Raw genomic sequence first — 55,581 nt, forward strand, 5'->3', positions numbered from 1 at the left:
TGTCCTCCAGCTCCATGCCGGACACCTTGTACTTCACCGACGCGTACGCGATCGTGCCGTCCTTGCTGACGGCGTGCGCGGTGTACGGGTCGGCGACGGAGGCCACCTCGGAGCCGTCGGACAGCTCCCGGACGGCGTCCTTCACGGTCGCCTCGTTCCCGGCGTCCGTCATCTTCTGGCCGTCCGGGGCCTTGAAGACGACCCGGGCGGTGGCGCCGTCGGCGCTCATCCCGGGGAAACGTTCGTCCAGCAGGTCGAAGGCCTTCTGGGCCTCGGTGCCGGGGATGGAGAAGGACGTGCTGCCGGCGCTCGGGGCGCTGGCCGCGCCGACACCGGCGAGGGCGAGCAGCGCGACCCAGATGAGGGCGACGAAGTGGCGTCGCCTAAAGGCGAGCCGGCCGAGTTTGTACAGGAACGTGGCCACGAGGGCGTCTCCCGGTCAGGTCGTGGGTTGGTTCTGGGCAGGGGTGATCAGCCCGACGACGTGAGCGGTTACGTCAGGAAAGGGCTTACGTGAGGGGAACTCGTCAGGTGACGGGGACGCCGAGGGCGGGGAGGACGACGGCGTCGATGTAGGAGGTGAGGAAGGCCTTCGTCGGCGGCCTGTCGTCGATCAGCGACCGTGTGGCGAACGCGCCGACGAGCATGTGCACGACGTAGTCGAGCGCAGGGCGGTCGGCGCGGACCTCGCCGCGGTCGACGGCCCGTCGCAGGATCCGCCGGAACTCCTCCATCTCGGGTTCGATAAGGAGTTCCTTGAACGCCTGCAGGAGGTCGGGGTTGCCGTGCACCGCCATGAACAGACCGCGCATGAGCGCGGCGTTCTGCTGCATGGTGCAGTCGTCCTCCTGGGACGTGAGGGTGTGCAGGTCGCCCCGCAGGGACCCGGTGTCGATGCCGGTGGCGCCAGCCGGCTTGGTGTGCCGGATCGCCTTGACCACCAGCTCCGGCTTGCCGCCCCACTGGCGGTAGAGCGTCGCCTTGCTGGACCGGGTGCGGGCCGCCACGGCGTCCATGGTGAGGGCGTCGTAGCCGACCTCCCGGAGCAGGTCGAGCACGGCCGCGTACAGCTCGGCCTCGCGCTCGGGGGTGATGCGTGAACGCCGTGTCGTGGACGCCTCGGTCATCGCTGCCACCCTCCTTCTCCGAACGATACGGTTTCGTACACCTAAGACGATAGCGCATCCCCCTAACGAAACGAAACGGTTTCGTTCGTGTCCTGGGTCACGTGCGCCGCCTCCCGGCCGGACAGGCTCGGCGCCCATCCGAACGGGCGGTATGTCACGACTTGCCCCGGTCGGCCCCCGGGCGAAGCATGGGGAGGTGAGCTACCTGCGCCTTCCGCATCTGAGCGGCGACCTGCTGTGCTTCGTGGCCGAGGACGACCTGTGGCTGGCCCCCCTGGACGCCCCGGGCCGCGCCTGGCGGCTCACCGTCGACCGCGCCAAGACGGGCCACCCCCGCTTCTCCCCCGACGGCCGGCACATCGCGTACACGAGCTGGCGCACCCTCGCCCCCGAGATCCACCTCGTGCCCGTCGACGGCGGCGTCACCACCCGGCTCACCTACTGGGGCTCCGGCGACACCCAGGTGTGCGGCTGGGACCCCGACGGGGTGATCCTCGCCGTCGGCTCCCACGGCGAGCCCTTCTCCCACTACACGTTCGCCCACCAGGTGCGCCCCGACGGCGACCCCGGCCGCAAGCTCCCCTGGGGCCCCTGCTCCGACATCCAGGTCGCCGACATCGACGGCGAGCGCCGCACCCTGCTGCTGACCGGCACCCCGCCGCACGAACCGGCGTACTGGAAGCGCTACCGGGGCGGCGCCACGGGCCGCCTGTGGCTGCACTGCACCCGCCTGCTCGCCGGTCTGGACGGGCATCTGCACTCCCCCATGTTCGTCGGCGACCGCATCGCCTTCCTCTCCGACCACGAGGGCATCGGCAACCTCTACTCCTGCGCCCACGACGGCTCCGGCCTGCGCCGGCACACCGACCACGACGCCTTCTACGCCCGGCACGCCGCGAGCGACGGCACCCGGGTGGTGTACCAGTGCGCGGGCGACCTGTGGATCGTGGACGACCTCTCGGCCGACTCCGAACCCCGCCGGCTCGACGTACGGCTGTCCGGCCCGGTGACCGGACGCCGCCGGTACCAGGTGCCGGCAGCCCAGCACATCGAAGGCGTCTCCGTGGACGAGACCGGCCGCGCCAGCGCCGTCGTCGTCCGCGGCAGCCTGTACTGGCTGACCCACCGCGACGGCCCCGCCCGCACCATCACCGACACCCCCGGCGTACGGGTCCGCCTCCCCGAGATGCTGGGCTCCGTCGGCCAGGTCGCCTACGTCACCGACGCGGACGGCGAGGACGCCGTGGAGATCGCCTACCTCCCGCGCGCCACCGGCGACCGCGAGCCGCGCCGGCTGGCCTCGGGCGAGCTGGGCCGGGTCCTGGAACTGGTCGCCGACCCCCAGGGCGAACGACTCGCGATCGCCGCGCACGACGGCCGGCTGCTGCTGCTCGACGCGGCCGAGGACTCTGGGGGCACCTCCCGGACGAAGTCTGGAGGAGGCGAGGTCACCGAGCTGATCCGGTCCGTCAACGGCCCCGTGCGCGATCTCGCGTTCTCCCCCGACGGCGGCTGGCTGACCTGGTCCCACCCCGGCATCGGCCGCTCCCTGCGCCAGATCAAACTGGCCCGGATGAAGGACCGGCTGATCGTCGACGTCACCGACGGCCGCTTCGAGGACGAGAACCCGGTCTTCACCCGGGACGGCCGCTATCTGGCGTTCCTGTCCTGGCGGGGCTTCGACCCCGTCTACGACGTGCACACCGGCGACCTGTCCTTCCCGCTGGGCTGCCGCCCCTACCTCGTCCCGCTTTCCTCGGCCACCCCCTCCCCGTTCGCCCTGACCCCGGAGGGCCGGCCCGCCGCCGGCGGCATGGACCCGCTGACCGACGAGGAGGGCGGCGACCTGGGCACGACGACCGTGGAGACCGAGGGGCTGGAGAGCCGGGTCACGCCGTTCCCGGTGACCGCCTCCAAGTACTCGGCGCTGCGCCCCGTCGCCGGCGGCGCACTGGTGTGGCTGCGCTGGCCGATCTCGGGCGCGCTCGGCGAGACCTTCGCCAACCCCGACGACACGACCGGCCGGCCCACCCTGGAGCACTTCTCCATCGGCAAGGCGAAGAAGACCGAACTGGTCGGCCACCTCGACTCGTTCGCGGTCAGCGGCGACGGCACCCGGCTGGTCGTCCTCGACGAGGGCGACCTGCGGGCCGTTCCCGCGAGCGAGTCCGGCGACAGCGACAGCACGGTCTGGATCGACGCCCGCCGCATCCTGCACGAGGCGGACCCGGCCGCCGAGTGGCGGCAGGCGTACGCCGAGGCCGGACGCCTGACCCGGGCGTATTTCTGGGACCCCGGCATGTGCGGCATCGACTGGGACGCGATCCTCGACCAGTACCGCCCGCTCGTCGAACGCGTCTCCACCCCCGACGAGTTCGCCGACCTGCTCCGCGAGGTCCTGGGCGAGCTGGGCACCTCGCACGCCTACGTCACGGCCGCCCGCCGCAACGAGGGCCCGCCGCACTACCAGCGCTGGCAGGGCCTGCTCGGCGCCAACCTCGTCCGCCGCGACGAGGGCTGGGCGGTCCGGCGCATCCTGCCCGGCGACTCCTCCGACTCCAAGGCCCGCTCCCCGCTGGCCGGCACCGGCATCCGCGAGGGCGCGGTGCTCACCCACGTCGACGGCCGCCCGGTCGACCCCCGCACCGGCCCGTACCCGCTGCTGGCCGGGGCCGGCGGGACCACGGTGGAGCTGACCTTCGCCCCGGCCGAGGGCGTCGCCGGCCGCGCACGCCGCGTCGCCGTCATCCCCCTCATCGACGAACGGCCCCTGCGCTACCAGGACTGGGTCACCAAACGCCGGGCCGTCGTCCGGGAGCTGAGCGGCGGACGCTGCGGCTATCTGCACATCCCCGACCTCGGCGGCTCGGGCTGGGCCCAGTTCAACCGCGACCTGCGCATGGAGGTGTCCCGCCCCGCGCTCCTCGTGGACGTGCGCGGCAACGCGGGCGGCCACATCAGCGAACTCGTCGTGGAGAAACTGACCCGCAAGATCCTCGGCTGGGACCTCACCCGCAACGCCCAGCCGGTGTCGTACGCCTCCAACGCGCCGCGCGGCCCGATCGTCGCCCTCGCCGACGAGGCGACCTCCTCCGACGGCGACATGATCACCGCCGCGTTCAAGCTGCTGCGCCTCGGACCGGTCGTCGGCCAGCGCACCTGGGGCGGTGTCGTCGGCATGACGGGCCGTCACCGCCTCGGCGACGGCACGGTGATCACCGTCCCCATGAACGCGGCCTGGTTCGACGCCTACGGCTGGTCCGTCGAGAACAGGGGCGTCTCCCCCGACGTCGAGGTCCTGCGCACCCCCCTGGACTGGGCGGAGGGCCGCCACGCCCAGCTCTCCGACGCCGTCGAACTCGCCCTGGAACTGCTGGAGTCCCACCCGCCGGCCACACCGCCCGACTACTCCCACGTACCGGACCGGTCCCGGCCGAGACTGCCGCCGCGGCCGGCGCCCTGACAGCGCGCGGGCCGGCAGCCGCCCACGCGAACGCGGGGCACCCACCAGAGCCGGGGGCACCCCGCGTTTCAGCGAACCGACCGACTACCGGTCGTAGTCGAGGTCGAAGCGCTCGTCGTCCTCACGCTCACGCGAGCGGTCGGACTCCTCGTCCCGCTGCGGCCGCTGCGGGCGGCCCCGCTCCGGCTGCTCCTGCGGACGGCCGCGCTCCTGCTGCCCGTGCTGGCGCGCACGCTCCTGGAGCTGCTCGGACTTCTCCTTGAACTGGTCCTTCATGCCCATGTGGGTTCACTCCCGTAGTGGGTCGGATCGGCCCCCTCGCTGGGGCCTCGACCAGATTCACACGGGCCGTAACCCTGCGCATGTCGATCAGTGACGCCGTGTAGTCCTCGCCTGTTCGTCGGCCTCGCCGCCCGCCCCGACCAGGCCCGTCCGCATGCCGTCAAGCCGGTCCGCGAAGCGCCGCATCTCCCGCTGCCCCACGGTCCCGATGAGCGCCGGCAGATACCCGCGCACCCCCTGCATGCCGCGCAGCCACCACTGCCCGTACACATGGCTGGACCGCCGCTCGATCCCGGCCACGAGCCGGTCGACCGCCGGTCCCAGCGGGTAGGTCTTGTTCGCCGGCCACGGCAGCCGCTGCCTCAACTCCCGCATCACGTCGTTCTGATCGGCGCCGCGCACCATGTCGGTGTCCGTCCACGACAGATAGCCGACGCCCACCCGCACGCCCTTGTAGCCGACTTCGGCCCGCAGGCTGTGCGCGTACGCCTCCACACCCGACTTGGACGCGCAGTACGCCGACATCATCGGCGCCGGGGTGATCGCCGCGAGCGAGGCGATCTGCAGCAGGTAGCCCCGGCTCTCCACCAGCAGCGGCAGGAACGCCCGCCCGGTCACCGCCGACCCGATCAGGTTGACCTCGATGACCCGCCGCCAGGACTCCGGATCGGACTCGACGAACGGCCCGCCCGTCGCCACACCGGCGTTGGCGACCACGATGTCGACCTTCCCGAACCGCTCCTTGACCTCCCGCGCCACCCGCGTCATCGCCTCATGGTCGGTGACGTCGGCGTGCCATTGGTCGCTGTCGCCGTGCAGCCGCTCCGAGACCTGCTTGAGCACATCCGGCTCCAGGCCCACCAGCGCCACCGACGCGCCCCGCGCGGACAGCTTGCGCGCGAGCAGCTCCCCGACCCCGCGCGCCGCTCCGGTGACGACGGCGACCTGGCCCTCAAGGCTCACCCTGCTCATGCACCCTCCTTGACCTGCGTGTACGTCGTGACGAGTTCGCGTATCTTCCCGGTGACCAGCTCGGGTGCCTCGATGGGCGTCATGTGCCCGACCCCCGCGACCTCGGTCACCCCGAGGCAGTTCGGCAGCGCGGCGGCCAGCGAACGGGCGTGCACCGGCGGGGTGAGCCGGTCGGCCGTGCCGACGACCACCGCCGTGGGCACGGTCAACTCCCCTATGCCGTGGTCGAGATCGATCAGCGCCAGCACCTGTGACCAGGCGTGCCGCACGGTCCGCGGGCAGGCGTGCACGATCCGCGCGCACGCCTCGACCATCTCGGGCGCCGAACGCGGCCCCATCGTCGCGTACTTGAGGATCGCCCGGGCGACCGCCGTGACCGGCCCGAGCGGCGCCCGCGACCCGAGGAGGCGCCCCGTCAGCCGGGTCCGCAGCCCGCCCGCCCGCAGCGGCAGCACCATCGACTCGGCGACCAGCCGCGACGCACCCGTGCTGCACAGCAGGACGGCGGCCGCGTGCTCCCGGAAGGCCGGACGGGCGGCCGCCGCCATCACGGTCATCCCGCCCATCGAGTGCCCGGCCACGACGACCTTCTCGCCGGGGGCCAGCGTGGCCCCCAGGACGGCTTCCAGATCGTCGGCGAGGGCGTCCGTGCTGCACACGGCACCGGCCGGGCTGCGTCCATGACCGCGCTGGTCGTAGGCCACGACCCGGTGATCCACGGCCAGTTCGCGGATCTGCGCCGCCCAGAAGGCCGTCGAACAGGTCCAGCCGTGCGCGAGCACGACGGCCGGAGCGCCCTCCGGCCCGTGCACCTCCACGTGCAACCGGGCCCCGTCGGCGGACTCCACCGTCAGCTCACGGACCGGCACGGGCGGCGCGTACGGCCCCGAGGCCACGCTCGTCGGGCGGCTCACGCGGACACCTCCGCGTTCTCGCCGCTGTGCGCGCGCTCCGGCGCCGAGGACCGGACGACGGCGTACTCCGCGAGGTCCACACGGCGGGTGGCCCGCCGGAACTCCGCCGTCGTGCCCGGCCACACCGTGGTGTTGCGGCCGTTGGCGTCCAGGTACCAGCTGGTGCAGCCGCCCGTGTTCCAGACGGTCCGCGTCATCCGCTGCTGCACCCGCCGGTTCCAGGCGTGCACGGCGCTCGGCCGGGCGTCCAGGGCCACCCGCCCGCCGAGCACGTCGAGCTGGCGCACGAAGTCCGCCATGTAGTTCAGCTGGGACTCGATCATCAGGATCATCGACGAGTTCCCCAGGCCCGTGTTGGGCCCGATGATGGTCATCCAGTTCGGGAACCCGGCGGCGGAAGCGCCGCGCAGCGCCTCCATCCCGCCCTTCCACACCTCGGCGAGGGTCTTGCCCTCCGCACCCACCACGCGCTCGGCGATGGGCATGTCGGTGACATGGAACCCGGTGCCGAACACGATCGCGTCGACCTCGGCCTCGCTGCCGTCGGCCGCGACGAGCGTCGAGCCCCGGATCTCGCTGAGCCCGCTGGCCACGACGTCCACGTTGGGCCGGGCGAGGGCCGGGTAGTACGCACTGCTCAGCAGGATCCGCTTGCAGCCGATGCGGTAGTCGGGGGTCAGCTTGGCCCGCAGCTCCGGGTCCTTGATCGCACGGGCCATGTTCCGCTTGGCCAGGCCCTCGATGAAGCCCAGCTCGTTCGGGTGCTTGGTGAACGCCTGCACCTGGAGCTCCCGGATGCCCCACAGCAGGCCCCGGCGCACCCGGCTGGTGAACGGCAGCGCCCGGTGCAGCGACCGCTCGGCCCCGCTGATCGCACGGTCCATCCGGGGCATGACCCACGGCGGGGTGCGCTGGAACAGGGTGAGCCGCTCCACCTCGGGCTGGATGGACGGCACGATCTGGATGGCGGAGGCGCCCGTGCCGACCATGGCGACCCGCTTGCCGCGCAGGTCGTAGTCGTGGTCCCAGCGCGCCGAGTGGAACACCTGCCCGGGGAAGGAGTCCAGGCCCGGGATCTCGGGGATCTTAGGGTCGGACAGCGGCCCGGTGGCGGAGACGACGAGGTCGGCGGAGAGCTCCCCCCGGCTGGTCTCGATGTCCCAGCACAGCCGCTCGCCGTTCCACGTCATCCGCTTCACCTCCGAGTCGAAGCGGATGTGCGGCCGCAGCCCGAAGGTGTCGGTGACGTGCTCCAGATAGGCGCGGATGTGCTCCTGGCCGGAGAAGGTGCGCGGCCAGTCCGGGTTGGGCGCGAACGAGAAGGAGTACAGATGGGACGGCACGTCACAGGCGCAGCCCGGATAGCTGTTGTCCCGCCAGGTGCCGCCGACGCTGCCCGCCCGTTCCAGGACGACGAAGTCCGTGACGCCCTCGCGCCGCAGCCGAACGGCCGCTCCCAGCCCGCCGAACCCGGACCCGATCACCGCGACCCGCACATGTTCGCGTTCGGCCATGCGTGTGCCTCCCTGCTCCACCGGAATCACGCCAGTGAACACTGGCATGGTGGGGAGCGTAGAGGAGCCCCGTACCGACCGGTAGGGGGCGGGCCGAGGAAAGTTACCCGCGGTACGAATTAAGGTGCCCGAGTGACCGAGAAGCGTGAGTACCGCATGGAGGAACTGGCCCGGCTGGCCGGCATCACGGTGCGCACCCTGCGCTTCTACCGCGAGCGCAAGCTCATCCCGCCGCCCCGCCGCGAGGGCCGCATCGCCTGGTACGACGACCACCACCTGGCCCGCCTGCGCACCATCGCGGCTCTCCTGGAACGCGGCCACACGCTCACCGGCATCGCCGAACTCGCCGAAGCCCTCGACCATGGCCGCGACGTCGCCGACGTCCTCGGCGTCACCCCCACCGAGGAGGAGCCGGTCCGCCTCACCCCCGAGGAACTCGCCGCCCGCTTCGAGGGCCAGGTCACCCCCGAGAACCTCGCCACCGCCCTCGACCTCGGCTACCTCGGCACCGACGGCGACGAGATCGTCCACATCAGCCGCCGCCTGCTCGACGTCTCCTCGGCCCTCGTCCGCGAGGGCATCCCCCTCGCCGAGGTCCTCACCGCCGGCCGCCGCATCCGCGAACACGTCGACGCCATGGCCGACCTGTTCGCCGACCTGGTCCTGCGCCACGCCGGCGAATCCGACCTCCCCCGCCTGCGCCCCCTGGCCCGCAGCGTCGTCGAGGCGGAACTCTCCCTGGCCCTGGACCGCCGGCTGCGCAAGCAGAGCGAGCGGGACCAGCCGCAGGACTAGGTCGTGTAGACGACCGTCACCGGCGCGTGGTCCGACCAGCGCTCGCTGTGCGTGGCGGCGCGTTCCACGTAGCCCTTGAGCGCCCGGCCCGCGAGCCCCGGCGTCGCGACCTGGAGGTCGATTCTCCATCCTGTGTCGTTGTCGAACGCCCGTCCCCGGTACGACCACCAGGAGTACGGCCCCTCCACGTCCGGGTGCAGGGCGCGGACGACGTCGACGTAGCCGCCCTCGGACGGGTCGAGGACGCGGGTCAGCCAGGCGCGTTCCTCGGGCAGGAAGCCGGAGTTCTTCGCGTTGCCCCGCCAGTTCCTGAGGTCGGCCTTGTCGTGGGCGATGTTCCAGTCGCCGCAGACCAGGACCTCGCGGCCGTCGGCGGCGGCACGTTCGCGCAGGTCCTTCAGGTGGGCCAGGAACTCGGTCATGAAGCGGTACTTCTCGTCCTGCCGCTCGGTGCCGACCTCGCCGGAGGGAAGGTAGAGGGAGGCGATCGTCACACCCGGCAGGTCGACCTCCGCGTAGCGGCCACTGGCGTCGAACTCGCTGGACCCGAAGCCGACCCGTACCCGGTCGGGCTCGCGGCGTGTGTAGAGGGAGACCCCGGCGCGGCCCTTGGCGGCCGAGGGCGCGTGCAGGACGTGCCAGCCCTCGGGGGCGCGGACATGCTCGGGGAGCTGCTGCGGCTCGGCCCGGACCTCCTGGAGGCACACCACGTCGGCATCGGTTCCGGCGAGCCACTCCACGAAGCCCTTCTTCGCGGCGGCCCGGAGTCCGTTCACATTTACAGAGGTCACAGTGAGCACCCAGGCACTTTACCGGCACACTGGACGCTGTCCGATTCTGGAATGTCCCGATCTTGAATTGATATACGGTATTCAGCATGCATATTCGACCGGTTCCCTTCGACCACCCCGACGCGGTCAAGCTCAACGACCAGGTCCAGGCCGAGTACGCCGTCCGCTACGGCGACGACGGTGACGCCACGCCGCTCGCCGTGGCCGACTTCGCGCCCCCGCGGGGCCTGTACCTGATCGCGTACGACGCGCTCGGCGTGCCGGTCGCCTCCGGCGGCTGGCGGACGCAGGACGAGAACGGCGAGGGCAACCGGGACGGCGACGCCGAGCTGAAGCGCATGTACGTGGTGGAGGACGTGCGCGGCCGTGGGCTCGCGCGGCGCATCCTGGCCGCGCTGGAGGAGGACGCCCGGTCGGCGGGGCGCCGGCGGATGGTGCTGGAGACGGGCGTGAAGCAGCCGGAGGCGGTGGCCCTCTACACGTCGAGCGGCTACGAGCCGTGCGAGAAGTTCGGCTACTACCGCTTCCACGAACTGAGCCTGTGTTACGCCAAGGCGCTGTGAGCACCGGCACACATCCGTGGCGGGTGATCGGGGGTCAGACCCCGGCGCCCGCCGCCTCTTTCCCGACCTTGAGACATGCCAAAGCCCCGGTCGGGAGATCCCTACCGGGGCTTTGGGCTGCGTGGACCTGAGGGGATTTGAACCCCTGGCCCCCTCGATGCGAACGAGGTGCGCTACCGGACTGCGCCACAGGCCCTTGCAACGAGTGAAACTTTAGCACCCCGATCGGCGTGCTCGGAAATCCGTTGCCGGGCGGCCGGGCGGCCGCGCCGGGCCGCCGTCACTCGTTGGCGGCGCGCGGCCGGTCGCCGTCCTCGTACTGGTCGAACAGCGGTGTGCGGCCCCGCTCGCGGGCCCGGCGGGCGGACGCGGCCCGGCGGGCGTCGCTGCGCTCGCCCCCGTCGGTGCGGTCGTCCTCGGCCGCGGCGGGGGTCTCAGCGGCCGGGGCCTCGTGCTCGTGGCCGACGGCGCTGGAGCGGGCCGAGCTCCACGCGTCCGGTGCGCCGAGGTCGACGTCGGAGGTGGCGCGGGGGGCGACGGGCGCGGTCACGTACGTCGGCAGGGGGACGGGTACCGGGTCCCAGCTGTCGCCGTGCCCGGGGCGCCGCTGGCGCTCGCGCTGCTGGTCGACCCACTCGGCGTGGTCGGTCTGCTCGACGAGGGCCCGGCGGTCGGCGGCGAGCGCGGACAGGTCGGTGCCGGTGGCTGGTCCGGCCCCTTCGTCGGAGTCGGCGGCGCCGGGTGGGGCGTCGCCGGGTCCGCGGCGGCGGTTCTGGCGGGCGTGTTCGCGGACCCGCTGTGCGGCGGCCTCGGCGCCGCGCCGGTCCATCTGGTAGGCGAAGCGGCGGCGCTCCTGGGACCGCAGGTAGGCGATGTACCCGCTGAGGAGGACGGCGGGGACGCCGGGCGCCCACAGGAAGGCGAGTCCGCCGACGGCGGCGACGATCGCGCCGAGGGTGAAGGCCAGGAAGAGGATGACGGTGGTGCGCCGGCGGCGCGCGAGGACCTTCAGGCGCCGGGCCCGCGCTGCGGCCGCCTCCTCGGAGGGGGACCTCCGGGGGGCCGGCACGCGCTTGCGGGCCTGGGCGTCGGGCTCCCGGGGGGCGTCGCGGGTGGGGTCGGGGCGTGCCGGGTCCGGGCGGGCCGGTGCCTGGGCCGGTGACGCCGCCTGGGTGTGCGGACGGGTCGGGGGCACGGCGAAGGCCCGGACGTCCACCGACTCGGTGACGTCGTCCGGGTCGTCCGCGCCGGGCTCCCCCTCGCCGGTGGAGCGGGCGCGCAGGTCCTTGGCGTACCGGCGCTCCATGCCCGCCCGTCCGGACAGCAACCGGATGGCTGTGCTGAAGCGTTCCGTCGGACGGGCCTCGTTCAGCTCGTCCTGCCTACGGAGCCACATCGGCACCAGGTAGGCGGCCCAGGCCCCGACGATGACTGCGTAGATGAGGCCGCTGCTGCTCACGCCTCACACGGTAGAGGGGTTTGCGTGAGGCCATCCGCCAATTGAGCCGGTGTGTCGCACGATCTGGCTGATATTTCGAACTTTTTTTGTGATCGATGCGATCAGCAGCCCGCCGAGGCCGCGAATTTCACGCCCTCAGCCGGTCATCCGCCGATCAATTTCGAACATTTATTCAATTCCCGGGGTTACGCGGGATTCCCTCGTGTGTTCTGCGGCTTGGCGGACGGGGTGGCCTGCGCACGGGTGCGGTGCCAGCGCCCGAGCAGTCCGTCCGGGACCTCTTCCGCCGTGAGCGCGAAGACGAGGTGGTCGCGCCAGGCTCCGTCGATGTGCAGATAACGCGGACGCAGTCCCTCTTCGCGGAATCCGAGTTTCTCCACGACCCGGCGGCTGGGCCTGTTCTCGGGGCGAATGCAGACCTCGATGCGGTGCAGACCGACGGTGCGGAAACAGTGGTCCACGACGAGCGCGACGGCGGCCGGCATGACCCCGCGGCCCGCGACGGACTCGTCCACCCAGTAGCCGACGTGCCCCGAGCACATCGATCCCCAGGTGATCCCGGCGACCGTCAACTGCCCGACGAGGCGCCCCTGGTACTCGATGACGAACGGCAGCATGCGGCCCGCGTTCGCCTCGGAGCGCAGGTGCCGCACCATCTGGCGGTAGGTGGGCCGGTGCACGATCGGCCCGCTGGGCGTGGGCGGCGGGATCGTCGCCTCCCAGGGCCGCAGCCAGTCCCGGTTGCGCCGGTTGACCTCGCGCCACACCCGCTGGTCGCGCATCTTTATCGGCCTGAGGACGACGTCGCCGTCCCTCAGTTCGACGGGCCAGGATGGGGTGTTCAGCTCGCACCCCCACTGCTCGGGCCGGGGTGGTCACCGCCGCGGAGCTGGTCGACGGCGTGGACCAGGAGGGGTTCCAGGACGGCCAGGCCGTCCTTCACCCCGCCGCTGGACCCGGGCAGGTTCACGATCAGCGTGCGCCCGGCGACGCCGGCCAGGCCCCGGGACAGGGCGGCCGTCGGCACCTTGTCCCGGCCGAACGCCCGGATGGCCTCCGCGATGCCGGGCACCTCGCGGTCGATCACCGCGCGGGTCGCCTCGGGGGTGCGGTCGGTGGGCGAGATGCCGGTGCCGCCGGTGGTGACGACGACGTCGTACCCGGCGCCGACGCCTGCGCGCAGCGCCGCCTCGACCGGGTCGCCGTCGGGCACGACCCGCGGCCCGTCGACGGTGAACCCGAGGGCCTCGAGGCCGTCGGCGATCAGCGGTCCGCCCCGGTCCTCGTAGACCCCGGCGGCGGCTCGGTTGGACGCGGTGACCACCAGAGCGCGATACGTCATGCCCGGCTCCAGTCGCCCGACTTCCCGCCCGTCTTCTGCTCCACCCGTACGTCCGTGATGACCGCCCCCTTGTCGACCGCCTTGACCATGTCGATCACGGTGAGCGCGGCGACGGTGACCGCCGTCAGTGCCTCCATCTCGACGCCCGTGCGGTCCGTGGTCTTCACGGTGGCCACGATCTCCACGGCGTCGTCCGCGACCGACAGGTCCAGTCTCACACCGGAGAGCGCGAGCGGGTGGCACAGCGGGATCAGGTCGGGGGTGCGCTTGGCGCCCATGATGCCCGCGATACGGGCGGTGGCGAGGGCGTCGCCCTTGGGCATCCCCTCGCCCCGCAGCAGTTCGACCACGCGCGGCGAGACGAGGACCCGTCCGGCGGCGTGTGCCGTGCGTGCGGTGACGTCCTTCGCGGAGACGTCGACCATCCGGGCGGCGCCTGCCTCGTCGAGGTGCGTGAGGTGGTCCTGCGGGGGTGGGTTCTGCGTGCTCATGCTGGTGTGGCGCTCCCGGTCCGGGCCCGTCGCGGTGCGGCGCACGGGCCTGCTGTGCGCGACACGGTACCGCCAACCAGCGACGGTCAGCCGAGCAGGACCACCTCGACCTCGGCGCCCGGTTCGACGCTCTCGACGTCCTCGGGGACGACGATCAGCGCGTCGGCCTGCGCGAGGGCGGCGACCAGGTGGGATCCGGCGCCTCCGACGGGCCGGACCTCGCCGTCGGCGTAGGTGCCGCGCAGGAACTGCCGGCGTCCCTTGGGCGAGGTGAGCGCCTTGTCGGCGGCGAGGGTGGCCCGGGTGCGCGGCCGGTGCACATCGGTCAGGCCCATCAGGGTGCGGATCGCGGGGCGCACGAACAGCTCGAAGGAGACGTACGACGACACCGGATTGCCCGGCAGGGCGAGCAGCGGGGTGTGGTCGGGGCCGATCGAGCCGAAGCCCTGCGGTTTGCCGGGCTGCATGGCGAGCTTGCGGAACTCCACGCCGCTGCCGGGTTCGTCCTCGTCGCCGACGTGGGCCAGCGCCTCCTTGACGACGTCGTACGCCCCGACGCTGACGCCTCCGGTGGTGACCATGAGGTCGGCGCGCACGAGCTGGTCCTCGATGGTGTCGCGCAGCGTCTCGGCGTCGTCGGCGACGGCGCCGACGCGGTAGGCGATGGCTCCGGCGTCGCGGGCGGCGGCCGTGAGGGCGAAGCTGTTGGAGTCGTAGATCTGGCCGGAGCCGAGCGGTTCGTCGGGCTGGACGAGCTCGCTGCCGGTGGACATGACGACGACCCGGGGGCGGGGGCGCACCCGGACCGTGCCGCGGCCGATGGCGGCGAGCAGGGCGATCTGCGGCGGGCCGAGGACGGTGCCGGCCCGCAGGGCGCGGTCGCCGGCCTCGACGTCGCTGCCCGCCGCGCGCACGTGCGCGCGGGCCTCGGCGGGCCGGTGGATCTGCACGGTGCCGGCGGCGCCCTCGGGGGCCTGGCTGCGGGCGCGCATCCCGCTGACCGGGCCCTCGCCGAGCCCTCCGTCGGTCCACTCCACGGGGACGACGGTCTCGGCGCCGGGCGGCAGCGGGGCGCCGGTCATGATGCGGACGGCCTGGCCGGGGCCCACGTGGAGCAGCTCGGCCTGGCCCGCCGCGGCGTCCCCGACGACCTCCAGGACGGCCGGGAACTCCTCGCTCGCGCCCGCGATGTCCGCGACCCGCACCGCGTACCCGTCCATCGAGCTGTTGTCGAACGGCGGCAGGGAGACCGGCACCGTGACGTCCTCGACCAGGACACAGCCCTGGGCGTCGAGGAGCTGCAGCTCGATGGGTTCGAGGGGGCGGACGGTGGCGAGGATGTCCTGAAGGTGCTCGTCCACGGACCAGAGCTGGTCGTGACCGGCGGGACGGGGCGCGGCGGTGCTCAACTCGCTACATCTCCTCGGCTACGTAACTGCGAAGCCAGGTCCGGAAGTCCGGGCCCAGGTCTTCACGTTCGCACGCGAGTCGGACAATGGCACGCAGGTAGTCGCCGCGGTCGCCGGTGTCATAGCGGCGGCCCTTGAAGACGACGCCGTGCACCGGGCCGCCGACCTTCTCGTCCGCGGCCAACTGCTGCAGCGCGTCGGTCAGCTGGATCTCGCCGCCGCGGCCGGGCTCGGTCTTGCGGAGTATGTCGAAGACGTGGGGGTCGAGGACGTAGCGGCCGATGATGGCGTAGTTCGACGGGGCGTCGGCCGCGGCCGGCTTCTCGACGAGGTCGTGGACCTTGACGACGTCGGCGTCCTCGGTGAGGTCGACGGCCGCGCAGCCGTAGAGGTGGATCTGCTCGGGCTCGACCTCCATCAGGGCGATGACGCTGCCGCCGCGCTGCTCCTGCACCTCGATCATCCGCTTGAGCAGGGGGTCGCGGGGGTCGATCAGGTCGTCGCCGAGGAGGACGGCGAAGGGCTCCTGGCCGACGTGCGGGGCCGCGCACAGCACGGCGTGGCCGAGGCCCTTGGGGTCGCCCTGGCGCACGTAGTGCATGGTGGCGAGGTCGCTGGACTCCTGGACCTTGGCGAGCCGTGCGGCGTCGCCCTTCTTCTGCAGGGCGGACTCGAGTTCGTAGTTGCGGTCGAAGTGGTCCTCGAGCGGCCGCTTGTTGCGGCCTGTGATCATGAGGACGTCGTCGAGGCCCGCGGAGACGGCCTCTTCGACCACATACTGGATCGCGGGCTTGTCGACGACCGGCAGCATCTCCTTGGGAGTGGCTTTGGTGGCCGGTAGGAAGCGTGTTCCTAGGCCCGCTGCGGGGATGACAGCCTTGGTGATCCGAGGGTGGGACTGGGTCATGCCCGACACCTTATCCGGTGCCTTTGCGTGGAATCTGAAGCTCCGGTTATTTGGCTCTCATATGCGCACATTGGGAAGGGTACGGGAGCGAGCTTTGACTCACTTCGGACAGGGCACCGAGTCTGCCAAACGGACGTTGCGGCGAGAGCTCCTCGCGGTAAGAAGCAGGTTGACGCCGGATGACGTGCGGGAATCGGCGGCCGCGCTGGCCCGGCGCGCGCTGGACCTGCCCGAGCTCGCGCGGGCGGGCACGGTGGCCGCGTACGTGTCCGTGGGAAGCGAACCCGGCACCCTCGCGCTGCTCGACGCGCTGCGCGCGCGGGGCGTGCGCGTCCTGCTGCCCGCCCTGCTGCCCGACAACGACCTGGACTGGGGCCCCTACACCGGCCGGGACGCCCTCGTCCGGGTCCAACACGGCGGGAAGATGGCACTCTTCGAGCCCGCCGGCCCGCACCTCGGCCCGGACGCCGTGACCGAGGCCGGCGCGGTGCTGCTGCCGGGCCTCGCCGTCGACGCGCGCGGGATGCGCCTGGGCCGCGGCGGCGGCTCGTACGACCGGGTCCTCGCGCGGCTGGAGAACGCGGGTGTCCGTCCGGCGCTGGTGGTGCTGCTGTACGACGCGGAGGTCGTCGGGCGGGTCCCCGAGGAGCCCCACGACCGTCCGGTGGACGCGGTGGTGACACCGTCCGGGGTGCGCCGTTTCCCGGAGTCCTGACCGGCACCCCGTACGCGGAAGGGCCCTCCACGCGCGCGTGGAGGGCCCTTGTGCGCTGTCAGCGGGTCACGGCCGCAGCACCAGGGTGTCGCTGGTGGCGTCGTCGACCGCCTGCTTCGAGAAGGACCAGTCGAGCAGTTCGCCGTCGGCCCACTTGTCCGTCTGGTCGGTGTAGTGGGAGTTGTAGGCGTGCCCGGAGGCGCCGGTGAGGTTGATCCACTTCGACTTGTCCAGGTCGCCGAGGTTGACGACCATCCGCATCGACGGCACCCACACGACCCCGTAGCCGCCGGCGGCGTTCCAGCCGCTCGCGTTGACCGTGGCCTCGCCGCCGCTGAGCTTCCAGGGGCCGCGGTTGAGGGCGTACTGGAGGAAGCCGGGGCCCTCGGTGCCGAGGGTCTGGTTCTTCAGGAACAGGCGGTGCAGCCGGCCCCAGCTCCAGGTGTCGATGTCCTTGCCGAGCTTCGCGGTCAGCTCCCAGCGGGCGTCGACCATGGCCCGCGCGAACAGGTCGTCCCGGTTGCGGTCGGCTCCGTCGCGGGGGCCCGCGTCGGGCGTCGTCCACCAGTCGCTGTCCGGGTCGTCCATGAGGCCGCGCACGACCTCGAACCAGCGGTCGCCGCCGTCCGGCTGCGCCTGGTCGGCGTCGCGCTCGCCGCACTCGCGGACCTTCTGCACCTCGTCGGCGGGACCGGTGGTGTTGACCGGGTCGACGTACAGGCACTGGCCCTTGACCCGCAGCTCCTTGGGCAGCTTGTTGCCGAAGGCCAGCTTGAGGGTGTTGCGCCACACCGAGTTGAAGTAGGCGGCGGCCGCCGAGTCGGCGTCCTGGGTGTAGTCCCAGCCCTCCAGCAGCTCCTGCGCCTCGCGGACGTCCGGGTCGGCTATGTCGATCTTCAGGAGCTGGGGCACCAGCAGCTTGGCCATCTCACTGCTGTTGTCGAGCTGCATCTGCCGCATGTCGTCGGTGGAGATCTTGCCGCCGCCGTCGATCTTCGACTGGATCAGGTCGTTGATGCGCTGGCTGCGGGCGCCGTAGCCCCAGTCCGTGGTGAGCGTGTAGGGGTACGTGTCCTTGTCGACGACGGCCTGGTTGGCGGTGACGATGTAGCCGCGCCTCGGGTTGTACTCGTACGGCAGCTCGTCCTCGTCGAGGTAGCCGGTCCAGCGGGACGCGGGGTCCCAGCCGGGCGCCGGCACCGAGCCGTCGTAGCCCTGCGCGCGCGTGGGGATCTTGCCGGGCAGCGTGTAGCCGATGTTGTCCTCGCGGTCCGCGTAGATCAGGTTCTGCGAGGGCACGTCGAACAGGGCGGCCGCGGAGCGGAAGTCCTTCCAGTTCTTCGCCCTGTCCATGGCGAAGACGGCGTCCATGGTGGTGCCCGGGTCCAGCGCGGTCCAGCGCAGCGAGATGCCGTAGCCGTCGCCCCGGTCGGGGGCCGCGGTGTCCACGGTGGCCTTCTTGCCCACCTTGACGAGCTCGGAACTGCGGTCGGACAGCAGCGGGCCGTTCTTCGTCGCGCGGACGACGATCTTCTTCGGCTCGCCGCCGGCGACCTCGATGGTCTCCTGGCGGGTGGTGAAGGGCACCGTCTTGCCGCCGTACAGGTAGCCGTCGCCGGACAGCTTCTCCAGGTACAGGTCGGTGACGTCGACGCCGGAGTTGGTCATGCCCCAGGCGATGTCCTGGTTGTGGCCGATGACCACGCCCGGCATGCCCGCGAAGGTGTAACCCGCCACGTCGTACTGGCAGGAGGCGGAGACCGCGCGGCAGTGCAGGCCCATCTGGTACCAGACGGACGGCAACGAGGCCGACAGGTGCGGGTCGTTGGCCAGCAGCGGCTTGCCGGTGATGGTGTGCTTGCCGCCGACCACCCAGGAGTTGGAGCCGATGCCGTCGCCGTTCACGCCGACGGCGGTGGGCAGCCCGTCCAGCACGTTCTGGAGATCGGCCAACTGGCTCTGCAGGCCCGCGGTGCCGGACGACCCGGACGACGAGGGGGTTCCGCCCGTGCCGCCCACCGTGCCCGCGGTGCCGGTGGCGCCGCCCGTGGCGTCTTCCGGCCCGTACGTCTTGGTGACCTCGTCGTAGCGGCCGGTCCGCACGATCGCCTTGTTCCGGCTGTACGGGTACTGCGGGTACAGCTCGGCGATCTGCTTGGGGCCGAGGCGGCTGGTCATCAGGGCGCGGTCGATCTCGTCCTGCATGTTGCCGCGCAGGTCCCAGGCCATCGCCTTCAGCCAGGCGATCGAGTCGACCGGCGTCCACTGCTCGGGCTTGTAGTCGTTGGTGAACCCGAGGGCCGCGTACTCCAGGGAGATGTCCGCGCCGTCCTTGCCCGCCAGGTAGGCGTTGACGCCTTCGGCGTACGCCTGGAGGTACTTCTTGGTGGCGGCCGACAGCTTGGTGTCGTACTCCCGCTTCGCGATCCGGTTCCAGCCCAGGGTGCGCAGGAACTCGTCGTTGTCGACCTGTCCCTTGCCGAACATCTCCGACAGCCGCCCGGAGGTCATGTGCCGGCGGACGTCCATCTCCCAGAACCGGTCCTGCGCCTGCACGAAGCCCTGCGCCATGAACAGGTCCGCGTCGGAGGAGGCGTAGATCTGCGGGACGCCGTAGCCGTCCCGCTTGACGTCGACCGGCCCGGACAGGCCGTCGAGCGTGATCGAGCCCTTCGTCTGCGGGAAGGACGCGCGGACGGTGCTGATGGACCAGTAGGCACCGCCGGTGACTCCCGCGATGACGGCCAGCACCAGCACCAGGACGAGCAGACGCGCTCTGCGCCCCTTCTTCCTGCCGGATTTGCCGGGCTGCTGACCCGTGGATGCGGTGGTGTTGGGGGGCATCGCTGTCCTTGCTGTCCTAACGCGAGCGGCAGACGGTCCTGGAGTGCTGGAGCAACCATAGGCGCAGGGCCCGGTCGGACTTGACGCGGAGTGGGCAACCCACGCGGACGGACGTTCGATCATGCCCCTACGAGCGTCAAGAAATCGTCAAGAGTTAGGTAAGCTAATGAAGTAGTTGGGTGCGAAGCACCGCCACTTCGTGTCCTATGTTCATGAGCCCCCGCGCGCGTCCACGTGGGCCAGGGAAGGGAACGGCCGCTGACTGTCCACGACCTCAACCAGCTTCTGCTCGTCTGCTCGCTCGTGCTGCTCAGCGCCGTCGCGGCGGTCCGCATCTCCTCGCGCAGCGGCCTGCCCAGCCTGCTCGTCTACCTGGGCATCGGTGTGCTCATGGGCCAGGACGGCATCGGCATCCGCTTCGACGACGCCGAGCTCACCCAGGTCATCGGCTACGCCGCCCTGGTCGTGATCCTGGCCGAGGGCGGACTCGGCACGAAGTGGAAAGAGGTCGAACCGGTCCTGCCGGCCTCCGCCGCGCTCGCGACCGTGGGCGTCACGGTCAGCGTCGGCGTGACCGCGTCGGCCGCGCACTACCTGGTCGGACTGGACTGGCAGCAGGCGCTGATCATCGGTGCTGTCGTCTCCTCGACCGACGCCGCCGCCGTGTTCTCCGTACTGCGCCGCCTCCCGCTGCCCTCCCGCGTGACCGGCACCCTGGAAGCCGAGTCCGGCTTCAACGACGCCCCCGTGGTCATCCTCGTCGTCGCCTTCTCCCACCACGGCCCCCTGGAGCACTGGTACGTGCTGCTCGGCAAGATAGCGCTGGAACTGGCGATCGGCGCGGCCATCGGCCTCGCCATCGGCTGGCTCGGCGCCTGGGGCCTGCGGCACGTCGCGCTGCCCGCCTCCGGCCTGTACCCGATCGCCGTCATGGCCATCGCCGTCACCGCCTACGCGGCCGGCGCCATGGCCCACGGCAGCGGCTTCCTCGCCGTCTACCTCGCCGCGATGGTGATGGGCAACGCGCGCCTGCCGCACTGGCCGGCCACCCGCGGTTTCGCCGAAGGACTCGGCTGGATCGCCCAGATCGGCATGTTCGTCCTGCTCGGACTGCTGGTCACCCCGCACGAGTTGGGCGACGACATCGTGCCCGCCCTCGTCATCGGCCTCGCGCTGACCATGCTGGCGCGCCCGCTGAGCGTCGTCGTGTGCCTGACGCCGTTCCGGGTGCCCTGGCGGGAGCAGGCGCTGATGTCCTGGGCCGGCCTGCGCGGCGCCGTGCCGATCATTCTCGCGACGATTCCCGTGGTGAGCGGCGTCGAGGGCAGCCAGCGCATCTTCAACATCGTCTTCGTGCTGGTCGTCGTCTACACCCTGATCCAGGGGCCGACCCTGCCCTGGCTGGCCCGCAAGCTGAACCTGGGACAGGGCCCGGAGGCCGCCGACCTCGGCATCGAGTCGGCGCCCCTGGAGCGGCTGGGCGGACACCTGCTGTCGTTCGTCATCCCCGAGAACTCGAAGATGCACAACGTCGAGATCGCCGAACTGCGCCTGCCGCCCGGCGCCGCCGTCACGCTCATCGTCCGCGACGGGAAATCGTTCGTCCCGCAGCCGGCGACCGTGCTGAGGCACGGCGACGAACTCCTCGTGGTCGCCACCGACCCGGTGCGCGACGCGGCCGAGCGCCGGCTGCGCGCCGTCGGCGCCGGCGGCAAGCTGGCCGGCTGGCTGGGGACGGACGGGCTGAGCCGCTCGTAGAGAACGCCCGGCCTGTTCCGGGGAAGCACAGGCCGCAAGCCGGGACGTGCTGGCTTTCACAGGGGTCACAGGGTGAACGCCCTGTACAATGCAGGTGACCCAGATCGAACCAACTCTGCCTGACGCAGAGCTGGCGCGACCGTATGGCGGCCGGGACGCCCCTCCTCATCGTGGGCGCCGGTATCTACCGCAGTTCCGCGCAAGAGGACAGCTCTCGGCGCCGCCCCCACCCGGGGGTGCCGCGCTACCAGGCGGCAGAAAGGCACGGGCCGTGGCGTCCACGGTCACCAAGGAGCCGTCGAAGGACTCGGCCTCCTCCCGCCCGGGATACGGACAGCTGCTGCGCACCCGCGGCGCCTGGACGTTCCTGCTCCCCGGCTTCGCGGCACGCCAGCCGTTCGCGATGCTGACCATCTCCATCGTGCTGCTGGTCCAGCACACCACCGGCTCCTACGGCGCGGCGGGCGCCGCCGCGGCCGTCACCGGCGTCTCCATGGCCCTGTTCGCGCCCTACAGCGGCCGTCTCGCCGACCGCTACGGGCAGCGCGCCGTGCTGATCCCCGGCGTTCTCGTGCACACCGTGTCCGGTCTGACCCTGACCGCTCTCGCCCTCGCCCACGCGCCGCTGTGGGCCCTGTTCGCGGCGGCCGTGCCCACCGGCGCCTCGGTGCCTCAGGTCGGGCCCATGGTGCGGGCGCGCTGGGGTGTCAAGCTCCAGGACTCGCCCCTGATGACGACGGCCGCCGCCTTCGAGTCCGTCACCGACGAGCTGACCTTCGTCGTCGGGCCGCTGCTGGCCACCGCCCTGTGCACGGCCGTCGACCCGGCCGCCGGCCTGGTCACCGAGGCCACCCTCACGCTGGTGGGCGGCCTGCTCTTCGCCGCGCAGCGCGGCACCCAGCCGGTCGTCACCGGCGGCGGGCACACGCGCGTGGAGCACGGCTCCGCGCTGCGCATCCCCGGGGTGCGGGTGCTCATCGTGACCTTCCTCGGCATCGGTTCCGTCTTCGGCGGCATGCAGGTCTCCCTGGCCGCCTTCACCGAGTCGATCGGCCGCCCCGGCCTGAACGGCGTCCTGTACGGCACCTTCGCCGCGGGCAACATGCTCGCCGGCCTGGTCTGCGGCGCCATCGCCTGGAAGGTCGCGCCCCAGCGCCGCCTCCTCGTCGGGTACGCCGCGCTCGCGCTGGCCGCGTCCGGACTGTGGGCCGCGCACTCGGTCCTCGTGCTGGCCGCCCTGGGCCTGCTGGTCGGCATGTGCATCGCGCCCTCCCTGATCACCGGCTACACGCTGGTCGAGAGCCTGGTCCCGGCCGGGGCCCGCACCGAGGCGTTCACCTGGCTGACCGGTGCCGTCGCGCTCGGCCAGGCCGCCGCCGTCACGGTCGCCGGACAGCTCGAGGACCGTCTGTGGGGCGGGGCCGGTTTCCTGGTGCCGATGGGCGGCACGCTGCTGGCCCTGGTCACCCTCGTCGCCCTGCGCTCCCGGCTCTCGGCGCGGGCCGCCGGCCGTACGGTCGCACGTGGCGTGGGTCACCGCGTGCCGGTGGCAGTGGACTGAGAGGCCGGAATACGTCACTATGGATTGTCGTTAGCACTCATCAAGTGAGAGTGCCAGGAGGAGAAGTGCCGACCTACCAGTACCAGTGCACCGCGTGCGGCGAGGGCCTCGAGGCGGTGCAGAAGTTCACCGACGACGCCCTGACCGAGTGCCCCAGCTGCCAGGGCCGCCTCAAGAAGGTGTTCTCGGCGGTCGGCATCGTCTTCAAGGGCTCCGGCTTCTACCGCAACGACAGCCGCGGCTCCTCGTCGAGCAGCTCGCCGGCGTCGTCGAAGTCGTCGTCCTCCACGTCGTCGGACTCCTCGTCGTCGTCCACGGCGTCCTCGTCGGACAAGAAGGCGTCGAGCACCGGCACCTCCTCCAGCAGCTCCGCCGCGTAGCGCGCACCACTTCTTACAGGACCCTGTCGTCGTAGGACGGCGGGGTCCTCGGCGTGTCCGGTGGCCGTCGGGGGCGGCTAGGGTGCGGACATGGCGAACAAGGCGAACGCCGAGCTCGGCGTGATCGGCGGCTCCGGTTTCTACTCCTTCCTCGACGACGTGACCGAGGTCCAGGTCGACACCCCGTACGGACCGCCCAGCGACTCCCTCTTCCTCGGCGAGATCGCCGGCCGGCGAGTCGCCTTCCTCCCCCGGCACGGCCGCGGCCACCATCTGCCGCCGCACCGCATCAACTACCGCGCCAACCTGTGGGCGCTGCGCTCCGTCGGCGTACGCCAGGTGCTCGGCCCGTGCGCGGTCGGCGGTCTGCGGCCCGAGTACGGACCCGGCACCCTGCTCGTGCCGGACCAGCTGGTCGACCGCACCAAGTCCCGGGTGGGCACCTACTTCGACGGGCTGCCGCGTCCCGACGGCACCGTGCCCAACGTGGTGCACGTGTCGCTGGCCGACCCCTACTGCCCCACCGGCCGCGCCGCCGCGCTGAAGGCCGCGCGCGGACAGGACTGGGAGGCCGTGGACGGCGGCACCCTGGTCGTCGTGGAGGGGCCCCGCTTCTCCACCCGCGCCGAATCGCTGTGGCACCAGGCGCAGGGCTGGTCCGTGGTCGGCATGACGGGCCACCCCGAGGCGGCGCTCGCCCGTGAGCTGGAGCTCTGCTACACCTCGATGACCCTGGTCACCGACCTGGACGCGGGCGCGGAGACCGGCGAGGGCGTCTCCCACGACGAGGTGCTGCGCGTGTTCGCGGCCAACGTCGACCGGCTGCGCGGGGTCCTCTTCGACGCGGTGGCCGCCCTTCCGCCGAACGACGAACGGGACTGCCTGTGCGCCGGGGCGCTGGGGGGCATGGACCCGGGGTTCTCCCTGCCGTAGAGGACGGCGGGGCGGGCTTCGCGGGGCCGGTGCGACCGGGCGGAACGCCTCCTTCGGGGGGCGGGGTTGTCCACAGGCTGTGGGTTGTCCACGGGCTTCGGCGAGCGGCGGCGGGATGTCGGATGGTGGCTTCGCAAGCCGTTCCGTCCGCACCGTTCTCGCTGGTGGTGATCCCGTGTCCCTCGCTCCCCCTGCCCCTCGATTCCCGGCCTCTCCCTCTTCTTTCTCCTCCCTCTCCTCTTCCTCCTCGTCGCCGCGCTCCGCGCTGCCGCCGGGCCCCGACGCCCCGGCCACCCGTGAGGTGCCGCACTTCGATCCGGTGCGGGTGCGCGGCACGCGCCGGCGGCTGCGCCGGCTCGTACGGCACCGGCGGCGGGCCGTCGCGGCCGGGCTGGCCGTGACCGCGGCCGCCCTGGTGGCGGCCGGACCGCGGGAGGCCGACGGGGCGCGCGGGCATCCGGCGCCGGGTCCGGCGCGGCCGCAGCGGGTCGCCGAGCGGGTGTCGGCGCCGGTGCGGATCGCCGACGCGGCCACCGTGCGGCTGCTGCGCCCCGGCGACCGGGTCGACGTGATCGCCGCCGAGGAGCACGGGCCCGGCGGGGACGCCGAGGTGGTGGCGCGCGGGGTACGGGTGGCGGAGGTGCCGGAGCCGCTGGATGCCGCCGGGGAGAGCGGGGCGCTGGTGGTGCTGTCCGTGCCGCGCCCCACGGCCGCCCGGCTGGCGGGGGCGAGTGCCACCGCGCGGCTGTCGGTGACGCTGTGCTGAGTCCGGTCAAGCGTCGGCTCGCGTCACGTCCCTTGGAAGAGGAGGCCGGTTGGACAGAATGGCCGAACGCTGACGTAGGTTGCGGAGCGATCCGTTCCCCAAGCTGCGTGCCCGAGGAGTGCCCCCCAAGTGAGCGAGAACAAGGAACCGAGCGTCTGGCAGGGCTTCAAGACCTTCCTGATGCGCGGGAACGTCGTCGACCTGGCGGTCGCGGTGGTCATCGGCGCGGCCTTCACCAACATCGTCAACGCGGTGGTGAAGGGCATCATCAATCCGCTGGTCGGTGCGATCGGCACGAAGAACCTCGATCACTACAGCTCGTGCCTGACCGGTGCCTGCAAGGGCGACGAGGGCATCCAGATCCTGTGGGGCTCCGTCCTCGGCGCCGGCCTAAGCTTTGTGATCACCGCGGCCGTCGTCTACTTCCTGATGGTCCTGCCCATGTCGAAGTACCTGGCCCGGGTGGAGGCCCGCCGCAAGGCGAAGGAGGGCACGAAGGAGATCATCGAGGTGACCGAGCTGGAGGTGCTGAAGGAGATCCGCGACGCGCTCGTCGCGCAGCGCGGGTCGGGCCACGACCAGCGGTAGCCTCCCGGCGCCCGGGCGGCGCGGCGCCTGCTCCCACGCCTCAGATGTGGTGCGGCGGCTTCTCGTCGAGGAAGCGCTTGAGGTCGGCCGCGCCGTCCCCGGCCGGCCGATCGCCCCACCCGCGGTCCGTGTCGTCCGAGGACTGCTGGTCCAGCGGGTCGTCGAAGATCAGCGCGGGCTTCGGCTCGCGCGGCTCGGAGGCGGGGCTGCTGCTCATGACTCCAGGGTACGGCCGTACCACCGCGGGTCCCGTCCCGCCGACGCGAGTGCCGGGTCCGGCCGGGCCGCCCGGGGAAGTCCTGCGGGGGTTGTGCGCGGGTCGTGCGCCGCGGGCGCGAATCAGCGCCCCATCTGCTGTGCTTTATCCCATGACGTCCAGTTCGAATCCCGCGCCGGACTCCCCCCGCCCGCCCGGACACCGTCGGCCGGTGCGCCCGCTCTCGGCCCGGGGCCGTGGTGAGGCACACCGGGCCGCGACCCCGCTGGAGCTCTTCTTCGACCTGTGCTTCGTCGTGGCCATCGCCCAGGCGGGCGTCCAGCTGGTCCACGCGATCGCCGAGGGCCACGCCGGCGAAGGCATCCTGAACTACGCGATGGTTTTTTTCGCCATCTGGTGGGCGTGGATGAACTTCACATGGTTCGCGTCGGCCTACGACAACGACGACGTGCTGTACCGGCTCGTCACGCTGGTCCAGATCTCCGGTGTGCTGGTCCTGGCCGCCGGAGTGTCCCGGGCGTTCCAGCACCACGACTACGCGGCGGTGCTCGTCGGGTACCTCATCATGCGGCTCGCCCTCGTCGGGCAGTGGCTGCGGGTGGCCCGGTCGAGCTCCGGTCCCGAGCGGGCGATGGCCCTGCGCTACGCCGGCGGTGTGCTGCTCTGCCAGATCGGCTGGGTGGGCCTGGTGGTGCTGCCCGAGGAAGCCCGGAGCTGGTGGTTCCTCGCCATGGCCGTCCTGGAGCTGTGTGTCCCGGCGTACGCGGAGAGGGTCCATCCGACGTCGTGGCACCCGCACCACATCGCCGAGCGGTACGGGCTGCTCACCATCATCGTGCTCGGCGAGACCATCGCGGCGGCCACGGTCGCCGTGAAGACCGGCATCGACGAGAACGACGCGCTGGGCGAGCTGCTGCCCATCACCACGGGCGGCCTGCTGATCATCTTCTCCGCGTGGTGGATCTACTTCGTGGTGCCGATCCACTGGCATCTGCGTTCCAACCAGCGGGCGTTTCTGTGGGGTTACGGCCACTACGTGGTGTTCGCGTCGGCGGCGGCGATCGGCGCGGGCCTGGAGGTGGCGGTCGAGCAGACCCTCCACAAGGCGCACATCTCGACGCTGGCCGCGTCGGCGGCGGTGACCCTGCCGACGGCGCTCTACCTGCTCACGGTGTGGGTGCTGCACTCGCGGTACTTCAAGGTGGGCATCGCCCAGCAGCTGGTGCTGCCGACGACGGCCCTGCTGGTGATCTGCTGCACCTTCCTGCACGACTGGGGGGTGTTCGCGGCGGGGCTGGTCTCGGCGGCGGGCGTGGCCGTCGGCGAGACGCTCACGGCCCGCAGAGCGGCCCGGCAGCGTGCGACGGCGACACGGGAGCCGGCCGCCTGACGGTCCCGGCGCGGCGGGTCGGGCCTGGACGACACTGGGCGCATGACAGTTGACGCTCTGACGGATGTCGCCGGGCTGCGGGTGGGCCACGCGACCCGCACCGGGGACGGCTGGCTCACCGGCACGACGGTCGTCCTCGCCCCTGAAGGCGGGGCCGTGGCCGCCGTGGACGTGCGCGGCGGCGGGCCCGGCACCAAGGAGACCGACGCCCTGGACCCGCGCAACCTGGTGCAGAAGGTCGAGGCGATCGTCCTGACGGGGGGCAGCGCCTACGGGCTGGACGCGGCATCCGGGGTGATGGCGTGGCTGGAGGAGCACCGGCGCGGGGTGCGGGTCGGGCCGGACCCGGCGCACGTGGTGCCGGTCGTACCCGCGGCCTGTGTCTTCGACCTGGGGCGCGGCGGCGACTTCCGGGCCCGGCCGGACGCCGGCACCGGGCGCGCGGCGGTCGAGGCGGCTGCGGCGAGCGAGGCCGGAGCCCCGGTGCCGGAAGGCTGCGTGGGCGCCGGGACCGGCGCCACGGTCGGGCCGGTCAAAGGCGGGATCGGCACCGCGAGCACCGTCCTCGGCTCGGGGATCACGGTGGCCGCGCTGGTCGTGGCCAACGCGGCGGGTTCCGCCGTGGAGCCCGAGACCGGCGCCCTGTACGGGGAGTTGCTGCGGGGCCGGGTGGACCTCCCGGAGGCCGGTGTCCACGAGGCCGCGCGCCGGCGGCTCGCCGAGATCGCGCAGACCAACGCGCCGCCGCCGCTGAACACCACGCTCGCGGTGGTGGCCACCGACGCCGACCTGTCCAAGGCGCAGGCGCAGAAGCTGGCCGGCACCGCCCACGACGGCATCGCGCGGGCCGTACGGCCGGTGCACCTGCTCAACGACGGCGACACGGTCTTCGCCCTCGCCACCGGTGAGCACCCTCTGGACACCGAGCACCCGCTCGCGCTCAACGACATCCTCGCGGCGGGCGCGGACACGGTGACCCGGGCGATCGTCCGGGCCGTCCGCGCGGCCGAGCCGGTGACGGGCCCGGGCGGAGCGTGGCCGTCCTACGGGGAGTTGTACGGGCGGTAGCGGGGGGCCCGAGCCCGGTCCCCTCACCATGGAACGGCCACATCGCGCTCACGATTGTCGCGGTTGTGTCACGTGATGGCATTCACGGCGCACGTGGGGAACCCGCCCCGTGGCGGTGGCCTCTTCCACCCTGGAACGGAACGGAACCAAACAGAACTCGCGGAACGTCGGATGAGGGAGCAGATCGTGACAACGCCGGACATGACAGCGCGACGCACAGTGGGGGCCTGTGCCGCCCTGGTGATCGGCGCCCTGACCCTCACCGCCTGCGGGGGCGGCGACACCGGCAGCGGGGCCGGCGACGACGGCAAGGGCGGCAAGGGGGCGTCCACGACGTCCGCGGCGAAGATCGTGATCTCGGCGAAGGACGGTTCCACGAAGGCGTCCATCAACACGACCGGTGTGCGGGTCAGCGGCGGCAAGCTGACGGCCGTACGGATGAAGGACGCGAAGACCGGGCGGGACGTGCCGGGCTCCCTGTCCTCCGACGGCACCGGCTGGCACCCCGGGAAGCAGCTGGAGCGGGGGACCAAGTACGAGATAACGGCCACCGCGAAGGACGCGGACGGCCGGGGCGCCACCGCGGACTCGACCTTCACCACGGTCAGCGCGGCCGACAGCTTCATCGGCACCTACACCCCCGACAACGGCACCACGGTCGGGGTGGGGATGCCCGTGTCGTTCTCCTTCGACAAGGCGATCAGCGACCGGAAGGCCGTGCAGTCGCACATCACCGTCACCTCCAGCAGCGGGCAGAAGGTGGTCGGGCACTGGTTCGGCCAGAAGCGCCTGGACTTCAGGCCCGAGGACTACTGGAAGGCCGGCTCCAAGGTCACGATGAAGATCGACCTGGACGGCGTCCAGGGCGCCGACGGTGCCGTCGGGGTGCAGAAGAAGACGGTCACCTTCACGATCGGCCGCTCGCAGGTGTCGACGGTCGACGTGGACACCCAGACCATGAAGGTCGTCCGGGACGGCAGCACGATCAAGTCGGTGCCGATCTCGGCGGGCAGCTCGGAGTTCTCCACCTACAACGGGCAGATGGTGATCTCCGAGAAGTTCAAGCAGCTCCACATGGACAGCCGGACGGTCAACCTGGCCGACGCGTACGACATCAAGGACGTACCGCACGCGATGCGGCTGACCCAGTCGGGCACCTTCATCCACGGCAACTACTGGTACAACCAGGGCAACCCGCCGTTCGGCCGCCAGGGCACCAGCCACGGCTGCGTCGGCCTGCGGGACGTGAAGGGCGGTCAGGGGGACACGCCGTCCAAGTGGTTCTACGACAACTCGATGCTCGGGGACGTGGTGATCGTCAAGAACTCCCCCGACAAGAACGTGACGCCGGACAACGGCCTCAACGGCTGGAACATGGACTGGAGCGAGTGGGTCGCGGGCAGCGCCGCCTGATCGCCCCGCTTCCCTGAACCGCACGCCGGGCAGGGTTTCTTGACGGTTCGACGGGCCGCGCGGGAACTTCTCGCGCGGTCCGCGCGTTTCACCGGACGTACGTTTTCTCGGTTCCAGGACATGATGTCCGGCCGAGGGGCTACGGTATGCACCCACAAGGTGACATGCAGCAACGCCGGGAGAAACCTTGAGCGTTCCGTACGAGACCACAGCGTACGAACCACCCGAGTCGCCGGAGTCTCCGGAGGAGCACCTCGCGCGGCTCCTCGGCCGTGCCCTGAACTCCTTCGAACTGCCCGACGAGACTCTGCGGCGCCTGGACTGCGCGCTGGCCCACGACAGTTCGCTGCACTCCGCGCACCACAGTGCGGGACTGCACCGTGAGACGTACCGGCACACCTGGCTGCTCGACGACGGTTCGGCGCTCACCCTGTGGGAGCTCGTGCACAACACCGCGCGCGGCGGCGTTCCGCAGCACGAGGTGTACGGGGACGATGAGGAGCTGCGCGCCGCGACCGAGCGGCTTCCGCTGCCCCCGGACGCGCCCGACTTCGAGCTGCCGGTGACCGTGCAGTTGTCGCCGTCGATCGTGCCCCGGCACGGGTATGTGCCGGACGATTCGGCGGACCACGCGCGGCGGCTGCTGCGCCGCGCGGAGAACGCGGACCGGCCGGGCCGTGAGACGGCCGCGTTGCTGGCCACGGCCTGCGGGCACCGGATCATGCAGGCGTTCGGGCGCCCCTGGCGGTCGGCGCGCGCGGGCCTGTGCTTCTCGCTCTACGAGCACGCGTTCCTGCTGCGGGACGGGGCGGAGGTCTCGCTGTGGGAGGTCGAGCACACGGCGACGCCGGACGGGCGGCACATGTGCGAGGTGTACGTCAGTGAGGACGCGGCGCGGGCCGCGGTGCGGCGGCGGGCGACGCAGGTCTCCTGAGACGCCGGCGGGCGTTGCCGGCCGAAGCCGTGCTCAGCGGCCGCTGTTGAGCCGGTGGACCAGGCCGGCGAAGGCGTCGCGTTCCGCCGGGGTGAGTTCGACGGCCTCCAGGTCCGGGGCGGTCTGCCGCTGCTGCGGAAGCCCGCGGAGCGGCTGGTCGGGGGCCCACCCGTGGCGCACGGGGCGGTAGCGGCGCAGCAGGCGGAGGAGCCCCGTCACCCACAGCACGGCCGCCAGGGCGAGGACGACGGGACCCAGGAGCTGGAGGATCGAGACGTGCTCAGGCATGCCTCCCAGTAGACATCAAGGTCCGGGCCGTATGACGCGGACCGTGACGTATCTCGCAGGTGCCGTGAACCACGCACAGTGTCCCAACCGGGACAAGGGCGATGGCCTTGTCCCGGCGGGCGGCGGTCCGCCCCCTTCCTCTCTCAGGCGGCGACCGGCTGCGGCCCGGCCCCGGTGTCCGAGGTGCCGGGGGCGCCGGCGGCCGGGGTGCCGTCGGGTGCCGTGCGGCGCAGGCCCTTGAGCAGGATGACCAGGCCGGCCGTGACCGCCGTGCCGGCCGCGATGGCCGCGAGGTAGAGGAACGGCTTGCCGATGAGGAAGGTGACCCAGACGCCACCGTGGGGTGCGCGCAGGGTCGAGCCGAAGGCCATGGTGAGGGCGCCGGTGACGGCGCCGCCCGCCATGGAGGCGGGGATGACGCGCAGGGGGTCGGCGGCGGCGAAGGGGATGGCGCCTTCGCTGATGAAGGAGGCGCCGAGCACCCAGGCGGCCTTGCCGTTCTCGCGTTCGGCGCGGGTGAAGAGCTTGCGGCGCAGGGTGGTGGCCAGGGCCATGCCCAGGGGCGGGACCATGCCGGCCGCCATGACGGCGGCCATGATCTTCATGGCGGAGTCGCTCGGGTCCTGCACGGCGATGCCGGCGGTGGCGAAGGCGTAGGCGACCTTGTTGACGGGGCCGCCGAGGTCGAAGCACATCATCAGGCCGAGCAGGATGCCGAGGAGGACGGCGTTGGAGCCGGACAGGCCGCTGAGCCAGTCCGTCATGGCCTTCTGCGCCTCCGCGATGGGCTTGCCGATGACGACGAGCATCAGGAAGCCGACGACCATGGAGGACAGCAGCGGGATCACGACGACGGGCATGATGCCGCGCAGCACCGGGGGGATGCCGACGCGCTGGATGGCGAGGACGACACCGCCGGCGAGGAGACCGGCCACGAGACCGCCGAGGAACCCGGCGTTGATGGTGAAGGCGATCATGCCGCCGACGAAGCCGGGGACGAGTCCTGGCCGGTCGGCCATGCCGTAGGCGATGTAGCCGGCGAGGACGGGGATCAGGAAGCCGAAGGCGACGCCGCCGATCTGGAAGAGCAGGGCGCCCCAGCTGTCGACCTGCCCCCAGTCGAAGTGCTCGGTGACGGGTGGGGCCTCGTTGATCCGGTAGCCGCCGATGGCGAACCCGAGGGCGAGGAGCAGTCCTCCGGCGGCGACGAACGGGACCATGTAACTGACGCCGGACATCAGCCATTTGCGCAGCCGGGTGCCGTAGCCGTCGCCGGGTTCGCCGGCTCGTTCGACGGGGGTGCCGGCGCCGGGCCGGGCCGCCTGGGTGGTTTCCCCGCGGGCGGCCTTCTCGCGCACCTCGGCGATGAGGTCGGCGGGCCGGTTGATGCCGGCTTTGACGCCGACGTCGACCGTGGGCTTGCCCGCGAACCGGTCCTTCTCGCGTACGGCGACGTCGTGGGCGAGGATCACGCCGTCCGCGGCGGCGATGACGGCGGGGTCGAGCCGGGTGAAGCCGGCCGATCCCTGGGTCTCGACGACGAGTTCGACGCCCGCGTCCCGGCCGGCGTTCTCCAGGGACTCGGCGGCCATGTAGGTGTGGGCGATGCCGGTGGGGCAGGAGGTGACGGCGACGATACGGAAGGGCCGTGCGTCGTCGGCGGAGGCGTTCGTGTCCGGTTCCTCGGCCGCGGGTGCCCGCTCCCCGCGGATCAGCGCGGCCGCCGTCCCGGTGTCCCGGGCGGCGCGCAGGGCGTCCGTGAACGCGCTGTCCATGAGCTGCCGGGCGAGGGACGACAGGATCGTGAGGTGGGCGTCGTCCGCTCCGGCCGGGGCGGCGATGAGGAAGATCAGGTCGGCGGGTCCGTCGGCGGCGCCGAAGTCGACGCCGGCCGTGCTGCGTCCGAAGGCGAGCGTCGGCTCCGTGACGTGGGTGCTGCGGCAGTGCGGGATGCCGATGCCGCCGTCGAGGCCGGTGGGCATCTGTGCCTCGCGGGCGGCGACGTCGGCGAGGAAGCCGTCCAGGTCGGTCACCCGGCCCTGGGCGGCCATGCGCTCGGCGAGGGCGCGTGCCGCGGCCTCCTTGGTGTCGGCGGTCAGGTCGAGGTCGACCAGGTCCGCCGTGATCATGTCGCTCATCGCGGGCTCCTTCGCACGCGTATCGCCCCGTGAGTTCGGTGGGCGGGGGTGGGGATGGGGCGGCCGGCGGCCGGTGCGTCCGTTCCGTTCATGACGTGGGCTCCGTGAGGGGGCGGTCCGCGGGGATGTCGGCCGTGACGGTGACGGCCGACGGGTCGAGGTCGGCGGGGGTGGGCATGACGCTGCCGGGGAGCCGCACGGCCGCGGCGCCGTGGGCGACGGCGCAGGCGAGGGCGCCGGGGCCGTGACCGCCGGCGATGAGGAATCCGGCGAGGGAGGCGTCCCCGGCGCCGACGTTGCTGCGGACGGCGTCGACGTGTGCGGTGCCGAACCAGGTGCCGGCGTCGTCGACCAGCAGTTGCCCGTCGGCGCCCAGGCTGGCGAGGACGGCACGGGCGCCCAGTTCGCGCAGTTGCCCGGCGGCCTTGAGTGCGTCGCCGATGGTGGTGAGGGGGCGTCCGACCGCCTGGGCGAGTTCGTCGGCGTTGGGTTTGACGACGTCGGGCCGGGCGCGTACGGCTTCGAGGAGGGCCGGTCCTGAGGTGTCCAGGGCGATCCGGGCGCCGTCGGCGCGGGCCCGGGTGACGACGTCGGCGTACCAGGTGGCGGCGAGTCCGCGGGGGAGGCTGCCGCAGCAGGCGATCCAGTCGGCGGCGCGGGCCTGGGCGCGGACGGCGTCGAGGAGGGCTTCGCGTTCGGCGGGGGTCAGTTCGGGGCCGGGGGCGTTGACCTTCGTCAGGACGCCGTCCGTCTCGGCGAGGGCGATATTGGAGCGGGTGGCGCCGGCGACGGGGACGGGGGCGACGTCGATGCCCTGCGCGTGCAGGAGGTCGGCGACGAGGGCGCCGGGGGCGCCGCCGAGCGGCAGGACGGCGACGGTGCGCCGGCCGGCCGCGGCGACGGCCCGGGAGACGTTCACTCCCTTGCCGCCGGGGTCCATGCGCTCGCCGGTGGCGCGGATGACCTCGCCGCGGTCCAGGGCGGGGATCTCGTAGGTGCGGTCGAGGGACGGGTTGGGGGTGACGGTGAGGATCATGTGCTCGTTTCCAGGCCCGGGTGGGGGCACGCTCTCAGACACGCTGCACTTCCGTCCCGCCGTGCTCGACGGCCGTGGCGGTCTCGGGTGCGAGGCCGGTGTCGGTGATCAGCAGGTCCACGTCTCCGAGGTCGCCGAAGCGGGCGAAGTGTTCCTGGCCCTGTTTGCCGGAGTCGGCGAGCAGGACGACGCGGCGGGCGGCCGCGACGGCGGCGCGTTTGACGGCGGCTTCGGCGAGGTCGGGGGTGGTCAGTCCGTGCTCGGCGGAGAAGCCGTTGGCGGCGAGGAACAGCACGTCGGCGCGGATCTCGGCGTAGGCGCGCAGGGCCCAGGCGTCGACGGCGGCGCGGGTGCGGTGCCGTACGCGGCCTCCGACGAGGTGGAGCTGGATGCCGGGGTGGTCGGCGAGGCGGGCGGCGATGGGCAGGCTGTGGGTGACGACGGTGAGGGACGACTCGAGCGGCAGGGCGGCGGCGAGGCGGGCCACGGTGGTGCCGGCGTCGAGGATCAGGGTGCCGTCGGTGGGGAGTTCGGCGAGGGCCGCCTTCGCGATCCTGTCCTTCTCGTCCGCCGCCGTGGACTCCCTTTCGGTGAGGTCCGGTTCGAAGTCGAGGCGCCCGGCGGGGATGGCTCCGCCGTGCACGCGCCGTACTAGTCCGGCCCGGTCGAGCGCCTTGAGGTCCCGCCGGATGGTCTCGGCGGTGACCTGGAACTCCTCCGCGAGGGACAGCACGTCCACCCGGCCGCCGTCCCGGGCCAGCCGGAGGATCGCTTGCTGCCGCTCCGGTGCGTACATGCCCGTTCTCCTTCACTGCGTGCCCGAGCTTGTGGTTCTAGAGTGAGATTACGCCCGGAATTCAGGGAAGTAAACAGACTCGGATCCAATCGGGCATGAGTGGGCATCGAGTCGGGGGGTCCGAAAACGGCGAAGGGCCCGTCCAGGTCATCCCCGGACGGGCCCCTTCGGGTCGGCGACTCGATCGGTCGGTCCTCGGTCGCTCAGCCGACGAGCTGCGGGGTCCCCTCGGCGGACCGCTCGTCCTCCGGGGCCTCGCCTCCGGAGCCTTCACCCTCCCCCGGTCCCGTCGGCCGCGCCGGCAGGGCCCACATCAGCAGGAAGATGACCGCCATCACCGCCGCCACCCAGCCCAGCGCGTGCTGGAAGCCGTCCGCGAAGGCGGTACCCGCCGCGGTGGGGGTCGTGGCCTCGGTCAGGCGGTCGTCGACGACGCCGTAGAAGACGACGGAGACGAGGCCGAGGCCGAGGGCGTTGCCCATCTGCTGGACCGTGTTGATCAGGCCGGACGCCGAGCCGGCGTGCTCGCGCGGCACCTCGGAGAGGATCGCGTCCGTCAGCGGGGCCACGATCAGACCCATGCCGGCGCCCATCACGATCAGGGGGAGAGCCATCTGCCACGGGGCGATGGCGAGGCCGTAACGGCCGGCCTCCCAGATGTAGAGCAGGATGCCGGCGCCCATGAGCAGCGCGCCCGTCTGGAGCACCGTGCGGCCGAAGCGCGGCACGAGCTGCTGCACGGACAGGCCGGCCGCGGTGGAGACGGCGATCGAGAACGGGATGCCGGTGAGGCCGGCCTTCAGCGGGCTCCAGCCCAGCCCGAACTGCATGTACAGCGTCCAGACCAGGAAGAAGATGCCGAGCGCGACGCCGAAGACCGTCTGGACGGCGATACCGGCCGCGAAGCTCTTCACCTTGAACAGGGACAGCTCGACCAGCGGGGAGCCGTCACGGGCGCTCTTGCGCCGCTCGTACGCCACCAGCACCCCCAGCACGACGAGCGAACCGCCCATCGACAGGTGTCCCCACAGCGGCCAGCCCAGCTCGCGGCCCCGGGTCAGCGGGTAGAGCAGCATCAGCAGTCCGAGGGTGACCAGGGCGACGCCCACCAGGTCCAGCTTCAGGGCCCTCGGGGCCTTGGACTCGGTGATGAAACGGCTGCCGAGGATCAGGCCCGCGATACCGACCGGCAGGTTGATCAGGAAGATCGGGCGCCACGCCAGCCCGAAGAGGTCGCCCTCCGTCAGCAGCGCGCCGAGCAGCGGGCCGCTGACCGCGCCGAGGCCGACGATCGCGCCGAACAGGCCGAAGACCTTGCCCCGTTCGTGCGCCGGGAAGGTGGCGTGGACGATCGACAGGACCTGCGGCACCATCAGCGCGGCCATGCCGCCCTGCAGGACGCGGGAGGCGACCAGCATCTCCGGGTTCACGGCGAAGCCGCACAGCGCGGAGGCGAGTGTGAAGCCGCCGATGCCGATGAGGAACACCCGCTTGCGGCCGTGGATGTCGCCGAGCCGGCCTCCCGTGATCAGGCCCGCGGCGAAGGCGAGGGCGTAGCCGGCGGTGATCCACTGGATCTGGCTGAAGGTGGCCCCGGCCTCGCGCTGGATCGACGGGATGGCGATGTTGACGATCGTGACGTCCACCAGGTCCATGAAGGCCGCGGTCATCACGATGGCCAGCGCGAACCAGCGGCGCCGGTCCGCCGGGGCCGCCACGGCCCCCGGTGCCGGGCCGGGTTCGACAGGTGCGGTGTTCCCGGTCGCGCCGGCCGTCGCCGGCGGCCGGTCCGTCGTGGTCGTTCGCTGTCGCGGTGTCGCTGTCGTGCGCTCGCCTGAGGTCATGTCTCGAAGCTACGGGCCCACTAGGTCAGATCGTGTCCTAGATATACGGCATCCTCGAATCCATGACGACGGACACTCCGGCCCGGCTGCTGACCCTCCTCTCCCTCCTCCAGACGCCCCGCGAGTGGCCCGGCGGTGAACTCGCCGACCGGCTGGGGGTGTCCCGGCGCACGGTGCGCCGTGACATCGACCGGCTGCGGGAACTGGGATATCCCGTGCAGGCGACCAAGGGGTCCGACGGGGGCTACCGGCTCGTCGCGGGCAAGGCGATGCCGCCGCTCGTCCTGGACGACGAGGAGGCCGTGGCGATCGCGGTGGGGCTGCGGGCCGGCGCCGGGCACGCCGTCGAGGGCGTCGAGGAGGCGTCGGTGCGGGCCCTGGCGAAACTGGAGCAGGTGCTGCCGGCCCGCCTGCGGCACCGGGTGAGCACGTTGCAGGCCGCCACCACGCCGCTGGCCAGCGGGGACGGGGCGAGCATCGCGCCCGAGACACTCACCGTGATGGCGTCGACCGTGGCGGGGCGGGAACGGCTGCGGTTCGGGTACCGGGCGAAGGACGGCACCGCGTCACGGCGCCTGACCGAGCCGTACCGGCTGGTGTCGACCGGGCGGCGCTGGTACCTGGTCGCGTACGACCTCGACCGGGGCGACTGGCGGACGTTCCGGGTGGACCGGGTGAGCGAGCCGTTCGCGACCGGGGCGCGGTTCGCCCCGCGGGAGCTGCCCACGGGGAGCGCCGCCGAGTATCTGCGGCAGTCCATGTGGGGGTGGCAGGAGTCGTACGAGTTCTCCGTGGCGTTCGCCGCGCCCGCGGAGTTCGTCGCCGCGCGGTTGCCGGGGTGGCTGGGCGTGCCGGAGCCGCTGGAGGACGGGCGGACGTGCCGGGTGCGGGGGACGATCGGGGGCGCGGTGGAGTGGACGGCGATGCGGCTGGCGATGGTGGGCTGCGAGTTCACCGTCGAGGCACCGGAGGAGCTGGTGCGGTCCGTCGAGGAGTTGGGCGGGCGCCTCAGCCGGGCGGCCTCCGCCTAGGGGTGGTCGGGGGCCTCTGCCCAGGTGCCCAGGAGCCGTGGGCGCCTTCCTTCAGCCCGGCCCTCCTCCAGCCTCGCCTCCCCTTCAGCGTGGCCCTCTTTCAGCCCGCCTCCCCCGCGGCCCTGCCCGATTCGCCTCTCGCCCTTCACTGGCCACCGGCGGACCCCCCGCTCCCCCACGGAAAGCCCTTCAGCGCCTCCAGGTTGACCAGGGCCCGTGCCCTCGGGCCCTCCGGGCCGTCGGCCGGGGCCTCTCCGACGGCCCAGGTCTCCACCGCCACGCGGACCGCGGCCGCGGCGACGGCCGCCGGGAAGGCCAGGTCGGCGGCAACGTTGTCGCCCCCGCCGCGCGCCGCCAGCACCGTGGCCAGCCGGGCCTCGGTGGCGTGGCAGACCTCCGCCCACACCCGGTGCAGCGCGGGGTCGAAGAGGGCGAGGCGGACCAGGGTGCGGGTCCACTCCCAGGAAGCATCGGAGACGCCCTCGCCGGGGGTGAGCGTGTGCCGGACCGCGTGCTCCAGGGCCTGCGGCACCGACAGGGCGGCGGGGGCGTCGTGGACGGCCCGGGTCCAGCGCTCGGCGCCGTCCGTGTAGAGCGGGGCGACCGCTTCCTCCTTGGTCGCGAAGTAGCGGTAGAAGGTGCGCGGCGCGACACCGGCCGCCTGCGCGATGTCCTCGGCCCGCGTCGCCTTCAGTCCCTGCCGTACGAACAGGCCGGCCGCGGCGCGGGCGATCTCGCCGCGGGTCGCCGCCTTGCGTCGCTCCGTGAGGGAGGCGGTGGCCGGGGGCGGTGGAGGGGTGGGGCTGCTCACGTGCTGCAGGCTATGCCCATGTGACACAATCTGCCATCCGGGGGGTCACCCCGTGGTTCAGGTACGGGGTGACCCCTTGTCCGCTCCAACGACCCCACGTGGGGTGGACATGGGTGGAGCCGGGCCCCGGCACCCAGGGGGGATGGGCGCCGAAGCCCGGCTCGGGGAAAGTCCCGGCGCCGGGGGGAGTGCGTCGGGACGTGGTCCGCGGGTGGGAGTCGAACTCCCTTGCCCTGAGGTCTTGTTCCCTGGGCCCTGGGGGTTGAAGCAGCGTTCCGCGGCCATGTTTGCGCGGTCTTTCGCCACCCGGCGCACGCCCCTGGGCGGCGCCGCCCCCGCGGCCGCGTGCGTTACGCGGCCGCGTCGAAGCCGGTGCTGCGCGCCAGCTTCTTCAGCTCCAGCAGGGCGTGCTTCTCGATCTGGCGGATGCGCTCGCGGGTCAGGCCGTGCTGCTTGCCGACCTCGGTCAGCGTGCGCTCACGGCCGTCCTCGATGCCGTACCGCATCTTGATGATGGACGCTGTGCGCTGGTCGAGCCGGCCGATCAGGTCGTCCAGCTCCTCGCTGCGCAGCAGGGTCATGACGGACTGCTCGGGCGAGACGGCGGAGGTGTCCTCCAGCAGGTCGCCGAACTGGGTCTCGCCCTGGTCGTCCACCGGCATGTTCAGCGAGACGGGGTCGCGGGCCCAGTCGAGGACGTCGGTCACGCGCTCCGGGGTCGCGCCGAGCTCGCCGGCGATCTCCGCGGGCTCCGGGTCGCGGCCGTGCTCGCGGTTGAACTCGCGCTGCACACGGCGGATGCGGCCCAGCTCCTCGACCAGGTGGACGGGGAGACGGATGGTCCGGGACTGGTCGGCTATGGAGCGGGTGATGGCCTGGCGGATCCACCACGTGGCGTACGTGGAGAACTTGAAGCCCTTGCGGTAGTCGAACTTCTCGACCGCGCGCACCAGGCCGGCGTTGCCCTCCTGGATCAGGTCGAGCAGGGGCAGGCCGCTGCGGGGGTAGCGGCGGGCCACGGCGACGACCAGGCGGAGGTTGGAGCGGATGAAGACGTCCTTGGCCCGCTCGCCCTCGGCGACGAGGGCCTCGAGCTCCTCACGGGTGGCGTCCGCCTTGGACTCCTCGCCCCCGTCGAGGACCTGCTGCGCGAACACACCCGCCTCGATGATCTGCGAGAGCTCGACCTCTTTCGCCGCGTCGAGCAGCGGCGTGCGGGCGATCTCGTCGAGGTACATGCCGACCAGGTCGCGGTCCGCGATCTCGCCGCCATGGGCGCGAACACTGCTGGCCGCGTCGACGGCCTCGCCGGTGGCGGACTGACGACGGGCGACGGCACGGGTTGCCATGCGTGCTCCCTTGCGATTGGGCTGGCGGGTGGTCCTTTGAACGCCTGGGACTCTTCTCGAGTGCCCTGCATTCGATGGGAACAACGACTTGAATCAGGACAGAATTCCCAACCCGCACCCCTTTTTTCCTGATCTTGCAGTATCCTGCCGGGCCACACGGGCGACCCGGCGCCATCCGGGCCACAGATGCGCAGGTCAGGCGGGATTCGCCGGGATCTCACGCCGTCGTCATCGCCGCCGAGGGTGAAGCGGTGAGATCTCGCTCACACCGGCGTCGTCACTCACACCGGCGTCGTCGGCCTTTCGGAGGAAGGGCGGTCGCCGTCGTCCGCCCCTTCCCTCCTGAAGACGGTCCGCGCCCGCGGAAGGTTGCCAGGGCGGTCCCGGGGCCCGCCTCAGCCGAACTGCACCGAGCGCTTGGCCAGGCCCATCCAGAAGCCGTCGATCACCGACTTCTGCCCGTCCAGCTCCCCCGTCGCCTCGGCGGCGCCCATGGTCACGAAGAGGGGGGCGAAGTGCTCGGTGCGGGGGTGGGCGTAGCGGCCGGCGGGGGCCTTGTGCAGGAAGTCGAGGAGCGCGTCCCAGTCGCGGTGCTCCAGGGCACGGCGCCCCCAGTCGTCGAACTCCACGGACCAGGTCGGTATTCCGCCCTGGCGCAGCGCCGCGAGGTTGTGGGTGAAGAAGCCGGAGCCGACGATCAGTACGCCTTCGTCCCGCAGCGGGGCCAGCTTGCGGCCGACCTCCATGAGCCGCACGGGGTCGAGCGTCGGCATGGAGATCTGCAGGACGGGGATGTCGGCCTCGGGGAACATCTCGACGAGCGGGACATAGGCGCCGTGGTCGAGGCCCCGGTCCGGGATGTCCTGGACGGGGACGCCGGGGGCGCGCAGCAGCTTGCGGACGGACTCGGCGAGCTCGGGGGCGCCGGGGGCCGGGTAGGTGACCTGGTAGTAGTGCTCGGGGAAGCCCCAGAAGTCGTACACGAGCGGCACGGGCGCGGTGGCGCCGAGGGCGAGCGGGGCCTCCTCCCAGTGGGCGGAGACGACGAGGATCGCCTTGGGGCGCGGCAGCCCGGCGGCCCAGGCGGCGAGTTCGCCGGGCCAGACGGGGTCGTCGGCGAGGGGCGGGGCGCCGTGGCTGAGGTAGAGGGCGGGCATGCGTTCCTGGGCGGCGGCGGACATGTCGGGCACTCCCTCCGAGCCCCGGCGGGAACCGGGTCTCGTCTCCGTGGAAGCACTCCGGCCGCCTCTGACGGACGAAGTGCTTCAAATCTAAAGCGTTTGCTTCTTCATGACCGTACGCCGAGATAGTTCAAAGTTCAAGAAGAGTGCTCGTACAGTGGAGCGCATGAACACCTCATCGACGTCCGCCCCGGTGGAGGAGACCCCCTGGCTCACCGAGGACCAGCAGCGCGTGTGGCGCTCGTACAGAGAGGCGACCACCCTGCTCGACGACCATCTGGACCGCCAGCTCCAGCGGGACGCGGGCATGCCCCACCTCTACTACGGGCTCCTGGTCGCGCTCGCGGAGTCCCCGCAGCACCGGCTGCGGATGACCGAACTGGCGATGTACGCGAAGATCACCCGCTCCCGGCTGTCGCACGCCGTCGCCCGGCTGGAGGGCAACGGCTGGCTGCGCCGCGAGAACTGCCCCGACGACAAGCGGGGCCAGTTCGCCGTGCTGACCGACGACGGCCTCGAGGTGCTGCGCCGGACCGCGCCCGGCCATGTGGGGGCCGTGCGGCAGGCGCTGTTCGACCGACTGAGCCCGGAACAGCAGAAGGCCCTCGGCGAGATCATGGAGATCGTCGCCGAGGGCCTGCAGCCGAGCGAAGCGGGTGCGGACCTGCCCTGGCTGCGCTGAACCGCTCGTTCCAGCGAGCCGGGGCAGGTCCTTCGCGGCGTGCGCACCGAGCGTCCCCGTCCCCGTACGCACGCCTGGTCCCTCAGGGGTACGGCCTCACGGCCGCGGCCGTCCGTGCGTCAGTGCGCGACGACCGGCACCGGAAGGTCCTCCGCGGCACCCTCCTCGGAGGACGCCACCGCCGAGCCGCCCGGACGGCCGGCGTTCACCAGGGTCAGGGCGATGACCGCGGCCGCGGCCAGGATGCCGACGGCGAACCAGATGGCGCTGGTGTAGCCCTGCACCATGCCCTCCAGCTGGACCAGCTGCTGCTGGGACCGGCTGGACGCGCCCGCGATGTGGTCGGCGATGTAGGACGTGGTCGCCGAGGCGGCGATCGTGTTCAGCAGGGCCGTGCCGATCGCGCCGCCCACCTGCTGCGAGGTGTTCACCATGGCCGAGGCGACACCGGCGTCCTGCGGCTTGACACCGAGGGTGGCCAGCGACATGGCCGGCATGAACGCGGTGCCCATGCCGAGGCCGAGCAGCAGCATCGCGGGCAGCAGGAGCGCGGCGTACGAGGAGCCGATCTCCAGCTGAGTCAGCAGCAGCATGCCGAGCGCGGCCACCAGGAAGCCGGGGCCCATCAGCAGCCGCGGCGCGACCCGGGTCATCAGCCGGGTGCCGATCTGGGTGGACCCGGTGATCATGCCCGCGATCATCGGCAGGAAGGCGAAGCCGGTCTTGACCGGCGAGTAGCCCTTCACGATCTGCAGGTAGTACGTCAGGAACAGGAACAGGCCGAACATCGCGATGATCGCGAGGCCGAGCGAGAGGTAGACACCGCCGCGGTTGCGCTCGGTGACCACCCGCAGGGGCAGCAGCGGGGCCTTGACCCGGGACTCCACGATCACGAAGGCGAGCAGCAGCACGCCGGAGGCGACGAACATGCCGATCGTGGTGGCGTCGCTCCAGCCGTCGGACTCGGCGCGGGTGAAGCCGTAGACCAGCGAGACCAGGCCGAGGGTGGACAGGATCACGCCGGGGATGTCGAGCGTGGAACGGTTGCGGCCGCCCTGCGGCTCACGGATGACGTACCAGGCGCCGAGCGCGGCGACGATGGCGAACGGGATGTTCACGAAGAACGTCCAGCGCCAGTCCAGGTACTCGGTCAGGAACCCGCCGAGGATCAGGCCCACGGCACCGCCGCCACCGGCGATCGCGCCGTAGATGCCGAACGCCTTGGCGCGCTCCTTGGCGTCGGTGAACATCACGGCGAGCAGGGAGAGCGCGGCCGGGGCGAGCAGTGCGCCGAACGCGCCCTGCAGCGCGCGGGCGCCGAACATCATGGCCTCGTTGGTGGCCGCCCCGCCGAGGGCGGAGGCGGCGGCGAAGCCGCCCAGGCCCACCACGAAGGCCCGCTTGCGGCCCCAGAGGTCGGCGATACGTCCGCCGAAGAGCAGCAGGCCGCCGAAGGCGAGGGCGTAGGCCGTGACGACCCACTGCCGGTTGCCGTCGGAGATGCCCAGGTCCTGCTGGGCGGAGGGGAGCGCGATGTTCACGATGGTCGCGTCCAGGACGACCATCAGCTGGGCTATCGCGATGAAGGCGAGCGCCTTCCATCGGTTCGGATCGGCGGCACCGAGGGCGCTGCCGGGAGCCTTCACGGCTGTTTCAGACATGGGGGTACCCACTTCGGGACTTCGTGACGGAAAAAGCGAAAGGAAAAAAAGGGAAAGGGGACGGCTCGTCGACTGTGACGGCCGCTGGAGAACGGCTGTGCGAGTGACGACCCCCGTGGTGCCCCGGACTCATCGGCCGGTGTGCCGGCGGGGCGGGCGGGTCGAAACGAACGGGTCGGGTCAGGACATGTGCTTCGGGACGGGTCGCGTCAGGCCTTGCGCAGGTCCTCCATGGTCAGTGCCGTACCGGGCAGGGTGGAGCGGGCCGGGGCCCGCAGCCCGTCCAGGAACAGCTGCAGATGGCGGTGGACGTAGCGGTCCGCGATGCCGCAGCCGGTGCCGGCCGGGGGCCGGCTGAGCTGGGCCGCGGCGATCAGGACGTCGCCGACGTCCACGTCGGACCGGAGCTGCCCCGCCGCCTTCGCGCGGTCCATGATCGCCGCGACGAGGCTCTCGCACCGCTGGCGCGACGCCTCCAGGTCCGGATGGTGCTGGTCGAAGGTGCTCTGGACCATCGGGCACAGCGCACTGATCCGCTCGTCGGCGGCGGTGTGCACGAAGCGCTCCAGAGCCCCGAAGGCATCCCCGGTCTGTGCGAGCGCCAGCTCGGCCGCCGCCACCGTACGGTCCATGACGGAGCAGACGACCTCACGCACCAGCGCGTCACGGTCGGGGAAGTTGCGGTACACCGTGGCGTTGCCGACGCCGGCCCGGCGGGCGATGTCGTCGAGCGGCACGTCGGGGCCGTGCTCGACGAACATCTCGCGGGCGGCGGTGACGATCCGCTCCCGGTTGCGCAGGGCGTCGGCACGGGGCCGGGGCGCCTTGCGCACTGCGGGGGTGGCGGTCTGCACGGTGTACTCCTCGGTCTCGGTGGGACATGACGCGTGGTGTCCCTGTGATGCCTGTCGTCCGCTGTTCCCGGGCCTTGGTGACCCGCGGTCCACGATCCGGGGAAGTGCTCCCCGTTTCGCGCGGACACAGGTCTAAACGGGGAAGTGCTCCCCGGTTATTTCCCTCCCCCGCTTTCTTTTCCTGTGACCTGAGTCACATCCCCGAATGCCTTCGCCAAGGCCGTGACACGGCGGGGACCCACGTTCGGTCTGCTCCAACGCGCGCGCCCGCATCCCCCGACACAGGGTGATCGAGAGGGTGCAGCGCGCGGTCCGGCGGGCTGCCATGGACTGAAAGGGCCCATGCATGCAGCCGAACCGCCGGATACGTTCCCGCCGTGTGGCCGCCCTCGCCTCCGTCACCGCCTTGATCATGGCGGTCGGCACCTCGGCAGGCACCGGGCACCTCACGGCGGGCACCTCCACGGTGGCCGGGGCCGGACCGATATCCCCGGAGCACTCCTCAGCGCTCGGCCCCTGCATGATCAGCGGCCCGCCGGCGGTCCAGATGTCCGAGGGCGTGCCCACCCCGCGCGGCTACGCCCGCTCCACCGGCACCGTCCGCGCCCTCACCCTCATGGTCGACTTCCCCGACGCCCCCGGCGCCGGCAGCGCGCTCGACCGCTACGGCGAGTTCTTCCCGCAGACCCAGAAGTGGTTCCGCACCAGCTCCTACGGCCGCCTCGACTACCGCGCCGAGACGCCGGTCCCCGACTGGCTGCGGATGCCCAAGTCGTTCCGCGAGTACGGCATAGAGCGCGGCGCCCCCTTCGACCCCGGGTACCGCCGGCTGGTCCAGGACATCGTGGTCGCCGCCGACGCACAGGTCGACTTCACGTCGTACGACTTCCTGAACGTCCTCGTCACCCCGAACGCCGGCCCGTCCGCCCTCGACACGGTCCTGTCGGTGACCTTCGCCGGCAATGTGGAGGCCCCCGTGGCCGACGGGGTCTCCGTCACCAACGCCTCCTTCGTGTACTCCCGCCAGGACGACGGCTCCGGCTCCTACCACCGCACCGGCTACCGAGTCCTCCCCCATGAGAACGGCCACGTCTTCGGCCTGCCCGACCTCTACACCGCCGAGGGCGGCGGCGCGGTCGGCCACTGGGACATCATGAGCGAGGACTGGGGGGCCAACAACGACCTGCTCGGCTGGCACAAGTGGAAGCTGGGCTGGCTGGACGACACCCAGGTCCGCTGCGCGTCCGCCCCCGGTACGGACGAGTACGCCCTGACCCCGCTCGCCCGCGAAGGCGGCCCCAAACTGCTGTTCGTCCCGCTGGGCCCGCACTCCGGCTACGCCCTGGAACTGCGCACGCGTGAGGGCAACGACGAGGCCGTCTGCCGCCCCGGCGTCCTGGTCTACCGGGTCGACGCGGACGTCGACACCGGCATGGGCCCGGTGAAGGTGCAGGACTCCCAGAAGGACAGCGGCGGCTGCACCCGCAGCCCGAACGTCCACGCCGAACTGTCGGACGCGACCTTCACACCGGGCGAGGAGTTCCGCGACGACGAGCAGGGGGTGCGGGTGGCTGTGGTGGGAGTGGACGCGGAGGGCGGTTATCGGGTGCGGGTGACGCGGGGGCGGTGACGTACGACCGGGGCGGGGCCCGGGAGCGGGGACGTACGAGGCGGGGCGGGGCTCGGGAGCGGGGACGTACGAGGTGGGGCGGGACTGGGGAACGGGGACGTACGAGGCGGGGCAGGACTCGGGAGCGAGGACGTACGAGGCGGGACTCGGGAGCGGGGACGCACGACCGGGGCGGGACTCAGGAGCGGGGACGTGCCGTCCGGAAGCGGTGGGCTTCGGGGGCGGTGACCCGCCGTCGCATGCCCGCCGCCGGTCTACGGTGGGGGCTGCCGCGACAGCCGTACGGAGAGCAGATGCCCGCGAAGAGGATTCCGTACGACGGTGACGGTGCCGCTTCTTCCGGTCATCCCGTACCCGGCGAGGCGGTCACCCCGCTGATCCGCGGCGTGACGGTGCTGCTCAGGCTGACGGAGGCGGGCGGGACGCTGAGCGCGAGCGCCCTGGAGCGCGCCACAGGGCTCGCACGGTCCACCGTGGACCGCATCGCCTTCACCCTCACCCGTATGGGATACGTCCGCCTCGACGGCCGCGACGTGACGCTCGCGCCGCGCGTGCTGGAACTCGGCAACGCCTACCTGGCCGCCCTCGGCTGGCCCGCCCTGCTCGCACCGCACGCCGACGCGCTCGCCGGGGAGGCCGACGAGTCGGTGACGTTGACGGCGGCCGACCGGAACGGCGTCCGCCTGGTCCACCAGGCCACGCACGCCCGGCCGCTGCCCCTCACCTTCCCGCTGGGCGAACTGCTCCCGGCCGACCGTACGGCGCCGGGCGCGCTGTTCGCGGCGGAGTGGACGGAGACCGACTGGAACGCGTGGCGCGACGACCCCACCTCTTACATGCACGGCGACTTCGAAGAACGGGCGAGGACGGCAGGCCGGGACGGCTGGGCCGTGGACGACCAGCTCACCGAGCCCGGCCTGCTCACCCTGTCCGTGCCGGTCCGCGACCCCCGCGAGGGCGGCCGGGTCGTCTGCGCGGCGAGCATCGTCAGCCACACCGGCCGGCACACCGCCCCCGGACTGTGCGACACCCACCTCCCCCGCCTGCGGGACGCGGCGGCGGCGATGGAACGCACCCTGCGCGACGCCCCCGTCCAGGACGTCGGCTCGCTTGGTGCCGGCCCGACCGGTGCCGGCCCGACCGGGCTGGCGTCCTGGACGGGCGCCTCCAAGCAGGAACTGGGCCGGGAGTTCGTCGCGTCGCTGGCGCGCGGGCTGACGGTCCTGACCGCGTTCGGCGAGGGCCGCGGCGAACTGACGCTCACCGACGTGGCCCGTACGACCGGGCTGACGCGCGCCACGGCACGCAGGGCCCTGCTCACCTACGGCCACCTGGGGCTGGTCCGCCGGTCGGGCACGCGGGGCTTCCGGCTGACGCCCCGCGTGCTGTCGCTGGGCTTCCCGCCCCTGTCCCGTATGCCGCTGTCCCGGATCGCGGCCCCGCACCTGGCCGAACTGTCCGACCGGATCGGCGAGTCGGTCTCCCTGGCGGTGCTGACCCCGTCCGGCGAGGAGACCCGTTGCACGGCCGGGACCGCGCCCGCCCATGCCCTGAGCGCGGGCGCCGAGGTGGGCACACGGCGCCCGGCGCACGCGAGCCCCGCGGGCCGCGTCCTCCTGGCGGATCTCTCCCCGGACCTGCGCAAACGGGCCTTCTGCCACCCCGCGGCCCCCGACCCCGACGACCTGACGGCCGCCCTGGACGTGGTGGCCCGCCACGGCCACGCCCTGTCCGACGACGAACCGGAGGCGGGGCTGCGCACGCTGGCGGTACCGGTGCGCAACGGCGAGGGCCAGGTGGTGGCGGCGATCGAGACGGCTGTCCACGCGGCCCGGCGGACGCGGGAGGCGTGCGCGCAGGACGTGCTCCCGCAACTACTTCGCACCGCAGGCGAATTGGAGGACGACCTGCGGGTGACGGCCCGCTTCACCCACGCCCTCCCGTGAACGTCCCCGCCCCAGTTCAGCCGACGTAGGACCGGACGGCGCGCCCCTCCCGAAGGGTGAGCCCCCACCAGGCGAGCTGGTCCAGCAGCACGGCGGCGGCCTTGGCGGTGCCGTCCTCGTCATGCGGGCGCCCTTCGTCGTCGAACCGCTCCCAGGCCATGTGGAAGCTGACGGTGTCGCGCAGGGTGACGGCGTGCAGCTCGGCGAAGACCTGCCGCAACTGCTCCACGGCCCGCTGCCCGCCGGCCATCCCGCCGTACGACACGAACCCGACCGGCTTGGCCCGCCACTCCCGGTAGACGTAGTCGATGGCGAGCTTGAGGGCGGCGGGGTAGCCGTGGTTGTACTCGGGCGTGATGACGACGAACCCGTCGAGCCCTCCGATCCGCCGGGCGAGGGCCGGGGCGTCGGACTCTTCGAGGGTGAGCTTGAGCTCGTCGGCGAGCACGGGTTCGGACAGATCGATGACGTGCGTCTCCATGTCGTCCCGCCGTCCGATCTCGGACAGGAACCACCGGGACACCCTGTCGGCGAACCGCCCGGGCCGAACACTGCCGATGAGCACACCGATCTTGAGAGGCGCGTGGGACATGGGTTCCTCGTTTCTCGTCGCGGGGAGCCGGCCCGCTCACCGTGATGGCCGTGACCGACACGAGAAACCTAGAAACTCAACTTAACTTGAGGTCAAGCGGCCCACGGCGGCCCCCGCCACCCCGGACCCACCAAACCCCGCCCTGACCAGCGGAAACAAGAAAACTCCCAAGACCGATCGAGCATCCGCTAGGCTAGTCGCCGGATCTTCCACGATCCGCGCCTTCGTAGCTCAGGGGATAGAGCACCGCTCTCCTAAAGCGGGTGTCGCAGGTTCGAATCCTGCCGGGGGCACCAGCCAAAAGGCCCCGGACCGATCATGGTCCGGGGCCTTTGACATCCACTTCTGACATCAACGGCGTCGGTCACTGACGACCGGGACGCCTCCGCAGCAGCCGATCCATGTGGCTCATGGCCTCGCGCTGCGTGTCCTGCACGACGTGCGTGTAGACGTCCATGGTGATGCTGATCTGCGAGTGGCCCAGGATCTCCATCACGACACGGGGCGCGACCCCGGCCGCCGTAAGGAGAGTCGCGGTGCCGTGGCGAGCATCGTGCAGGCGGATCACGCGGAGGCCGGCGGACCGGGCGACGCGCGTGAAGGAGCGGTAGACGTTCCGCGGCTCGACCGGGCGACCGGTCCGGGTGGTGAAGACGTAGGCGGACTCCTGCCAGGTCTCCCCCGCTCTCGCCCGAGCCGCCGCCTGCCGCATGCGGTGCCAGCGCAGCGGCGCGATGCAGAGCGCGGGCAGCGGGATAGCACGGCGACGACGGCTCTTGGGATCGTCGTCGTACAGCACGCCCCGGCGGCGCTGCGTCTGCTGGCGGACGTACAGCACGCGGTGGTCGAGGTCGACGTCCGACCAACGCAGGCCGACGATCTCCCCCCGACGAAGGCCCATAGCGAGGGCGAGCACGAAGGCCGCGTAGAGCGGGTCCTTTCGGGAGGCCGCTAGGAAGTCGAGCGTCTCGTCCAGGCTCCAGGGCTTCAGCTCGCGGTTGTCGGTGCGAGGAGGCTCGACGAGCTTGGCGACGTTGCGCGTGATCAGTTCCTCGCGGCACGCGGAGGACAGTGCCGAACGCAGCACACGGTGTGCCTCCTTGGCCGTCGCCGCGGTGGTCTTCTCCTCCAGGCGGACGAGGAAGCGGCGCACGTCGGTGACGCCCAGTGATTCGAGCCGCTTCGTGCCGAGCATCGGCACCAGGTAGAGCCGGACGTGCGCCTCGTACTTGTCGTACGTGCTGAGCTTGCGGCGAGGCTTGATGACGTTGTCCAGCCAGTACGGCAGCCACTCGGCGAGACTGGTCGACCGAGTCGGCACGGGCACCCCCTGGTCGACCTTGTCGAGCAGTTCACGGCGCTTGGCATCGCACTCAGCCCAGTTCTTGCCGTAGGCGAACTTGCGGGCGCGGGTGCCGTCCGGCTGGGAGGACGTAGACCGCGCACTGATAGCGGCCGTCCTTGCGCTTGGTGATCGTGCCTGATCCGTTGGGGTTGCGCTTGCGCTGACTGGCCATCAGGCGGCCTCCTCGATCTCGCGGGCGATGAAGTCACGCAGCGCGTCAGCGGGGATGCGGCGGGAACGGCCGACGGTGATGGAGACCAGGCGGCGCGAGCGGATCAGGTCGTAGACCGTGGAGCGGCCGAGCCTGAGCCGCGCCATGACTTCGGGCACGGTCAGCAGCTCCGGGGTGGCGGTGGTCATGCTGCGGCTCCTTCCGAGGCGAGTTGGTCGCGTAGGGCTTCGCGGGCGGTTTCGCGGTTGAACTGCAGGTCGCGGGCGATGGTCGCGGCAAGGACGGATTCACCAGGGGTGTGGCCGTGGCCGGCGTACTGCCAGTCGGCCAGGACCAGGACGGTGTCCGGCTCGCGGTCGTGGTCGTCCAGGCCGAGGGCGGCGTGTTCCTGGGCGGCGCGGTAGTCGGCGCGGGCCTGGCGGAGGGCGCCGAGGGTGGTGGAGTAGCGGCGGGACTTGGAGGAGAAGTGGCCGCGGAAGCCGAGCATGTGCGCCCAGGCCCACAACCGCCGGTCCGGATAGAGCGGATCGAGCAGCTTGCAGGCTTCGATCAGGCGGCGGGTGTGGTCGGGGACGCCGTGGCGGTCGAGTTCGGAGAGTTCGCCGATGCGGCGGTCGAGGGTGCCGGTGTTCTCGGCGGCCTTGGTGGCGTACTTGGCGACGTAGGAGGCGACGGCCTGTTCCGTGATCTCTGACCCGTCGCCGAACGCCTTCACCGGGCGGACGTCGAGCTGGGTGCCCCAGCGGAAGGTGCGGGCCGGTTGGTCTTCGGCGGCCGGGACCGAGACGGAGGTGTACGAGTGGCTGGCAGCGGCGTGGATCGCGTCGGCGAGGAGGTCGACCGTGGCCCAGGCGGGCGGCGGCGTGTCGGGGCCGTCCGGGCCGTCGAGGCGGATCACGGCGTGGAAGTGCAGGGCGCCGCGCTTCTGGAACTCGGCGACCTTGCCGTAGGAGACGCGGAGGTGGTCGGCGAGTTCGCGGCGGGTGAGGCCGGCGCGGGCGGCTATCTCGCGGCGGAGCCGGGTGGTGAAGCGCTGCCAGAGCTGTCCGGCGTGATTGTTGAACAGCACCGCGCCCGCGTAGTCGTACGTCTCCGGGTCGAGGGCGGTGCCCAAGGCCGGGTCGTCGGCGGCATGGCCTGTGCCGCAGCGGCAGATACCTCGGTCGGGCCGGTTGTGGACCGGGCCGAAGGAGGGTGCGGTGAGGGTGGCGAAGACGCGGGGGTGGTCGCGGACGGTGGCGGGGATGTCGCGGCGGTCGTCACCGGCGAGCCCGGCGCGGATGAGGTGGTAGGTGTCGCCTGCGTAGGTCCAGGCGCAGGACGGGCAGCGGGAGGCCCGGCGGTTGCCGCAGGCGAGGCGGAGCCGTCCGCCGGGCTCGTGTTTGGTGGAGTAGTGGTGCAGGGTCTCGCCGGTCGTCTTGTCCTTGGTCAGGGTCCAGCCGGTCAGGTGGATGGGGTCGGAGCAGCCGCCGGTGCGGCAGATCTGGTCTTCCCAGCGGTGGTAGTCGGAGGCCGAAGCCACCCTCAGCACGTCGCCGAGGGTGGTCGGGTCGAGCAGCGTCTCAGGCACGGGCGCCCTCCCGCGTACGGCGGGCGGGGACGGTGCCGAGGCCGTCGCAGGCCGGGCAGTGGGCGGTGATGGTCCGCAGGTGGCCGTGTCGGTCGCGGCCGCCGAGGGTGATGGCGACGGAGCCGAAGCCGTCGCAGTTCGAGCAGATCCGGGCGTTGCCGGTGGCGGCCGGGGTGGAGCCGGTCATGATGGGGGTTCCTTCCGGTTCAGTGGATCGGACAGGGGACGGCGCCCGGGCGGCGGAGACTTGGCGGTTGAGGCCGCCCGGGGGCCGGTCAGCGTCGCTTGGCCTCGGATGCGAGGAGCGAGCGCAGGACGACGGCGCAGACGGCGACCGAGGCGCCGGTGATGGCGACCGCCAGGAGCAGGGAGACCAGGACGGCGCCGACGACCAGGACGACGGCGGTGCCGCCGCCGACGAGGGCGAGCGCGGTACCGGGCGTGAGCTGGACGGTGGGGCGAGAGCGGGCGGGTTGCGTCGGGTAGGCCGGCGGGGTGTGCGAGCCCGGGACGATGGCAGTCGGCGCGACCACGGAGGGCGGCGTGACGCGGCCGGTCGGGGTGGGCATGGTCGGGATCTTCGGGCGGAACATCAGTGGTTCTCCTTTCGGGCGCGGGTCACTTGATGAAGGTCTCGATGGCGGGGGCCAGGACGCTGTCGGCGAGGAGGAAGCCGCCGAGCAGGAGCACCGCGATGAGCCAGGCGGGCGGGCGGATGAGCTTGACGCCGAGGTAGCCGACGACGAGCAGGGCGAACCAGAGCGGGACATCCATGGCGGTCTCCTAGCGGACCTTGCAGCGGTGGGTGCGGGCGGCGAGCTGGGCGGCGGACTGGCTGGAGTAGTCGGCGGACCAGCCGCAGCCGTCCGAGCTGCACACGGCGGCGTGCTTGGTGGTGCCGTGGCGGTCGCGGTGGGTGCCGATCTGCACCGGGCCGATCCGCATCACGGAGTGGAAGAAGTCGCGGGTGGGCATGTCAGTCGGTCTCCGTTCGGGTCAGGTTCGGGTCGGGGAAGGCGGCGCGGATACCGGCGGCGGTGGCCGGGTCGGTGGTGAGGCGGGCGGCCTCCTCGGCGAGCAGGTGGGCGAGGAAGGGCCGGTTGGTGGTGGCCATTTCGCGGGCGGCGTCGAGGTGGTCGGCGGCGGTCAGGTTGGCCGGGTCGACGAGCACGAGGTGTCTCCCTTCGGATCAGGCGAGCTGGGCGGCTATGGCGTCGGCCAGCTGGGGCGGGACGCCGAGGCGGGCGCGCAAGGTGTCGGTGTCGATGGGCGATCCCGTACGCGCCTGGTGGTCGTCGGCGACCTTGCGGGCGTGGTCGACGAGCGCGGCCGGGACCGGCGGAGCCGTGACAGGAGGAATCGGAGCGGGCTCGGCGGCGGGAAGCTCCGGGGTGTCGTCGGCGGCCGGGACGGGCTCAGGCTCCGGGGCGGGCGTGGGCACGGGCTCGGGTGCCGGTTCGGGGTCCGGGACCGTAGGCGCCGGCGGTTCCGGGACCTGCTCTGCGGCGGAGTGGGCCAGGAGCGTCCCACCCATGAACGCGAGCGCCGGCCACGCCGCGACGAGGATGCGCAGCCATGCCGGAACCTGGTCCAGGTCGAGCAGACCGGCCGTGGCCACGTTGGCGCCCAGCGAGGCGAACAGCGCGGTGATGAACCAGCACCAAGCCAGCCGTGAAGGACCGTCCGTCCGCAGTCGGCGCCACGCGGCTACCAGGAGAAGGTCGACGCTGATCGGGTAGGCCCATGCCTTCCAGCCGTCCTGTCCGGCAGCGGCGGCGAGGTCGTGGAGGTGGGCGAAGGACAGGGCCCCGGCGATGACGGCCTGGACCAGGACCGCGTCGACGCGAAGAGCGGGGCGGGCCATCACGAGCTCCCTTCTGGGATGAGGCATGGCGGGGGTAGGGACCTGGCGCGAGGCGGTCGCGCCGACCGGTTGGGGCGGGAGGGTCAGGCCGTGACGGGGGCTGTCTTGGACAGCGGCACGCGAGGAGCGGGCGGCGCGGCTGCGGCAGGCCGGAAAGGCGCCAGGACGGGCAGCGCGGGCGTGCGGTCGGCGTGCTTGTTGCAGACGTTCACGGCTTGGCGCAGGGAGGTGTGCGGGGCGCGGATGCGGTGCCAGCCTCCGGTGGAGTCACCGGCGATGGCGACGCCACGCAGCTCGGCGGGGATCTGGATGGCGGCCAGGACGGCGTCCGGGGAGATGTCGCCGAAGGCCATGTTCGCGGAGGTCTCGTCGTTGACGCGGTGTGCGGTGCGGCCGGTGAGCTGGGCACGGAGCATGGTGATGCCCTTGCCGAGTTCGGAGCCGAAGCGCTGGCCGCAGATCTCCAGGTAGATGCCGGCCGCGCGGCCGAGCTGGGCGAGGCGGACCAGGGCGGTGATGATGCGGTCCCGCCGCTTCTCCTCTTCCTTGTTGGCGAACAGGGCCAGCTCGGCGACCTCGTCCACCAGGACCACGACCGGGACCGGGCGCAGTTCCTCGGGCAGATCCCAGATGTCGGCGGCAATGTCCGCGTCCGGTACAGCGACGCTGGTGCGCTGCTCGGCCCGGATCAGTTGGTAGACCCCCTGCATGTGGTCGACGAGCGCGTCGAGCAGTTCGGCGGCGGTGTCGGGGTTGTCGGCGAGCGCGGAGAACCGGTGTGCCAGCGGAAAGAGTTCCACTCCCTGCTTGCAGTCGATGCCGACCAGGGCAACATCCATCGGGGCGAGCCCGGCGACCAGGTTGCGCTGATACACGGACTTGCCGGACTCCGTGGCCCCGAGGGTGAGGGCGTGCGGGACGGCGCGGTAGTCGCGGTAGTGCACCGAGCCGTCTTCCCGCAGGGCGACCGGCACCCGCATGGGGCGGGCGTCTGCCTTGGCGGGCATCTGCACGCGCTTGAGCACGTCATAGCCGGTCATCCGCAGCTCTACGACGCCGGACCGCACTTCCCGGGAGGTGACGCCGTACATCGAGAAGGAGTGCCGCAACCGGTCGGAAGCCGCCGCGACGTCGAAGGCGTCCTGCCCCGGGCGAAGCTTGAGTCGCAGGACGAGCCCTGTACGGGTCGGGCGTAACCGAAGGATGCGCGGCACCCGGGAGTCAGGCACCGGCCGGTCGGCGATCCGGGCGAGGGCGAGGCGCCAGCGCGAGGGCGGAACGGTCAGCCCGCAGGCGTCCATGACCGAGGCGTACCGGATCAGGACCCGGAGCGCCGCGAGGGTGACCCCGAAGGTCAGCCAGTACCAGGCGGGGCGCCGCCACCGCAGGAGACCCGCAGCGGCGACGACCAGCACCAGGGCGACCGTGAACGCGGCCATGATCAGGCCGCCTTGGGCTTCGCCGCAGCATCGGCGAGCGAGGTGACGGCGACCGCGCGGAACGCGATGCCGTGCCGCTTCTGCCCGTTGAACTCGTTCTCCCACGGACGGGCGACCAGGCCGGTGAGAGCGACCGGGGTCCCCATGGCCAGCTCGGCGGAGATGCCCGGCTCCGGGACGGTGATGGAGAGGATCTCCACCTCGTCGTTGGCCGCGAACATCACGTCGACGGTCATCATCGTCGCGCCGGTCTCGGCGTCGGTGGCGATCTCGCCCGTACGGCGGTCCTTGACCTTGGGCTGCGGGGCCTTGGCGACCATCACGGTGGCGTTGGCGGTGTCGACGGGAATCTGGCGCACAGCAGATCACTCCTACATAGAGGCTGGACTCTGTCACTCATGTATATGAGTGACATGAAGAAGAGTGCATCACTCCTATACATGAGTCAACCCGCCGCGAAAACGAACTCGCGACGGGCTGTGGGCAGTTGAGCGGCCGTCAGTCTGCTGCCGGGATCCGATACTCGAAAACGAACTGGTCAGCGGCCATGAGCGTGTCGCAGACCTCGACGACCAGGCCCTCGGTCGTACGGGCCTCCCGGATCAGATGAACCAGGGGCGCACCAGGACTGAGCGCCAGCTCGGACGCCTCTGCCTTGGAGGCCGGACGCGCTTGCAGCGTCTCGACGAACTCGGCGAACTCATGCCCGGCCTCTTCGAGTCGGGCGTAGATGCCACCGCCACCGGGGTTCTCGGC

Annotated in this window: 55 protein-coding genes, 2 tRNA genes and 1 pseudogene (2 of these 58 cut by a window edge); 19 read left to right on the plus strand and 39 right to left on the minus strand. The window is 72.0% G+C overall.

What is annotated here, in order from left to right; genetic code table 11:
* Together ABZ899_RS05225 and ABZ899_RS05230 are read right to left on the minus strand one after the other, a co-directional pair.
* Positions 1-424, minus strand: partial view of an MMPL family transporter gene (locus ABZ899_RS05225; RefSeq protein ID WP_361340951.1) — the beginning only. The gene continues 1,808 nt to the left of window position 1, outside the view; 424 of the gene's 2,232 nt are visible here — the first part of the coding sequence; the start codon lies at positions 422-424; the stop codon falls past the left edge of the window.
* A gap of 103 nt (positions 425-527) precedes the next feature.
* Positions 528-1,127: a TetR/AcrR family transcriptional regulator gene (locus ABZ899_RS05230; RefSeq protein ID WP_361340953.1), complete on the minus strand. Its 600-nt coding sequence runs from the start codon at positions 1,125-1,127 to the stop codon at positions 528-530.
* Between the two features lie 196 nt (positions 1,128-1,323).
* Here ABZ899_RS05230 and ABZ899_RS05235 point away from each other — a divergent pair, with 196 nt between their 5' ends.
* Positions 1,324-4,590: a S41 family peptidase gene (locus ABZ899_RS05235; RefSeq protein WP_361340956.1), complete on the plus strand. Its 3,267-nt coding sequence runs from the start codon at positions 1,324-1,326 to the stop codon at positions 4,588-4,590.
* A gap of 84 nt (positions 4,591-4,674) precedes the next feature.
* Here the strand turns inward: ABZ899_RS05235 and ABZ899_RS05240 are convergent, their stop codons facing one another.
* From ABZ899_RS05240 to ABZ899_RS05255, 4 genes are all read right to left on the minus strand, one after another.
* On the minus strand, positions 4,675-4,866 hold the full coding sequence (locus tag ABZ899_RS05240; protein ID WP_361340959.1) for a hypothetical protein: 192 nt from the start codon (positions 4,864-4,866) through the stop codon (positions 4,675-4,677).
* 93 nt (positions 4,867-4,959) lie between these two features.
* The gene (locus ABZ899_RS05245) at positions 4,960-5,844 is read right to left on the minus strand and encodes an SDR family oxidoreductase (RefSeq protein WP_361340962.1); all 885 of its coding nucleotides are present in this window, start codon (positions 5,842-5,844) and stop codon (positions 4,960-4,962) included.
* Positions 5,841-6,758, minus strand: coding sequence for an alpha/beta hydrolase (locus ABZ899_RS05250; RefSeq protein WP_361340965.1), 918 nt, complete (start codon positions 6,756-6,758; stop codon positions 5,841-5,843). The genes ABZ899_RS05245 and ABZ899_RS05250 overlap by 4 nt, the downstream gene beginning before the upstream one ends.
* Complete coding sequence (locus ABZ899_RS05255) at positions 6,755-8,272, minus strand: NAD(P)/FAD-dependent oxidoreductase (RefSeq protein ID WP_361340967.1); 1,518 nt, start codon at positions 8,270-8,272, stop codon at positions 6,755-6,757. Before ABZ899_RS05255 ends, ABZ899_RS05250 begins: the two co-directional genes overlap by 4 nt.
* A gap of 132 nt (positions 8,273-8,404) precedes the next feature.
* Here ABZ899_RS05255 and ABZ899_RS05260 point away from each other — a divergent pair, with 132 nt between their 5' ends.
* Complete coding sequence (locus ABZ899_RS05260) at positions 8,405-9,067, plus strand: MerR family transcriptional regulator (RefSeq protein WP_361340970.1); 663 nt, start codon at positions 8,405-8,407, stop codon at positions 9,065-9,067.
* Here the strand turns inward: ABZ899_RS05260 and xth are convergent.
* Positions 9,064-9,867, minus strand: a complete 804-nt coding sequence (gene xth, locus ABZ899_RS05265) for an exodeoxyribonuclease III (RefSeq protein ID WP_361340973.1) — start codon at positions 9,865-9,867, stop codon at positions 9,064-9,066. The two genes, ABZ899_RS05260 and xth, sit on opposite strands and share 4 nt — an antisense overlap.
* Positions 9,868-9,944: 77 nt before the next feature.
* On the opposite strand from xth, the gene ABZ899_RS05270 reads away from it, so the two are divergent.
* Positions 9,945-10,421, plus strand: a complete 477-nt coding sequence (locus tag ABZ899_RS05270; RefSeq protein WP_361340975.1) for a GNAT family N-acetyltransferase — start codon at positions 9,945-9,947, stop codon at positions 10,419-10,421.
* Positions 10,422-10,543: 122 nt separating this feature from the next.
* Here ABZ899_RS05270 and ABZ899_RS05275 read toward each other — a convergent pair.
* The 7 genes from ABZ899_RS05275 to galU form a co-directional block, all read right to left on the minus strand.
* Positions 10,544-10,617, minus strand: a tRNA-Ala gene (locus ABZ899_RS05275).
* A gap of 84 nt (positions 10,618-10,701) precedes the next feature.
* Positions 10,702-11,880 carry a gephyrin-like molybdotransferase receptor GlpR gene (glpR, locus tag ABZ899_RS05280; RefSeq protein ID WP_361340978.1) on the minus strand — a complete coding sequence of 393 codons (1,179 nt, stop codon included), beginning with the start codon at positions 11,878-11,880 and terminating at the stop codon, positions 10,702-10,704.
* A gap of 185 nt (positions 11,881-12,065) precedes the next feature.
* Entirely contained in the window at positions 12,066-12,725 is a 660-nt protein-coding gene (locus ABZ899_RS05285; protein ID WP_361341552.1) for a GNAT family protein, read from the minus strand.
* Positions 12,722-13,222, minus strand: coding sequence for a MogA/MoaB family molybdenum cofactor biosynthesis protein (locus ABZ899_RS05290; RefSeq protein ID WP_361340981.1), 501 nt, complete (start codon positions 13,220-13,222; stop codon positions 12,722-12,724). The genes ABZ899_RS05285 and ABZ899_RS05290 overlap by 4 nt, the downstream gene beginning before the upstream one ends.
* Positions 13,219-13,713 carry a cyclic pyranopterin monophosphate synthase MoaC gene (moaC, locus tag ABZ899_RS05295; RefSeq protein ID WP_361340983.1) on the minus strand — a complete coding sequence of 165 codons (495 nt, stop codon included), beginning with the start codon at positions 13,711-13,713 and terminating at the stop codon, positions 13,219-13,221. Before moaC ends, ABZ899_RS05290 begins: the two co-directional genes overlap by 4 nt.
* 86 nt (positions 13,714-13,799) lie before the next feature.
* A complete protein-coding gene (gene glp / locus ABZ899_RS05300) occupies positions 13,800-15,122 on the minus strand; it encodes a gephyrin-like molybdotransferase Glp (RefSeq protein ID WP_361340986.1) in 1,323 nt (440 codons plus the stop codon).
* 4 nt (positions 15,123-15,126) lie between these two features.
* A complete protein-coding gene (galU, locus tag ABZ899_RS05305) occupies positions 15,127-16,029 on the minus strand; it encodes a UTP--glucose-1-phosphate uridylyltransferase GalU (protein WP_361340988.1) in 903 nt (300 codons plus the stop codon).
* Between the two features lie 94 nt (positions 16,030-16,123).
* Between galU and ABZ899_RS05310 the strand changes: the two genes are divergently transcribed.
* Positions 16,124-16,744 carry a 5-formyltetrahydrofolate cyclo-ligase gene (locus ABZ899_RS05310; protein WP_361341555.1) on the plus strand — a complete coding sequence of 207 codons (621 nt, stop codon included), beginning with the start codon at positions 16,124-16,126 and terminating at the stop codon, positions 16,742-16,744.
* Between the two features lie 66 nt (positions 16,745-16,810).
* Here the strand turns inward: ABZ899_RS05310 and ABZ899_RS05315 are convergent, their stop codons facing one another.
* Complete coding sequence (locus tag ABZ899_RS05315; RefSeq protein ID WP_361340991.1) at positions 16,811-19,588, minus strand: penicillin acylase family protein; 2,778 nt, start codon at positions 19,586-19,588, stop codon at positions 16,811-16,813.
* A gap of 234 nt (positions 19,589-19,822) precedes the next feature.
* Here ABZ899_RS05315 and ABZ899_RS05320 point away from each other — a divergent pair, with 234 nt between their 5' ends.
* The 6 genes from ABZ899_RS05320 (at position 19,823) to mscL (ending at position 25,574) form a co-directional block, all read left to right on the plus strand.
* Positions 19,823-21,346, plus strand: a complete 1,524-nt coding sequence (locus ABZ899_RS05320; RefSeq protein WP_361340993.1) for a potassium/proton antiporter — start codon at positions 19,823-19,825, stop codon at positions 21,344-21,346.
* Between the two features lie 271 nt (positions 21,347-21,617).
* Complete coding sequence (locus ABZ899_RS05325) at positions 21,618-22,907, plus strand: MFS transporter (protein ID WP_361340995.1); 1,290 nt, start codon at positions 21,618-21,620, stop codon at positions 22,905-22,907.
* A gap of 65 nt (positions 22,908-22,972) precedes the next feature.
* The gene (locus ABZ899_RS05330) at positions 22,973-23,287 is read left to right on the plus strand and encodes an FmdB family zinc ribbon protein (protein ID WP_361340998.1); all 315 of its coding nucleotides are present in this window, start codon (positions 22,973-22,975) and stop codon (positions 23,285-23,287) included.
* A gap of 90 nt (positions 23,288-23,377) precedes the next feature.
* Positions 23,378-24,220 carry an S-methyl-5'-thioadenosine phosphorylase gene (locus ABZ899_RS05335; protein ID WP_361341000.1) on the plus strand — a complete coding sequence of 281 codons (843 nt, stop codon included), beginning with the start codon at positions 23,378-23,380 and terminating at the stop codon, positions 24,218-24,220.
* A 265-nt stretch (positions 24,221-24,485) separates the two neighbouring features.
* Complete coding sequence (locus tag ABZ899_RS05340) at positions 24,486-24,986, plus strand: hypothetical protein (RefSeq protein WP_361341558.1); 501 nt, start codon at positions 24,486-24,488, stop codon at positions 24,984-24,986.
* Positions 24,987-25,115: 129 nt separating this feature from the next.
* Positions 25,116-25,574 (plus strand): large conductance mechanosensitive channel protein MscL, encoded by a 459-nt coding sequence (mscL, locus tag ABZ899_RS05345; protein WP_361341003.1) that lies wholly within the window; start codon positions 25,116-25,118, stop codon positions 25,572-25,574.
* Positions 25,575-25,614: 40 nt separating this feature from the next.
* Here the strand turns inward: mscL and ABZ899_RS05350 are convergent, their stop codons facing one another.
* Positions 25,615-25,791 carry a hypothetical protein gene (locus ABZ899_RS05350; RefSeq protein WP_361341005.1) on the minus strand — a complete coding sequence of 59 codons (177 nt, stop codon included), beginning with the start codon at positions 25,789-25,791 and terminating at the stop codon, positions 25,615-25,617.
* Between the two features lie 151 nt (positions 25,792-25,942).
* Between ABZ899_RS05350 and ABZ899_RS05355 the strand changes: the two genes are divergently transcribed.
* From ABZ899_RS05355 to ABZ899_RS05370, 4 genes are all read left to right on the plus strand, one after another.
* A complete protein-coding gene (locus ABZ899_RS05355) occupies positions 25,943-27,181 on the plus strand; it encodes a low temperature requirement protein A (protein ID WP_361341008.1) in 1,239 nt (412 codons plus the stop codon).
* 42 nt (positions 27,182-27,223) lie between these two features.
* Entirely contained in the window at positions 27,224-28,249 is a 1,026-nt protein-coding gene (locus ABZ899_RS05360) for a P1 family peptidase (RefSeq protein ID WP_361341010.1), read from the plus strand.
* A gap of 186 nt (positions 28,250-28,435) precedes the next feature.
* On the plus strand, positions 28,436-29,662 hold the full coding sequence (locus tag ABZ899_RS05365) for an Ig-like domain-containing protein (RefSeq protein ID WP_361341013.1): 1,227 nt from the start codon (positions 28,436-28,438) through the stop codon (positions 29,660-29,662).
* Positions 29,663-29,849: 187 nt separating this feature from the next.
* Positions 29,850-30,596, plus strand: a complete 747-nt coding sequence (locus ABZ899_RS05370) for a DUF6227 family protein (RefSeq protein ID WP_361341016.1) — start codon at positions 29,850-29,852, stop codon at positions 30,594-30,596.
* 33 nt (positions 30,597-30,629) lie between these two features.
* On the opposite strand, the gene ABZ899_RS05375 is transcribed toward ABZ899_RS05370, so the two are convergent.
* From ABZ899_RS05375 to ABZ899_RS05395, 5 genes are all read right to left on the minus strand, one after another.
* Entirely contained in the window at positions 30,630-30,884 is a 255-nt protein-coding gene (locus ABZ899_RS05375; RefSeq protein ID WP_361341018.1) for a hypothetical protein, read from the minus strand.
* A 143-nt stretch (positions 30,885-31,027) separates the two neighbouring features.
* On the minus strand, positions 31,028-33,022 hold the full coding sequence (locus ABZ899_RS05380; protein ID WP_361341021.1) for a fructose-specific PTS transporter subunit EIIC: 1,995 nt from the start codon (positions 33,020-33,022) through the stop codon (positions 31,028-31,030).
* Between the two features lie 88 nt (positions 33,023-33,110).
* A complete protein-coding gene (gene pfkB / locus ABZ899_RS05385) occupies positions 33,111-34,058 on the minus strand; it encodes a 1-phosphofructokinase (protein WP_361341022.1) in 948 nt (315 codons plus the stop codon).
* A 34-nt stretch (positions 34,059-34,092) separates the two neighbouring features.
* On the minus strand, positions 34,093-34,854 hold the full coding sequence (locus ABZ899_RS05390) for a DeoR/GlpR family DNA-binding transcription regulator (protein ID WP_361341025.1): 762 nt from the start codon (positions 34,852-34,854) through the stop codon (positions 34,093-34,095).
* Between the two features lie 203 nt (positions 34,855-35,057).
* Positions 35,058-36,524, minus strand: a complete 1,467-nt coding sequence (locus tag ABZ899_RS05395) for an MFS transporter (RefSeq protein ID WP_361341561.1) — start codon at positions 36,522-36,524, stop codon at positions 35,058-35,060.
* Positions 36,525-36,760: 236 nt separating this feature from the next.
* Between ABZ899_RS05395 and ABZ899_RS05400 the strand changes: the two genes are divergently transcribed.
* Positions 36,761-37,729, plus strand: coding sequence for a YafY family protein (locus tag ABZ899_RS05400; RefSeq protein WP_361341028.1), 969 nt, complete (start codon positions 36,761-36,763; stop codon positions 37,727-37,729).
* Positions 37,730-37,874: 145 nt separating this feature from the next.
* Here ABZ899_RS05400 and ABZ899_RS05405 read toward each other — a convergent pair whose 3' ends face one another.
* The 3 genes from ABZ899_RS05405 to ABZ899_RS05415 all read right to left on the minus strand — a co-directional run bounded on the left by ABZ899_RS05405 (position 37,875) and on the right by ABZ899_RS05415 (position 41,070).
* Positions 37,875-38,540 (minus strand): TetR family transcriptional regulator, encoded by a 666-nt coding sequence (locus ABZ899_RS05405; RefSeq protein WP_361341031.1) that lies wholly within the window; start codon positions 38,538-38,540, stop codon positions 37,875-37,877.
* 350 nt (positions 38,541-38,890) lie between these two features.
* A complete protein-coding gene (locus tag ABZ899_RS05410; RefSeq protein WP_361341034.1) occupies positions 38,891-39,889 on the minus strand; it encodes a sigma-70 family RNA polymerase sigma factor in 999 nt (332 codons plus the stop codon).
* A gap of 395 nt (positions 39,890-40,284) precedes the next feature.
* Positions 40,285-41,070 (minus strand): class III extradiol ring-cleavage dioxygenase, encoded by a 786-nt coding sequence (locus ABZ899_RS05415; protein WP_361341037.1) that lies wholly within the window; start codon positions 41,068-41,070, stop codon positions 40,285-40,287.
* A 166-nt stretch (positions 41,071-41,236) separates the two neighbouring features.
* Here ABZ899_RS05415 and ABZ899_RS05420 point away from each other — a divergent pair, with 166 nt between their 5' ends.
* Entirely contained in the window at positions 41,237-41,752 is a 516-nt protein-coding gene (locus ABZ899_RS05420) for a MarR family transcriptional regulator (protein ID WP_361341040.1), read from the plus strand.
* A gap of 119 nt (positions 41,753-41,871) precedes the next feature.
* On the opposite strand, the gene ABZ899_RS05425 is transcribed toward ABZ899_RS05420, so the two are convergent.
* Both ABZ899_RS05425 and ABZ899_RS05430 read right to left on the minus strand, forming a co-directional pair.
* On the minus strand, positions 41,872-43,413 hold the full coding sequence (locus tag ABZ899_RS05425; RefSeq protein WP_361341042.1) for an MFS transporter: 1,542 nt from the start codon (positions 43,411-43,413) through the stop codon (positions 41,872-41,874).
* 209 nt (positions 43,414-43,622) lie between these two features.
* Complete coding sequence (locus ABZ899_RS05430; RefSeq protein ID WP_361341045.1) at positions 43,623-44,267, minus strand: helix-turn-helix domain-containing protein; 645 nt, start codon at positions 44,265-44,267, stop codon at positions 43,623-43,625.
* A gap of 346 nt (positions 44,268-44,613) precedes the next feature.
* Here ABZ899_RS05430 and ABZ899_RS05435 point away from each other — a divergent pair, with 346 nt between their 5' ends.
* Both ABZ899_RS05435 and ABZ899_RS05440 read left to right on the plus strand, forming a co-directional pair.
* A complete protein-coding gene (locus ABZ899_RS05435) occupies positions 44,614-45,897 on the plus strand; it encodes a M6 family metalloprotease domain-containing protein (RefSeq protein WP_361341047.1) in 1,284 nt (427 codons plus the stop codon).
* 293 nt (positions 45,898-46,190) lie between these two features.
* The gene (locus ABZ899_RS05440; RefSeq protein WP_361341050.1) at positions 46,191-47,843 is read left to right on the plus strand and encodes an IclR family transcriptional regulator C-terminal domain-containing protein; all 1,653 of its coding nucleotides are present in this window, start codon (positions 46,191-46,193) and stop codon (positions 47,841-47,843) included.
* A 16-nt stretch (positions 47,844-47,859) separates the two neighbouring features.
* On the opposite strand, the gene ABZ899_RS05445 is transcribed toward ABZ899_RS05440, so the two are convergent.
* The gene (locus tag ABZ899_RS05445; RefSeq protein ID WP_361341053.1) at positions 47,860-48,435 is read right to left on the minus strand and encodes an NAD(P)H-dependent oxidoreductase; all 576 of its coding nucleotides are present in this window, start codon (positions 48,433-48,435) and stop codon (positions 47,860-47,862) included.
* A gap of 220 nt (positions 48,436-48,655) precedes the next feature.
* Here ABZ899_RS05445 and ABZ899_RS05450 point away from each other — a divergent pair.
* Positions 48,656-48,731, plus strand: a tRNA-Arg gene (locus ABZ899_RS05450).
* 68 nt (positions 48,732-48,799) lie between these two features.
* Here ABZ899_RS05450 and ABZ899_RS05455 read toward each other — a convergent pair.
* The 12 genes and pseudogenes from ABZ899_RS05455 to ABZ899_RS05510 all read right to left on the minus strand — a co-directional run.
* Positions 48,800-49,952: pseudogene (locus ABZ899_RS05455) on the minus strand (site-specific integrase).
* On the minus strand, positions 49,952-50,140 hold the full coding sequence (locus ABZ899_RS05460; protein WP_361341055.1) for a helix-turn-helix domain-containing protein: 189 nt from the start codon (positions 50,138-50,140) through the stop codon (positions 49,952-49,954). The pseudogene ABZ899_RS05455 and the gene ABZ899_RS05460 overlap by 1 nt, the downstream one beginning before the upstream one ends.
* Entirely contained in the window at positions 50,137-51,522 is a 1,386-nt protein-coding gene (gene repSA, locus ABZ899_RS05465; protein ID WP_361341057.1) for a replication initiator protein RepSA, read from the minus strand. The genes ABZ899_RS05460 and repSA overlap by 4 nt, the downstream gene beginning before the upstream one ends.
* A complete protein-coding gene (locus tag ABZ899_RS05470) occupies positions 51,515-51,709 on the minus strand; it encodes a hypothetical protein (RefSeq protein ID WP_151786107.1) in 195 nt (64 codons plus the stop codon). Before ABZ899_RS05470 ends, repSA begins: the two co-directional genes overlap by 8 nt.
* Positions 51,710-51,797: 88 nt before the next feature.
* A complete protein-coding gene (locus ABZ899_RS05475; protein WP_361341060.1) occupies positions 51,798-52,115 on the minus strand; it encodes a SpdD-like protein in 318 nt (105 codons plus the stop codon).
* Between the two features lie 25 nt (positions 52,116-52,140).
* Complete coding sequence (locus ABZ899_RS05480) at positions 52,141-52,296, minus strand: hypothetical protein (RefSeq protein WP_333754589.1); 156 nt, start codon at positions 52,294-52,296, stop codon at positions 52,141-52,143.
* Positions 52,297-52,305: 9 nt separating this feature from the next.
* Positions 52,306-52,497 carry a mobile element transfer protein gene (locus ABZ899_RS05485; RefSeq protein WP_361341062.1) on the minus strand — a complete coding sequence of 64 codons (192 nt, stop codon included), beginning with the start codon at positions 52,495-52,497 and terminating at the stop codon, positions 52,306-52,308.
* A gap of 1 nt (position 52,498) precedes the next feature.
* Positions 52,499-52,693, minus strand: coding sequence for a hypothetical protein (locus ABZ899_RS05490; protein ID WP_361341065.1), 195 nt, complete (start codon positions 52,691-52,693; stop codon positions 52,499-52,501).
* A gap of 18 nt (positions 52,694-52,711) precedes the next feature.
* Positions 52,712-53,386, minus strand: coding sequence for a DUF2637 domain-containing protein (locus ABZ899_RS05495; RefSeq protein ID WP_361341068.1), 675 nt, complete (start codon positions 53,384-53,386; stop codon positions 52,712-52,714).
* Positions 53,387-53,469: 83 nt separating this feature from the next.
* The gene (locus tag ABZ899_RS05500) at positions 53,470-54,825 is read right to left on the minus strand and encodes an FtsK/SpoIIIE domain-containing protein (RefSeq protein WP_361341071.1); all 1,356 of its coding nucleotides are present in this window, start codon (positions 54,823-54,825) and stop codon (positions 53,470-53,472) included.
* 2 nt (positions 54,826-54,827) lie between these two features.
* Entirely contained in the window at positions 54,828-55,184 is a 357-nt protein-coding gene (locus tag ABZ899_RS05505) for a hypothetical protein (RefSeq protein WP_115507966.1), read from the minus strand.
* A 139-nt stretch (positions 55,185-55,323) separates the two neighbouring features.
* On the minus strand, positions 55,324-55,581 hold the final stretch of the coding sequence (locus tag ABZ899_RS05510) for a GntR family transcriptional regulator (RefSeq protein ID WP_361341074.1). Its footprint extends 522 nt past the window's final position; only the last 258 of its 780 coding nucleotides appear in the window; its start codon lies beyond the right edge, outside the window; the stop codon is at positions 55,324-55,326.

This window comes from Streptomyces sp. NPDC046859 (genome assembly GCF_040645135.1).
GTDB lineage: Bacteria > Actinomycetota > Actinomycetes > Streptomycetales > Streptomycetaceae > Streptomyces.

Excerpts from the sequence above, each read along its gene's own strand:
- ABZ899_RS05230 (WP_361340953.1), bottom strand. The coding sequence starts at position 1,127 with ATGACCGAGGCGTCCACGACACGGCGTTCACGCATCACCCCCGAGCGC.
- ABZ899_RS05240 (WP_361340959.1), bottom strand. The coding sequence starts at position 4,866 with ATGAAGGACCAGTTCAAGGAGAAGTCCGAGCAGCTCCAGGAGCGTGCG.
- ABZ899_RS05245 (WP_361340962.1), bottom strand. The coding sequence starts at position 5,844 with ATGAGCAGGGTGAGCCTTGAGGGCCAGGTCGCCGTCGTCACCGGAGCG.
- ABZ899_RS05255 (WP_361340967.1), bottom strand. The coding sequence starts at position 8,272 with ATGGCCGAACGCGAACATGTGCGGGTCGCGGTGATCGGGTCCGGGTTC.
- ABZ899_RS05270 (WP_361340975.1), top strand. The coding sequence starts at position 9,945 with ATGCATATTCGACCGGTTCCCTTCGACCACCCCGACGCGGTCAAGCTC.
- ABZ899_RS05290 (WP_361340981.1), bottom strand. The coding sequence starts at position 13,222 with ATGACGTATCGCGCTCTGGTGGTCACCGCGTCCAACCGAGCCGCCGCC.
- moaC (WP_361340983.1), bottom strand. The coding sequence starts at position 13,713 with ATGAGCACGCAGAACCCACCCCCGCAGGACCACCTCACGCACCTCGAC.
- galU (WP_361340988.1), bottom strand. The coding sequence starts at position 16,029 with ATGACCCAGTCCCACCCTCGGATCACCAAGGCTGTCATCCCCGCAGCG.
- ABZ899_RS05315 (WP_361340991.1), bottom strand. The coding sequence starts at position 19,588 with ATGCCCCCCAACACCACCGCATCCACGGGTCAGCAGCCCGGCAAATCC.
- ABZ899_RS05335 (WP_361341000.1), top strand. The coding sequence starts at position 23,378 with ATGGCGAACAAGGCGAACGCCGAGCTCGGCGTGATCGGCGGCTCCGGT.
- ABZ899_RS05350 (WP_361341005.1), bottom strand. The coding sequence starts at position 25,791 with ATGAGCAGCAGCCCCGCCTCCGAGCCGCGCGAGCCGAAGCCCGCGCTG.
- ABZ899_RS05355 (WP_361341008.1), top strand. The coding sequence starts at position 25,943 with ATGACGTCCAGTTCGAATCCCGCGCCGGACTCCCCCCGCCCGCCCGGA.
- ABZ899_RS05360 (WP_361341010.1), top strand. The coding sequence starts at position 27,224 with ATGACAGTTGACGCTCTGACGGATGTCGCCGGGCTGCGGGTGGGCCAC.
- ABZ899_RS05375 (WP_361341018.1), bottom strand. The coding sequence starts at position 30,884 with ATGCCTGAGCACGTCTCGATCCTCCAGCTCCTGGGTCCCGTCGTCCTC.
- ABZ899_RS05380 (WP_361341021.1), bottom strand. The coding sequence starts at position 33,022 with ATGAGCGACATGATCACGGCGGACCTGGTCGACCTCGACCTGACCGCC.
- pfkB (WP_361341022.1), bottom strand. The coding sequence starts at position 34,058 with ATGATCCTCACCGTCACCCCCAACCCGTCCCTCGACCGCACCTACGAG.
- ABZ899_RS05390 (WP_361341025.1), bottom strand. The coding sequence starts at position 34,854 with ATGTACGCACCGGAGCGGCAGCAAGCGATCCTCCGGCTGGCCCGGGAC.
- ABZ899_RS05395 (WP_361341561.1), bottom strand. The coding sequence starts at position 36,524 with ATGACCGCGGCCTTCATGGACCTGGTGGACGTCACGATCGTCAACATC.
- ABZ899_RS05400 (WP_361341028.1), top strand. The coding sequence starts at position 36,761 with ATGACGACGGACACTCCGGCCCGGCTGCTGACCCTCCTCTCCCTCCTC.
- ABZ899_RS05410 (WP_361341034.1), bottom strand. The coding sequence starts at position 39,889 with ATGGCAACCCGTGCCGTCGCCCGTCGTCAGTCCGCCACCGGCGAGGCC.
- ABZ899_RS05415 (WP_361341037.1), bottom strand. The coding sequence starts at position 41,070 with ATGTCCGCCGCCGCCCAGGAACGCATGCCCGCCCTCTACCTCAGCCAC.
- ABZ899_RS05420 (WP_361341040.1), top strand. The coding sequence starts at position 41,237 with ATGAACACCTCATCGACGTCCGCCCCGGTGGAGGAGACCCCCTGGCTC.
- ABZ899_RS05425 (WP_361341042.1), bottom strand. The coding sequence starts at position 43,413 with ATGTCTGAAACAGCCGTGAAGGCTCCCGGCAGCGCCCTCGGTGCCGCC.
- ABZ899_RS05435 (WP_361341047.1), top strand. The coding sequence starts at position 44,614 with ATGCAGCCGAACCGCCGGATACGTTCCCGCCGTGTGGCCGCCCTCGCC.
- ABZ899_RS05440 (WP_361341050.1), top strand. The coding sequence starts at position 46,191 with ATGCCCGCGAAGAGGATTCCGTACGACGGTGACGGTGCCGCTTCTTCC.
- ABZ899_RS05445 (WP_361341053.1), bottom strand. The coding sequence starts at position 48,435 with ATGTCCCACGCGCCTCTCAAGATCGGTGTGCTCATCGGCAGTGTTCGG.
- ABZ899_RS05460 (WP_361341055.1), bottom strand. The coding sequence starts at position 50,140 with ATGACCACCGCCACCCCGGAGCTGCTGACCGTGCCCGAAGTCATGGCG.
- ABZ899_RS05470 (WP_151786107.1), bottom strand. The coding sequence starts at position 51,709 with ATGACCGGCTCCACCCCGGCCGCCACCGGCAACGCCCGGATCTGCTCG.
- ABZ899_RS05475 (WP_361341060.1), bottom strand. The coding sequence starts at position 52,115 with ATGTTCCGCCCGAAGATCCCGACCATGCCCACCCCGACCGGCCGCGTC.
- ABZ899_RS05480 (WP_333754589.1), bottom strand. The coding sequence starts at position 52,296 with ATGGATGTCCCGCTCTGGTTCGCCCTGCTCGTCGTCGGCTACCTCGGC.
- ABZ899_RS05485 (WP_361341062.1), bottom strand. The coding sequence starts at position 52,497 with ATGCCCACCCGCGACTTCTTCCACTCCGTGATGCGGATCGGCCCGGTG.
- ABZ899_RS05495 (WP_361341068.1), bottom strand. The coding sequence starts at position 53,386 with ATGGCCCGCCCCGCTCTTCGCGTCGACGCGGTCCTGGTCCAGGCCGTC.
- ABZ899_RS05500 (WP_361341071.1), bottom strand. The coding sequence starts at position 54,825 with ATGGCCGCGTTCACGGTCGCCCTGGTGCTGGTCGTCGCCGCTGCGGGT.